The 56,414-nt window shown below is 71.1% G+C and carries 52 protein-coding genes (1 of these 52 running past the window's edge); 21 read left to right on the forward strand and 31 right to left on the reverse strand.

What is annotated here, in order from left to right; translation table 11 throughout:
- The first annotated feature begins 486 nt into the window (after window positions 1–486).
- Window positions 487–1,485 (forward strand): tryptophan--tRNA ligase, encoded by a 999-nt coding sequence (gene trpS / locus IE198_RS25835; RefSeq protein WP_189890665.1) that lies wholly within the window; start codon window positions 487–489, stop codon window positions 1,483–1,485.
- A gap of 39 nt (window positions 1,486–1,524) precedes the next feature.
- Here the strand turns inward: trpS and proC are convergent, their stop codons facing one another.
- From proC to IE198_RS25860, 5 genes are all read right to left on the reverse strand, one after another.
- On the reverse strand, window positions 1,525–2,334 hold the full coding sequence (gene proC, locus IE198_RS25840) for a pyrroline-5-carboxylate reductase (protein ID WP_189890667.1): 810 nt from the start codon (window positions 2,332–2,334) through the stop codon (window positions 1,525–1,527).
- 110 nt (window positions 2,335–2,444) lie between these two features.
- Entirely contained in the window at window positions 2,445–3,182 is a 738-nt protein-coding gene (locus IE198_RS25845; protein WP_189890669.1) for an ABC transporter permease, read from the reverse strand.
- Complete coding sequence (locus IE198_RS25850; protein WP_189890671.1) at window positions 3,179–3,946, reverse strand: ABC transporter ATP-binding protein; 768 nt, start codon at window positions 3,944–3,946, stop codon at window positions 3,179–3,181. Before IE198_RS25850 ends, IE198_RS25845 begins: the two co-directional genes overlap by 4 nt.
- Before the next feature lie 172 nt (window positions 3,947–4,118).
- Window positions 4,119–4,622, reverse strand: a complete 504-nt coding sequence (locus IE198_RS25855; RefSeq protein ID WP_189890673.1) for an MFS transporter — start codon at window positions 4,620–4,622, stop codon at window positions 4,119–4,121.
- 33 nt (window positions 4,623–4,655) lie between these two features.
- Window positions 4,656–5,000 carry an SH3 domain-containing protein gene (locus tag IE198_RS25860; RefSeq protein ID WP_189890675.1) on the reverse strand — a complete coding sequence of 115 codons (345 nt, stop codon included), beginning with the start codon at window positions 4,998–5,000 and terminating at the stop codon, window positions 4,656–4,658.
- Between the two features lie 133 nt (window positions 5,001–5,133).
- Between IE198_RS25860 and IE198_RS25865 the strand changes: the two genes are divergently transcribed.
- Entirely contained in the window at window positions 5,134–7,293 is a 2,160-nt protein-coding gene (locus IE198_RS25865) for a serine/threonine-protein kinase (protein WP_189890903.1), read from the forward strand.
- Window positions 7,294–7,319: 26 nt separating this feature from the next.
- On the opposite strand, the gene ilvD is transcribed toward IE198_RS25865, so the two are convergent.
- The 4 genes from ilvD to IE198_RS25885 all read right to left on the reverse strand — a co-directional run bounded on the left by ilvD (window position 7,320) and on the right by IE198_RS25885 (window position 11,689).
- On the reverse strand, window positions 7,320–9,170 hold the full coding sequence (gene ilvD, locus IE198_RS25870) for a dihydroxy-acid dehydratase (RefSeq protein ID WP_189890678.1): 1,851 nt from the start codon (window positions 9,168–9,170) through the stop codon (window positions 7,320–7,322).
- A 104-nt stretch (window positions 9,171–9,274) separates the two neighbouring features.
- Window positions 9,275–9,919 carry a TetR/AcrR family transcriptional regulator gene (locus IE198_RS25875; protein WP_189890680.1) on the reverse strand — a complete coding sequence of 215 codons (645 nt, stop codon included), beginning with the start codon at window positions 9,917–9,919 and terminating at the stop codon, window positions 9,275–9,277.
- On the reverse strand, window positions 9,916–10,734 hold the full coding sequence (locus IE198_RS25880; RefSeq protein ID WP_189890682.1) for a sugar phosphate isomerase/epimerase family protein: 819 nt from the start codon (window positions 10,732–10,734) through the stop codon (window positions 9,916–9,918). The genes IE198_RS25875 and IE198_RS25880 overlap by 4 nt, the downstream gene beginning before the upstream one ends.
- 22 nt (window positions 10,735–10,756) lie before the next feature.
- Window positions 10,757–11,689, reverse strand: a complete 933-nt coding sequence (locus IE198_RS25885; RefSeq protein ID WP_189890684.1) for a Ppx/GppA family phosphatase — start codon at window positions 11,687–11,689, stop codon at window positions 10,757–10,759.
- Between the two features lie 40 nt (window positions 11,690–11,729).
- Here IE198_RS25885 and IE198_RS25890 point away from each other — a divergent pair, with 40 nt between their 5' ends.
- Entirely contained in the window at window positions 11,730–12,542 is an 813-nt protein-coding gene (locus tag IE198_RS25890) for a DUF3109 family protein (protein WP_189890686.1), read from the forward strand.
- Between the two features lie 361 nt (window positions 12,543–12,903).
- Here IE198_RS25890 and IE198_RS25895 read toward each other — a convergent pair whose 3' ends face one another.
- Entirely contained in the window at window positions 12,904–14,586 is a 1,683-nt protein-coding gene (locus IE198_RS25895) for a BACON domain-containing protein (RefSeq protein WP_189890688.1), read from the reverse strand.
- A gap of 184 nt (window positions 14,587–14,770) precedes the next feature.
- Here IE198_RS25895 and radA point away from each other — a divergent pair, with 184 nt between their 5' ends.
- Window positions 14,771–16,213 carry a DNA repair protein RadA gene (gene radA, locus IE198_RS25900; RefSeq protein WP_189890690.1) on the forward strand — a complete coding sequence of 481 codons (1,443 nt, stop codon included), beginning with the start codon at window positions 14,771–14,773 and terminating at the stop codon, window positions 16,211–16,213.
- 44 nt (window positions 16,214–16,257) lie between these two features.
- Window positions 16,258–17,382: a DNA integrity scanning diadenylate cyclase DisA gene (disA, locus tag IE198_RS25905; protein WP_100108436.1), complete on the forward strand. Its 1,125-nt coding sequence runs from the start codon at window positions 16,258–16,260 to the stop codon at window positions 17,380–17,382.
- Window positions 17,383–17,405: 23 nt separating this feature from the next.
- Here the strand turns inward: disA and IE198_RS25910 are convergent, their stop codons facing one another.
- On the reverse strand, window positions 17,406–18,236 hold the full coding sequence (locus IE198_RS25910; RefSeq protein ID WP_189890692.1) for a hypothetical protein: 831 nt from the start codon (window positions 18,234–18,236) through the stop codon (window positions 17,406–17,408).
- A 176-nt stretch (window positions 18,237–18,412) separates the two neighbouring features.
- Here IE198_RS25910 and IE198_RS25915 point away from each other — a divergent pair, with 176 nt between their 5' ends.
- The 6 genes from IE198_RS25915 (at window position 18,413) to cseC (ending at window position 24,101) form a co-directional block, all read left to right on the forward strand.
- Window positions 18,413–19,066 (forward strand): phosphatase PAP2 family protein, encoded by a 654-nt coding sequence (locus tag IE198_RS25915; RefSeq protein WP_189890694.1) that lies wholly within the window; start codon window positions 18,413–18,415, stop codon window positions 19,064–19,066.
- Window positions 19,067–19,600: 534 nt separating this feature from the next.
- Window positions 19,601–20,515: an HhH-GPD family protein gene (locus IE198_RS25920; RefSeq protein WP_189890696.1), complete on the forward strand. Its 915-nt coding sequence runs from the start codon at window positions 19,601–19,603 to the stop codon at window positions 20,513–20,515.
- Between the two features lie 214 nt (window positions 20,516–20,729).
- A complete protein-coding gene (locus tag IE198_RS25925; RefSeq protein WP_100108433.1) occupies window positions 20,730–21,302 on the forward strand; it encodes a SigE family RNA polymerase sigma factor in 573 nt (190 codons plus the stop codon).
- A complete protein-coding gene (locus IE198_RS25930) occupies window positions 21,290–21,958 on the forward strand; it encodes a hypothetical protein (RefSeq protein WP_189890698.1) in 669 nt (222 codons plus the stop codon). The genes IE198_RS25925 and IE198_RS25930 overlap by 13 nt, the downstream gene beginning before the upstream one ends.
- A gap of 39 nt (window positions 21,959–21,997) precedes the next feature.
- Window positions 21,998–22,699 (forward strand): two-component system response regulator CseB, encoded by a 702-nt coding sequence (cseB, locus tag IE198_RS25935; RefSeq protein ID WP_189890700.1) that lies wholly within the window; start codon window positions 21,998–22,000, stop codon window positions 22,697–22,699.
- A gap of 10 nt (window positions 22,700–22,709) precedes the next feature.
- A complete protein-coding gene (cseC, locus tag IE198_RS25940; RefSeq protein ID WP_229834333.1) occupies window positions 22,710–24,101 on the forward strand; it encodes a two-component system sensor histidine kinase CseC in 1,392 nt (463 codons plus the stop codon).
- Between the two features lie 66 nt (window positions 24,102–24,167).
- Here the strand turns inward: cseC and IE198_RS25945 are convergent, their stop codons facing one another.
- Window positions 24,168–24,857, reverse strand: a complete 690-nt coding sequence (locus IE198_RS25945; protein WP_189890702.1) for a M23 family metallopeptidase — start codon at window positions 24,855–24,857, stop codon at window positions 24,168–24,170.
- Between the two features lie 577 nt (window positions 24,858–25,434).
- Between IE198_RS25945 and dacB the strand changes: the two genes are divergently transcribed.
- The 3 genes from dacB to IE198_RS25960 are packed head-to-tail and all read left to right on the forward strand — an operon-like array spanning window position 25,435 to window position 30,400.
- Entirely contained in the window at window positions 25,435–27,021 is a 1,587-nt protein-coding gene (gene dacB, locus IE198_RS25950) for a D-alanyl-D-alanine carboxypeptidase/D-alanyl-D-alanine endopeptidase (protein ID WP_189890704.1), read from the forward strand.
- A 41-nt stretch (window positions 27,022–27,062) separates the two neighbouring features.
- Window positions 27,063–27,422, forward strand: a complete 360-nt coding sequence (locus IE198_RS25955) for a trypco2 family protein (protein WP_189890706.1) — start codon at window positions 27,063–27,065, stop codon at window positions 27,420–27,422.
- A complete protein-coding gene (locus IE198_RS25960; RefSeq protein WP_189890708.1) occupies window positions 27,419–30,400 on the forward strand; it encodes an NACHT domain-containing protein in 2,982 nt (993 codons plus the stop codon). Before IE198_RS25955 ends, IE198_RS25960 begins: the two co-directional genes overlap by 4 nt.
- A gap of 181 nt (window positions 30,401–30,581) precedes the next feature.
- Here the strand turns inward: IE198_RS25960 and IE198_RS25965 are convergent, their stop codons facing one another.
- Window positions 30,582–33,107 carry an ATP-dependent Clp protease ATP-binding subunit gene (locus IE198_RS25965; RefSeq protein ID WP_189890710.1) on the reverse strand — a complete coding sequence of 842 codons (2,526 nt, stop codon included), beginning with the start codon at window positions 33,105–33,107 and terminating at the stop codon, window positions 30,582–30,584.
- A gap of 432 nt (window positions 33,108–33,539) precedes the next feature.
- Here IE198_RS25965 and IE198_RS25970 point away from each other — a divergent pair, with 432 nt between their 5' ends.
- The gene (locus IE198_RS25970) at window positions 33,540–34,103 is read left to right on the forward strand and encodes an SCO3374 family protein (RefSeq protein WP_189890712.1); all 564 of its coding nucleotides are present in this window, start codon (window positions 33,540–33,542) and stop codon (window positions 34,101–34,103) included.
- Here IE198_RS25970 and IE198_RS25975 read toward each other — a convergent pair.
- From IE198_RS25975 to IE198_RS26020, 10 genes are all read right to left on the reverse strand, one after another.
- Complete coding sequence (locus IE198_RS25975; RefSeq protein WP_189890714.1) at window positions 34,082–34,417, reverse strand: histone-like nucleoid-structuring protein Lsr2; 336 nt, start codon at window positions 34,415–34,417, stop codon at window positions 34,082–34,084. The genes IE198_RS25970 and IE198_RS25975 overlap by 22 nt on opposite strands.
- Before the next feature lie 141 nt (window positions 34,418–34,558).
- On the reverse strand, window positions 34,559–35,086 hold the full coding sequence (locus IE198_RS25980; protein ID WP_189890716.1) for an amino-acid N-acetyltransferase: 528 nt from the start codon (window positions 35,084–35,086) through the stop codon (window positions 34,559–34,561).
- Between the two features lie 9 nt (window positions 35,087–35,095).
- Window positions 35,096–35,491, reverse strand: a complete 396-nt coding sequence (locus IE198_RS25985; RefSeq protein WP_189890718.1) for a BlaI/MecI/CopY family transcriptional regulator — start codon at window positions 35,489–35,491, stop codon at window positions 35,096–35,098.
- 104 nt (window positions 35,492–35,595) lie between these two features.
- Window positions 35,596–35,769 carry a hypothetical protein gene (locus IE198_RS25990; protein ID WP_189890720.1) on the reverse strand — a complete coding sequence of 58 codons (174 nt, stop codon included), beginning with the start codon at window positions 35,767–35,769 and terminating at the stop codon, window positions 35,596–35,598.
- Between the two features lie 14 nt (window positions 35,770–35,783).
- The gene (locus IE198_RS25995) at window positions 35,784–36,386 is read right to left on the reverse strand and encodes a hypothetical protein (protein WP_189890905.1); all 603 of its coding nucleotides are present in this window, start codon (window positions 36,384–36,386) and stop codon (window positions 35,784–35,786) included.
- Between the two features lie 537 nt (window positions 36,387–36,923).
- On the reverse strand, window positions 36,924–37,721 hold the full coding sequence (locus tag IE198_RS26000; protein ID WP_100108420.1) for a type III pantothenate kinase: 798 nt from the start codon (window positions 37,719–37,721) through the stop codon (window positions 36,924–36,926).
- Window positions 37,721–38,725 carry a carboxylating nicotinate-nucleotide diphosphorylase gene (gene nadC, locus IE198_RS26005; RefSeq protein ID WP_189890722.1) on the reverse strand — a complete coding sequence of 335 codons (1,005 nt, stop codon included), beginning with the start codon at window positions 38,723–38,725 and terminating at the stop codon, window positions 37,721–37,723. The genes IE198_RS26000 and nadC overlap by 1 nt, the downstream gene beginning before the upstream one ends.
- Window positions 38,726–38,727: 2 nt before the next feature.
- Window positions 38,728–40,440, reverse strand: coding sequence for an L-aspartate oxidase (locus tag IE198_RS26010; protein ID WP_189890724.1), 1,713 nt, complete (start codon window positions 40,438–40,440; stop codon window positions 38,728–38,730).
- Window positions 40,437–41,483, reverse strand: coding sequence for a pantoate--beta-alanine ligase (gene panC, locus IE198_RS26015; protein ID WP_189890726.1), 1,047 nt, complete (start codon window positions 41,481–41,483; stop codon window positions 40,437–40,439). Before panC ends, IE198_RS26010 begins: the two co-directional genes overlap by 4 nt.
- Window positions 41,480–42,400 (reverse strand): Rossmann-like and DUF2520 domain-containing protein, encoded by a 921-nt coding sequence (locus IE198_RS26020; RefSeq protein ID WP_189890728.1) that lies wholly within the window; start codon window positions 42,398–42,400, stop codon window positions 41,480–41,482. Before IE198_RS26020 ends, panC begins: the two co-directional genes overlap by 4 nt.
- 126 nt (window positions 42,401–42,526) lie before the next feature.
- On the opposite strand from IE198_RS26020, the gene IE198_RS26025 reads away from it, so the two are divergent.
- Entirely contained in the window at window positions 42,527–43,756 is a 1,230-nt protein-coding gene (locus IE198_RS26025) for a threonine aldolase family protein (protein ID WP_189890730.1), read from the forward strand.
- A gap of 28 nt (window positions 43,757–43,784) precedes the next feature.
- Here IE198_RS26025 and IE198_RS26030 read toward each other — a convergent pair whose 3' ends face one another.
- Window positions 43,785–44,048: a hypothetical protein gene (locus IE198_RS26030; RefSeq protein WP_189890732.1), complete on the reverse strand. Its 264-nt coding sequence runs from the start codon at window positions 44,046–44,048 to the stop codon at window positions 43,785–43,787.
- Between the two features lie 53 nt (window positions 44,049–44,101).
- Between IE198_RS26030 and IE198_RS26035 the strand changes: the two genes are divergently transcribed.
- Window positions 44,102–45,211, forward strand: coding sequence for a DUF5937 family protein (locus tag IE198_RS26035; protein WP_189890907.1), 1,110 nt, complete (start codon window positions 44,102–44,104; stop codon window positions 45,209–45,211).
- Window positions 45,212–45,275: 64 nt separating this feature from the next.
- On the opposite strand, the gene IE198_RS26040 is transcribed toward IE198_RS26035, so the two are convergent.
- On the reverse strand, window positions 45,276–45,950 hold the full coding sequence (locus tag IE198_RS26040; RefSeq protein WP_100108413.1) for a response regulator: 675 nt from the start codon (window positions 45,948–45,950) through the stop codon (window positions 45,276–45,278).
- A gap of 31 nt (window positions 45,951–45,981) precedes the next feature.
- Window positions 45,982–47,181: a sensor histidine kinase gene (locus IE198_RS26045; RefSeq protein WP_189890742.1), complete on the reverse strand. Its 1,200-nt coding sequence runs from the start codon at window positions 47,179–47,181 to the stop codon at window positions 45,982–45,984.
- A gap of 95 nt (window positions 47,182–47,276) precedes the next feature.
- Between IE198_RS26045 and IE198_RS26050 the strand changes: the two genes are divergently transcribed.
- Window positions 47,277–48,230, forward strand: coding sequence for an SAM-dependent methyltransferase (locus IE198_RS26050; protein ID WP_229834334.1), 954 nt, complete (start codon window positions 47,277–47,279; stop codon window positions 48,228–48,230).
- 23 nt (window positions 48,231–48,253) lie between these two features.
- Window positions 48,254–49,396, forward strand: coding sequence for an NADH-quinone oxidoreductase subunit D (locus IE198_RS26055; protein ID WP_189890745.1), 1,143 nt, complete (start codon window positions 48,254–48,256; stop codon window positions 49,394–49,396).
- A gap of 23 nt (window positions 49,397–49,419) precedes the next feature.
- Here the strand turns inward: IE198_RS26055 and IE198_RS26060 are convergent, their stop codons facing one another.
- The 4 genes from IE198_RS26060 to IE198_RS26075 all read right to left on the reverse strand — a co-directional run bounded on the left by IE198_RS26060 (window position 49,420) and on the right by IE198_RS26075 (window position 53,007).
- On the reverse strand, window positions 49,420–50,499 hold the full coding sequence (locus IE198_RS26060; protein WP_189890747.1) for a hypothetical protein: 1,080 nt from the start codon (window positions 50,497–50,499) through the stop codon (window positions 49,420–49,422).
- An 83-nt stretch (window positions 50,500–50,582) separates the two neighbouring features.
- A complete protein-coding gene (locus IE198_RS26065) occupies window positions 50,583–51,560 on the reverse strand; it encodes an ABC transporter substrate-binding protein (protein ID WP_189890750.1) in 978 nt (325 codons plus the stop codon).
- Window positions 51,561–51,613: 53 nt separating this feature from the next.
- On the reverse strand, window positions 51,614–52,294 hold the full coding sequence (locus IE198_RS26070; protein WP_189890752.1) for an ABC transporter permease: 681 nt from the start codon (window positions 52,292–52,294) through the stop codon (window positions 51,614–51,616).
- Window positions 52,294–53,007 (reverse strand): ABC transporter permease, encoded by a 714-nt coding sequence (locus IE198_RS26075; RefSeq protein WP_189890754.1) that lies wholly within the window; start codon window positions 53,005–53,007, stop codon window positions 52,294–52,296. The genes IE198_RS26070 and IE198_RS26075 overlap by 1 nt, the downstream gene beginning before the upstream one ends.
- Before the next feature lie 155 nt (window positions 53,008–53,162).
- On the opposite strand from IE198_RS26075, the gene IE198_RS26080 reads away from it, so the two are divergent.
- Window positions 53,163–54,335 (forward strand): ABC transporter ATP-binding protein, encoded by a 1,173-nt coding sequence (locus tag IE198_RS26080; protein ID WP_189890757.1) that lies wholly within the window; start codon window positions 53,163–53,165, stop codon window positions 54,333–54,335.
- On the opposite strand, the gene IE198_RS26085 is transcribed toward IE198_RS26080, so the two are convergent.
- Window positions 54,322–55,434 carry an alpha/beta hydrolase gene (locus tag IE198_RS26085; protein ID WP_189890759.1) on the reverse strand — a complete coding sequence of 371 codons (1,113 nt, stop codon included), beginning with the start codon at window positions 55,432–55,434 and terminating at the stop codon, window positions 54,322–54,324. The genes IE198_RS26080 and IE198_RS26085 overlap by 14 nt on opposite strands.
- Before the next feature lie 155 nt (window positions 55,435–55,589).
- On the opposite strand from IE198_RS26085, the gene IE198_RS26090 reads away from it, so the two are divergent.
- Window positions 55,590–56,414 carry the 5' end (the start) of a phosphatidylglycerol lysyltransferase domain-containing protein gene (locus tag IE198_RS26090; protein WP_189890761.1) on the forward strand. The gene runs 1,014 nt beyond the window's last position, so 825 of the gene's 1,839 nt are visible here — the first part of the coding sequence; its start codon is at window positions 55,590–55,592; the stop codon falls past the right edge of the window.

Here is a 56,414-nt window from a genome sequence, read left to right on the forward strand (position 1 = left end):
GTTCCGACTCTATCAGACTCTTTCGGGCCTGATTCCCAGTCAGCGGGAGTTGCCTTCCCGGCCGTTGGGCCGTTCCGACGAGTGAGACTTTAGCGGAACCCTTGGCCGCGACGCTAACCGGGGCCGGCGTCCTTTCGAACGCGGATTCTTCATTTCGCAAAAGCGCACGAAAGACAAAGCGACACGGAATGTCGCCCGATCGAAGTGGGTCTTGCGGAATGGCTGCCCGGGGCCGACCGGAGTCGGTGCTCACGTCGGGCAACCCGGAGAACACTACGGAGGCCGGTTCCCGATGTCAACCCGGCCCTGCACGCTAGGGTTGGGCGCATGACATCGCGTACGTGCTTCCTTCAGTGGTGGGCCGCCTGACGGCGGCCGGCACCTACGCATGCACCCACGGCCGCCGCCTCGGCGGCCGTTCGCGTATCTCCCTCCGGGAGCCCGGCCGCTGAAGGCGGCGGCTCCGACCAGGAGACGGAGAACGTGATGAAGCGGATCTTCAGCGGGATCAAGCCGACAGGGCATCTGACCCTGGGGAACTACCTCGGAGCTCTGCGCAGGTGGGTCGAGGCCGACCAGCACCAGGCGGACGCCCTGTTCAGCGTGGTCGATCTGCACGCGCTCACCGTCGACCACGATCCTGCTCGCGTACGCAGACTGAGCCGACAGGCGGCGACGCTGATGCTCGCCGCCGGTCTGGACCCTGCCCTGTGCACGGTGTTCGTCCAGAGCCATGTGGATGAGCACGCCCGGCTTTCGTACATCCTCGAATGCACGGCGACCGACGGGGAGCTGCGGCGCATGATCCAGTACAAGGAGAAGAGCGTCCGGGCTCGCGCCGCAGGTCAGAGTGTGCGGCTGTCCCTGCTGACCTATCCGGTGCTGATGGCGGCGGACATCCTGGCGTACGGGGCCGACGAGGTGCCGGTGGGCGAGGACCAGACACAGCATGTGGAGCTGACTCGCGATCTCGCCGTGCGGTTCAACCAGCGCTACGGGCACACGTTCCGCATCCCCCGTGCCACGCAGCCGCCGGTCGCGGCGCGGGTCATGGATCTGCAGGACCCCACATCGAAGATGGGGAAGTCCCACGAGTCGGGTGCCGGAATCATCTATCTCCTCGACGAGGCCGACGTTGTGCGCAAGAAGATCATGCGCGCGGTCACCGACAGCGGACAGGACGTGGAGTACCACCCCGGCTCCCGGCCCGGCGTCGCGAATCTGCTGGAGATCCTTTCCGCCTGCACAGGGAGGAACCCGAAGGAGCTGGCCGGTGTATACGAGTCGTACGGGGCCTTGAAGAAGGACACGGCCGAGGCGGTGCTGGAGCTACTGAGGCCGATCAGGGAGCGGCATGCGGAGCTCGTGGCCGATCCGGGACACGTCGACGAAGTGCTGAGGAAGGGGGCCGGACGGGCCAGGGAAATGGCCCGTCCGACGGTGGACGCTGCTTACCGGGCGATCGGCCTGCTGCCGGCCGGGTGACGGGACGGGACAGACCGGACCGGTGGTCGCCGGGGCCGCTCAGCCGTTGCCCGAGGCGAGTTCGCGGCTTCGGTCGCGAGCCGCTTCCAGGGCGGCGATCAGGGCGGCTCGTACGCCGTGGTTCTCGAGTTCTCGGATGGCACTGATGGTGGTGCCGGCAGGGGAGGTGACTGCTTCACGGAGTTTCACCGGGTGCTCGCCGCTGTCTCGGAGCATCACCGCGGCGCCGATGGCGGCCTGGACGATCAGGTCGTGGGCTTGGGCGCGGGGGAGGCCGAGGAGGATGCCCGCGTCGGTCATGGCCTCGACGAGGAAGTAGAAGTACGCCGGGCCGGACCCGGAGAGCGCCGTGGCCGCGTCCTGCTGGGACTCGGGGACACGGAGGGTCTTGCCGACACCGCCGAAGATCTCCTCGGCGTGGACGACGTGGTCGACGGTGGCGTGGCTGCCTGCGGAGATCACGGACATGCCTTCGTCCACGAGTACGGGTGTGTTCGGCATGACACGAACGACGGGGGTGCCCGCCGCCAGGCGCTCCTCGATGAAGGAGGTGGTGATTCCGGCCGCGGCGCTGATGACAAGGCGGTCGGCGGTGACGTGCGGGCCGAGTTCGTCGAGGAGCTTGCCCATGTCCTGGGGTTTGACAGCGAGGATCAGGGTGTCGGCGCGCTTGGCGGCCTCGGCGTTGCTGACGGCGTCAACGCCATAGCGGTTGCGCAGCTCGTCGGCGCGCTCGGTGCGGCGGGTGGTGACCAGCAGGTCGGCGGCGCGCCAGCCGGCGCGGATCATGCCGCTGAGCAGGGCTTCACCGATCTTGCCGGTTCCGAGGACTGCGACTGTCTGGGTCATGGCTCTGTTCACCTCGCCGGTGGGGGTACGTGCGCACATCCTGTCACCGGAGGCGGTGCCGTGCCGTTGTGGTCCGAGTGTCGGTACGGCCGCCCCGGCAGCATGGGGGCTCAGGCGGTGCGGCGGCGCAGGGTGGCCGCTCCCAGGGCGAGGACGAACAGGGCGCAGGCCGCGACGACCAGGATGTCGCGGACGAAGTCGCCGGTGACATCGGGGTGGCGAAGGACTTCGTTCATTGCGTCGACGGCGTAGGACATCGGCAGCACGTCCGAGATCGCTTCGAGCGCGGGCTGCATCGTCTCCCTGGGGGTGAACAGGCCGCACAGCAGCAACTGGGGGAAGATCACGGCCGGCATGAACTGGACCGCCTGGAACTCGGAGGCGGCGAAGGCGGAGACGAAGAGTCCGAGCGCCGTGCCGAGCAGTGCGTCGAGGAGTGCGACGAGGAGCAGCAGCCAGGCCGAGCCGGTGATGTCGAGGCCCAAGCCCCACAGGGCCAGGCTGGTGGCGAGAAGCGACTGGACGACTGCGACGAGACCGAAGGCCAGGGCGTAGCCCGCGATCAGGTCGGCCTTGCCGAGCGGCATGGCGAGGAGCCGTTCGAGGGTTCCGGAGGCGCGTTCTCGCAAAGTGGCGATGGAGGTCACCAGAAACATCGTGATCAGCGGGAAGATGCCGAGCAGCGACGCGCCGATGGAGTCGAAGGTCTGCGGGCTGCCGTCGAACACGAACCGCAGCAGGAAGAGCATCACGCACGGCACGAGGATCATGAGGGCGATGGACCGTGGGTCGTGGCCCAGCTGCCGCAGGACGCGAGCGGCGGTGGCGAGGGTGCGGGCGGTGCTCATCGGGCGTCCTCCTGAAGGGCGTCGGCCTGGTCGACGAGGTGGAGAAAGGCCTGTTCGACGGTTTCGGAGCGGGTGCGGATGCGCAGGTCGTCGGGTTCGTCCTCGGCGAGGATCCGGCCGTCGCGCATGAGCAGGAGGCGGTGACAGCGCTCGGCCTCGTCCATGACGTGGGAGGAGACGAGGATCGTCGCGCCGCGCTCGTCGGCCAGGCGGTGGAAGAGGTCCCACAGGTCGCGGCGGAGGACGGGGTCGAGGCCGACGGTGGGTTCGTCGAGGACGAGTACCTCGGGTGTGCCGAGCAGGGCGACGGCGAGCGAGACCCGGCTGCGCTGCCCGCCGGAGAGCCGGCCGGCGAGTGAGTCGGCATGCGAGGCGAGGTCGACGTCCTCGATGGCCCGGGTGACGTACGCCCGGCGGGCGTCGCGGCTCCCGCGGCCCGGCAGCAGGACGGAGGCGAAGTATTCGAGGTTCTGGCGGACGGTGAGGTCGTCGTAGACGGACGGCGCCTGGGTGACGTACCCGATGCGGGAGCGGAGCTCGGCAGCGCCGGCCGGGCGGCCGAGGATCTCCAGGGTGCCGGTGACCTTGGCCTGGGTGCCGACGACGGCGCGCATCAGGGTCGACTTTCCACAGCCGGAGGGGCCGAGGAGGCCCGTGATACGTCCGGACAGGACGGTGAAATCGAGGCCGCGCAGGACGGTGCGCTCTCCTCGTACGACGGTGAGGCCGCGGGCGAGGACGGCAACGCCGGAGGAATTCATCATGCGATGAATAGTGCTCCCGGCCGCATACGGCCGTCAAGCACTTGCGCCCGGTCGCACCCCCTGGGGGCGCGACCGGGCGCGGTCTGCGGCGGATCTCTGTGGCGTTTCTCCCGGGCGTCTCCCGGGGCGCCTCACTGCGGTGCTCCTCTGCGGTGCTCCTCTGCGAGCGCGGTCACCTGCGGTTGGGCTTGCGGGCGGCAGGGTTGCCCGAGCGGGTGCCGCGGCGCTTTGCGTACTGAGCCCGAGCCGTCTCGTACTCGGCACGGCGCAGCTTCTCGCCCGGCGCTTCGGCGAGGCAGCGCAGTGAGTAGGCGATGAGCGAGCCGATGAAGCCGATCATCTTCAGGCTGCGCAGGGAGTCCTCGGACGACGAGCCGTCAGGGCGGCGGGAGAAGCCCTCCCATGTCTTGCGGAAGGCGATGGCGCTGCACACGGCGAACATCACGACGACGAGGACGTTCACGAAGCTCCCGACCTCGGCGATCGCGAGCCCCTGGTAGGCGAAGCGCAGCACCAGAGCCGCCGCGAACGCGGTGATCAGCGAACCGGCGGCGAGGCCCGCCCGGCGCAGCGCGTACCCCCGTTCGTGCCCGACCCACTTCGTGCCGAAGAAACGGATGGGCTCGGGCTCCGGGCCCCCGCCGTTCGTCGTGGTGTTCTCCGTGTGCTCGCTCACGGCGTCGATTATCCCCGCTGCGTCAGGGCAGGGTCAGGAGCACCGCGGGGCGACGTAGCCGTTGCTGCCCGTGTACACGTACGCGTCGGAGACGAACTCGCCGTTGGCGATGTTGTCCCACAGGTTGGTGGTTCCGTACGGGCCGGTGATGGTCTCGCCGGCCTTCTGGCAGTTGATCGGTACGGTCGCACCGTACGGAAGGATCCTGATCAGCCGGTAGTTGGTGCCAGGGCCGGACCGGACGTTGAGGCGGACGCCGGGAGCGACCGGGTAACGCGTGGCCGCCATGGTCCCGATCGATTCGGTGCCTGTCCCGCTCGCGTCGGCGTCGGCCGGCGCATGTGACGTCTCTGCGTTCTGAGCCTCTTCAAGAGCCATCGGACTTCCCCCCGTTGACGTGGATGAGTGGCGCGGCGCGCCGCGCGCAGGCTAGCAAGCCATGGCCGGATCGTACGCATCATCGACTAGGCTCCGAGCGTCGCGCGTGCGCACCATCAGACGGGGGTGGGAGATGCCACCGCTGCGCAGCACCGGGCCTTTCCCGGAAGCGGAGCATCCGGAATATGCGGGCCAGTACCGCCTCGAGGCATGCCTGGGCAACGGAGGCATGGGCGTCGTCCATCTGGCCACCTCCGCCTCCGGCCTGCGGCTCGCGGTCAAGGTCATTCATGCCGAATACGCCTTCGACCCGGAGTTCAGAGCGCGTTTCCGGCAGGAGGTGGCCGCCGCCCGCCGGGTGAGCGGCGCGTTCACGGCACCGGTCGTCGACGCCGACCCGGACGCCGACCGGCCATGGATGGCCACCCTTTTCATCGACGGTCCCACGCTCGCGGAGCGGGTGAAACGGAACGGCCCGCTGGATCCGGCCGAACTCCGCAGGGCGGGCGCGGGCCTCGCGGAGGCGCTGCGCGACATCCACCGCGCCGGAGTGGTGCACCGCGATCTCAAACCAAGCAATGTGCTTCTGGCGGCGGACGGGCCGAAAGTCATCGACTTCGGCATCTCACGCCCCGCCGACAGCGACCTGCGTACGGAGACCGGAAAGCTGATCGGTACCCCGCCGTTCATGGCGCCCGAGCAGTTCCAGCGGCCCCGCGAGGTCGGACCGGAGGCGGACGTCTTCGCGCTGGGCGCGGTGCTGGTCCACGCGGCGACCGGACGCGGTCCGTTCGACTCCGACAGCCCGTACATCGTGGCGTACCAGGTGGTCCACAACGAGCCGGACCTGTCGGGTGTACCGGAGGATCTGCTACCGCTGCTGGAGCGCTGCCTCGCCAAGGACCCGAAGGCGCGGCCGACGCCGTTCGATCTGATGGTGGCGCTGCGGGCGTCCTCGCCGTCCTGCGGGTACGACACCCAGGCCTACATACCGGCGCAGCGCGATCCCGACCCCGTCGAGAACTCCGCAGCCGTAGCCGCCCCCGACCGGGCCACGGCCGAAGCGGCTCCCCGCGGACGAGGTCGCCGTAACCGCTGGGCGCTCGCCACCGCCGCCGCGTTCACCGTCCTGGTTGCGGCCGGTGCCGTCGCCTTCGGCCCGGCCGCTGACGACGACTCACCCTCGACGCCCACCGCCGAACAGGGCTTCCGCCCGTGGAGCGTCGCCCTGCCGGACGGCACCGAGGACGCCACCCCGGTGTGCTCGGCCGGCGGTGAGGACGCCGTTTACTGCGCAGCCCCCGGTGTAAGAGCCGCCCGGCTGGATGCGGCCGACGGCGCTCCTGTGTGGTCCGTCGAGGACCCGGGCAACGATGGCGCGACCGGACAGAGCGACGAGGGTCTGACGCCCCACCTGACCGCGGGGCTGCTGCATGTCGTGACGCCGGGCGGTGGCAGCTACGAGGCGCTGGACCCGGAGACGGGTGAGCCGCGCTGGGATCTGGACGTCTCCGCGTACTCGACGGTCCGCACCGTCGGCGACACGGTGCTGCTGGTGACCGACGCCGGGCTGGTACGTGCCATCGACGCGGCGTCTGGCGAGCAGCGCTGGCTGGAGCGGCACGGCGGGCCGGGCGCCCAGTGGGTCTCCGACCCGGCCGGCGAGGGACCGGCGCTCGCCGCCACGCCCTCGCCGGACGGGACGTCGACGCTGATCAGCGCCGTCGATCCGATGCGCGGTGAACTGCTCTGGACGAAACGTCTGGCGGGTTCTCTGACGCCGGTCCAGCCGTCGGACGGTTCCCTGTATCTGCTTTCGACGGACCCCGACGGCTTCACCGACGCGGTCGTGACACTCGACACCTCGACCGACGCACGCGCCGTGCGACGAGTCCCCCTGACCGTCCCGGCCGATCAGGCCCAGGCAACGGTCGCGGGGCAGGTCGTCTACGTCTGCGGTGCCGGAGGTTCTCTCACGGCCGTCGACACGGCCCGTTCCGGTGGCGGTGCCAAGGACGCCGAGCTGTGGCGGCTGGAGACCGGGGTCGCCCATCTCTCACGACCGGTCTCGGATGCCCGGGCGGTCTATCTGTCCGCCGCCGACGGGCGTCTGCTGGCCGTGGACGCGCAGCTCGGCAGGGTCGTGGGACAGACTCGTCTGCGGATGGCCGACGACGGTTCGACGTTCGCTTCCGTGCTGCCCGCGCCGGTCGTCGCCGGCGGCAAGGTGTACGCCACCGCCCCCGACGGCTCGGTATTCGCCGTGGACGCGAAGGACCCGGCGCGCTGGTGAGCGCACCGGGCCTTCGATGAGGCAGGTCAGCCCAGCTTGGAGACGTCCCTGACGGCGCCCCTGTCGGCGCTCGTCGCCATCGCGGCGTAGGCGCGCAGCGCGGCGGACACCTTGCGTTCCCGTGCCTTGGGGGCGTAGACGCCGCCCAGGGCCTCACGCCGGGACGCCAGCGTGGCGTCGTCGACGAGGAGCTCGATGATGCGGCCGGGGATGTCGATGCGGATGCGGTCGCCGTCCTCGACGAGCGCGATCGTGCCGCCCGAGGCCGCCTCCGGGGAGGCGTGGCCGATCGAGAGGCCGGACGTGCCGCCGGAGAAGCGGCCGTCGGTGATCAGGGCGCAGGTCTTGCCCAGGCCGCGGCCCTTGAGGAAGGACGTCGGGTAGAGCATCTCCTGCATGCCGGGGCCGCCCTTGGGACCCTCGTACCGGATGACCACCACATCGCCGTGGGTGACCTCCTTCTTGAGGATCTTGTCGACGGCCTCTTCCTGCGACTCGCACACCACGGCCGGGCCCTCGAAGGTCCAGATCGACTCGTCCACACCGGCGGTCTTCACGACACAGCCGTCGACGGCGAGGTTGCCGCGCAGCACCGCGAGACCGCCGTCCTTGGAGTACGCGTGCTCGGCGGAGCGGATGCAGCCGTTCTCGGCGTCGTCGTCCAGCGCCTCCCAGCGCTCGGACTGGGAGAAGGCCGTGGCGGACCGGACGCAGCCGGGCGCCGCGTGCCACAGTTCGACGGCCTCGGCGGACGGCGAACCGCCGCGCACGTCCCAGCTCTTGAGCCAGTCCGCGAGCGAGGGGCTGTGCACGGAGTGCACGTCCTCGTTCAGCAGGCCGGCGCGGTGCAGCTCGCCCAGCAGGGCGGGGATGCCGCCGGCCCGGTGGACGTCCTCCATGTAGTACGTGCGGTTCTTGGCGACGTTCGGCGCGACCTTGGCCAGGCAGGGAACCCGGCGCGAGACGGCGTCGATCTCGTCGAGGCCGAATTCGACGCCCGCCTCCTGGGCGGCGGCCAGCAGGTGAAGGATCGTGTTCGTCGAGCCGCCCATGGCGATGTCGAGGGCCATGGCGTTCTCGAACGCCGCGAAGGTGGCGACGTTGCGCGGCAGGACGGACTCGTCGCCCTGCTCGTAGTACCGCTTGGTGATGTCGACCACCGTCGCGGCGGCGTTCTCGTACAGCGCCTTGCGGGCGGTGTGGGTGGCGAGGACGGAGCCGTTGCCCGGCAGGGACAGACCGATGGCCTCGGTCAGGCAGTTCATCGAGTTGGCGGTGAACATGCCCGAGCAGGAGCCGCAGGTCGGGCAGGCGTTCTCCTCGATACGGAGGATGTCCTCGTCCGAGATCTTCTCGTTGACCGCGTCCGACATCGCGTCGACCAGGTCGAGCGTGCGGACGGTGCCGTCGACGAGCGTCGCCCGGCCGGACTCCATCGGGCCGCCGGAGACGAAGACGGTCGGGATGTTCAGCCGAAGGGCGGCGTTGAGCATGCCCGGGGTGATCTTGTCGCAGTTGGAGATGCAGATCAGGGCGTCCGCGCAGTGCGCCTCGACCATGTATTCGACCGAGTCGGCGATCAGGTCCCGGGAGGGCAGCGAGTAGAGCATGCCGCCGTGGCCCATGGCGATGCCGTCGTCGACGGCGATCGTGTTGAACTCGCGCGGCACGGCTCCTGCGGCCTTGATCGCCTCGGACACGATCCGGCCCACCGGGGCCAGATGCGTGTGCCCCGGGACGAACTCGGTGAAGGAGTTGGCGACGGCGACGATCGGCTTGCCGATGTCCTCGCTCGCTACGCCCGACGCCCGCATAAGGGCGCGGGCGCCCGCCATGTTGCGGCCGTGGGTGACAGTGCGGGACCTCAGCTCGGGCATCGTCGCTCGCTCCTTAGGCGTCCTGAGGACAGATGGGTCTGTAGTCGAGCGTACGCCGCCGCTCCAAGATCTGGACAGCTTGTCCGAAATGCGGGACGCCCGGCTCATTCCTCGGTCGCCTGCCCACCGGGGCCCACCGGGTCCCGCTCCGTGAGGTACCGCTGCAGCGTGGGCGCCACGATACGGATGATCTCCTCCGGATCCGCGGACGCCAGCGGATCGACCCGGATCACGTACCGCAGGATCACGATGCCCACCATGTGGGAGGCGGCGAGCTCCGCCCGGAACTGGGGATCGGGTACGTCCAGCTCTCCCGCCACCCGCTCCAGCAGGTGCCGCAGCACGAAGCCCCGCAGCACCTTCGCCGCCGCCTCGTGCGTCAGCGCCGATCGGATGATCGCCAGCAGCGGGCCACGGGTCGCCGGGTTCTCCCAGATGCCGATGAAGAAGCGCGCCAGCCGCTCGCCGATGCCCGCCGCGCCCTGCCCGAGGATCTGCGGAACGACCAGCGCGGGCTCGAACGAGACCTCGATGGCGGCCGCGAAGACGTCGTCCTTGGTGCCGAAGTAGTGGTGGACGAGTGCCGCGTCCACCCCGGCCGCCCTGGCGATGCCGCGCATGGTCGTCTTGTCGTAGCCGCGCTCCGCGAACTCGGCACGGGCCGCCTGCAGGATGCGCTCCCGCGCCCCTGGCCCCTCCTCGGCCGCCCTACGGGCCGGACGCCCCCGCCCCCTGCGCTCCTGCGTCATGAGATGCGGCTGGCCGACGCCAGGTGCAGCCGCGTGAAGGCCAGCGCCTCCGCGAGGTCGGCCTCGCGTTCGGCGGCGGACATGGCGCGCCGGGTGTTGACCTCGATGACGACATGGCCGTCGAAGCCGGTGCGCGCCAGCCGCTCCAGCAGTTCTGCGCAGGGCTGGTCGCCGCGGCCCGGCACCAGGTGCTCGTCCTTGGCGGACCCCCGGCCGTCGGCCAGGTGCACATGCCCCAGCCGGTCCCCCATACGGTCGACCATCGCCATGGTGTCGGTGCGGGACGTCGCGGTGTGCGAGAGGTCGATCGTGAAGTGACGGTAGTCGTCCTTGGTGACGTCCCAGTCCGGGGCGTAGGCGAGCATCTCGCGGTCCCGGTAGCGCCACGGGTACATGTTCTCCACGGCGAAGCGCACGTCCGTCTCGTTCGCCATCCGCCATATCCCGCTGACGAAGTCGCGGGCGTACTGGCGCTGCCAGCGGAACGGCGGGTGCACGACCACCGTCGACGCGCCCAGCTTCTCGGCCGCGGCCCGCGCGCGCTGGAGCTTGACCCAGGGATCGGTGGACCACACCCGCTGCGTGATCAGCAGGCACGGTGCGTGGACCGCGTGGACGGGCATCCGGTGGTAGTCCGAGAGCCGACGCAGCGCCTCGATGTCCTGGCTCACCGGATCGGTCCACACCATGACCTCGACGCCGTCGTAGCCGAGGCGTGCGGCGACCTCGAAGGCTGTCGCCGTCGACTCCGGATAGACGGAAGCGGTCGACAGGACAACCTTCGCATCCGGGATACGCACGACTGGTTCTGCCACGGAGACAGCGTACGGGGCAGAACTAGGCAGTAGTGAGGTGATCGAGGCGGCGCAGGATGAGGCCCTCGCGCAGCGCCCACGGACAGATCTCCAGCTTCTCCACGCCGAAGAGGTCCATCGCACCCTCCGCCACCAGGGCTCCTGCGAGTATCTGGCGGGCCCGCCCCTCGGACACGCCGGGCAGCCCCGCACGCTGCTCCACGGTCATGCCTGCGAGCTTCGGCACCCACTCCTCCAGCGAACTGCGACTCAGATCACGCTGCACGTACAGCCCCTCCGCCGAGCGGGCCGCGCCCGCCATACGGGCCAGCTGCTTGAAGGTCTTGGATGTCGCCACGATGTGGTCCGGCTTTCCGAAGCGGCTGAACTCCCCGACCGTACGGGCGATCTCTGCCCGCACATGGCGGCGCAGCGCCTTCACGTCCTGCATGTCCGGCGGGTCGCCCGGCAGCATCCCCGCGGTGAGCCGGCCGGCGCCGAGCGGCAGGGACACCGCCTTGTCCGGGTCCTCGTCCATTCCGTACGCGATCTCCAGGGAGCCGCCGCCGATGTCGAGGACGAGCAGCTTCCCGGCCGACCAGCCGTACCAGCGGCGGGCGGCGAGAAAGGTGAGACGGGCCTCCTCCTCGCCGCTGAGCACCGTCAGCACGACCCCGGTCTCGTCCTTGACCCGCCCCAGCACCGCGTCCGCGTTGGTGGCCTCGCGCACGGCGGAGGTCGCGAAGGCGAGGACCTCCTCGCAGCCCTTGTCCTCGGCGGCCTGGAGGGCGTCGGCGATCGTGTCGATGAGACGGTCGATCCCGTGGGGGCCGATCGCCCCGTCCGCGTCGAGCAGCTCCGCGAGGCGCAGTTCGGCCTTGTGGGAATGGGCAGGCAGCGGCCGCGCACCGGGGTGGGCATCCACCGCCAACAGGTGAACAGTGTTCGAACCGACGTCGAGGACTCCGAGTCTCATGGGCGGAACGCTACTGCGGCCGCACGCATACGCTGGACCTGTGCCAAAGACGAAAAAGGCGAAGCCGGGCAAAGCCAACCCGTTGACGAAGATCGAAGCAGACGAGAAGGGTTTGGACTTCGCCCGCGCATGGGTGGAGTTCCCCGACCCTGCGGACGACGAACAGGTCTTCCGCTGCGACCTGACCTGGCTGACCTCGCGCTGGACCTGCATCTTCGGCAGCGGCTGCCAGGGCATCCAGGCGGGGCGCGCGGACGACGGCTGCTGCACGCTCGGGGCGCACTTCTCCGACGAGGAGGACGAGCAGCGGGTCGCCGGGCACGTGGACCGCCTCACACCGGAGGTGTGGCAGTTCCACGACGTCGGCACCAGCACGGGCTGGGTGCAGGAGGACGAGAACGACGGCGAGCGTCAGACCCGGCGCTGGGAGGGCTCGTGCATCTTCCAGAACCGCCCCGGCTTCGCGGGCGGCGCAGGCTGCGCCCTGCACATCCTGGCGCTGCGTGAGGGCCGCGAGCCGCTGGAGACCAAGCCGGACGTGTGCTGGCAACTACCGGTGCGGCGCACGTACGACTGGATCGACCGGCCCGACGACACACGCGTCCTCCAGGTCTCCATCGGCGAGTACGACCGCCGCGGATGGGGTCCGGGCGGCCACGACCTGCACTGGTGGTGCACCTCCGCGACCTCCGCCCACGGCGCCGGGGACCCGGTGTACGTCACCTACCGCCCGGAACTCACGGAACTGATGGGCAAGGCGGCGTACGACGTCCTCGCCGAGCTCTGCGAAGCCCGTCTGGCCTCGGCCCTTCCCCTCGTGGCCCCTCACCCGGCCGACCCGACGGCGGGGTGACGGACGTCGTCACGACCGGAGGGGGCGGGCCGCCGCGCGGCCGTTCCCCCTGCCCACCCCTTGCCGAACCGCGGCTCCGCCGCGGACCTGTTTGGGCGCCGGACAGGCTGAATCGGCCGCTGTCGCGGCAACCGGCCTCGCCGGAGACCCCCGCCGCGTCCAGGTCGTAGGAGGTCCCGCGCGCGGGGTTACGGGTGGGGTCCCCCCAGGACGCCGGGACAAGGGGTGGGGTCGCCGGCACACCGCGCCCGTCCGGCGGGCGGTGCCTCTGGAGCCCGGGGCCCGGGACCGGCTCCGAACGGGGCCCGGGGCCGAAAGGGGCGCGGTGGGGGAAGTCACCTTCGGCCACCCGCCACCCACGTCAGCCCGCCGGCGGCGGCGTCGCCGGACCCGAAGGCGGTTCCGCCGTCGGGTCCGGCAGGGTCGGGTCCGGGGGCGGCGACGTCGGGCTGGAGGAAGGCGGGCCCGACGGCGGCGTCGGGTCCGGGTCGGACGACGACGGCGGCGGGCTCGACGGCGTCGTGGGATCCGGGTCCGGCGAGGAGGACGACGACGGCGGGCTCGCCACGTCGCCGTAGCCACGGATCGACACGACCGCCCCAGCAGGATCGATGCCCACCCGGGCCACCCACGGCCCCGCCGGCTCGCGCGAGTGGTCGACGATCACGTACAGGCTGATCGTTTCGCCGGGGTTCAGCGTGCCGGACGTCTGGCTCAGATAGAGCCAGCCGGCGCCCGCCCACGCCCCCCACCGCACCGGCGCTCCGCCCGACGCGGTGAGCGTGATGCGCGTGCTGTCACCGGCCGGTTCCGCCTCGACCGTGATCCGGCCGGGACCGGGCTGCCCCGGGACGGACGGCGACATGGGTCCGTCGGTGCTGATGACCTCGACCGCGACGTCCGGCGAGCGCCGGTTCGCGGAGAAACGCGGGTCCGGCGTCGCGCTCGCGTTGCCGGCGTTCTCGTAGTGGTCGTACGGGTCGGCAGCCGCCCCGACCCCGTTCGCCCGCTCGTCCGCGCCGGCCGAGGGCCCGTGCGCCTCCCCGGTCAGCGGTGCGCCCCGGTACGCCGCCCACAGGGCGAGCACGGGGGCCGCCACGACCGTGGCCACGACCGTCGTCGTGACGGCCCGGGCACGCAGCCGGTCCCGCCGTGCCGCATGGTCCTTGGGGTCGAGGGGAAAGCCGCCCGGGCCGAAGCGCGGCCCTCCCGCCCGCGTCCTCGGCACGTGCAGCATGGCCATGTACACGGCCGCCCGCGGTGCCTCGACCAACGGCAGCGCGGCCGGCGTGACGGCGGAGCCGGGCCACGGCCCGCCCGCGCCGGCACGCTCCGCGGCGCGTCGGCAGCGCGGGCAGTCGTCGACGTGCCGTACGAGTTCCTGGCGCAGCGCCGCCGAGAGCAGCACGCGTTTGTCGCCGGTGAGCCGGCCGACGGCCGGGCAGTTGCCCGTCTCGACGACGGCGAGCGCGGCACGGGTCCGCTCGACCTCGCAGGCCGCGGCCGCCAGGAGCTGCCGGGTGGCCGTGTGCTCCGCGCCGAGGACCGCGGCGACCTGGCCGGCCTCGAGCCCGTGCCGTACGGCGAGTTCGAGCGCCTCACGCTGCTCGGGTGTGGTACCGGCGGCCTCCGGCCAGGCCAGCAGGGCCAGTTCGGCACGCCGCTGTGCAACCTCCGTCGGCACGCGGGGCGCGGGCTCCTGCGTGGCGGCGGGCCGCCCGGTGTGCGCGCCCTGCCTTCTGCGCCGCTGTTCGCTCAGCCGGCGCAGGCAGGCCCACCGCGCGAGCGCGTACATCCAGGCCTTCCGCCCGGCCGTGCCGGCCGGGCAGCGCCCGTGCTGGCGTTCGGCGATGGCGAGCACGTCACCGAGGACCGCCGTGGCCGCGTCGTGGTCGCACAGCACGGACAGGCAGTAGGTGAACAGGCCGTCCAGGTACGGCTCGTAACGTGCGGGCGGGCGTCCGGGCCTCGTACGGGGCGCGCGCCCGTGCGCCCGGTGTGCACCGGTGGTGTGGGTAGGGGGTTCCAGCCTGCTGCTCGTCACTCCGTGACCGTAGGGGCAGGAACACGACCCGTTCGCACCGCTTGAGTACTTTTAATCCCTACGGGTGAACAGTTCCCTCGAAGGGGGACAGGAATACCGATTCCGGCCCGAATACTGCTCCGGATGCCGGTCCCCCTTCCGGTGGAACGACAGCGCTGTCGGTGGTGACCGTTACGGTTTGCGCATGGCTGCCCGTACGAAATCCGCGAAGGACCGGCCGTCCTACCGCTGCACCGAGTGCGGCTGGACCACCGTCAAGTGGCTCGGCCGCTGCCCCGAGTGCCAGGCCTGGGGCACGGTCGAGGAGTACGGCGCGCCCGCCGTCCGCACCACCGCGGTCGGCCGGGTCTCCACCGCCGCCCTGCCCATCGGGCAGATCGACGGCCGGCAGGCGACCGCACGCTCCACCGGCGTCGACGAACTGGACCGGGTGCTCGGCGGAGGCCTGGTCCCCGGTGCCGTGGTGCTGCTCGCCGGGGAGCCGGGCGTCGGCAAGTCGACGCTGCTGCTCGACGTCGCGGCGAAGGCGGCGAGCGACGAGCACCGCACCCTCTATGTGACGGGCGAGGAGTCCGCGAGCCAGGTCCGGCTGCGCGCCGACCGGATCAACGCCGTGCACGACCACCTGTATCTGGCTGCCGAGACCGACCTGTCCGCCGTGCTGGGCCATCTCGACGCGGTCAAGCCGTCGCTGCTGATCCTGGACTCCGTGCAGACCGTGGCCTCTCCGGAGATCGACGGCGCCCCCGGCGGCATGGCGCAGGTCAGGGAGGTCGCGGGCGCGCTGATCCGCGCCTCCAAGGACCGCGGCATGTCGACGCTCCTCGTCGGCCATGTGACCAAGGACGGCGCGATCGCGGGACCCCGGCTGCTGGAGCACCTCGTGGACGTGGTGCTGCACTTCGAGGGCGACCGCCATGCCCGGCTGCGGCTGGTCCGCGGTGTGAAGAACCGCTACGGCACGACCGACGAGGTCGGCTGCTTCGAGCTGCACGACGAAGGCATCACCGGCCTCGCCGACCCCTCCGGCCTCTTCCTGACCCGCCGCGACGAGCCGGTCCCCGGCACCTGCCTGACCGTGACCCTGGAGGGTCGACGACCTCTGGTCGCCGAGGTGCAGGCGCTGACCGTCGAGTCCCAGATCCCTTCCCCCCGGCGCACCACGTCCGGTCTGGAGACCTCGAGGGTGTCGATGATGCTGGCCGTGCTCGAGCAGCGGGGCCGGATCAGCGCCCTCGGCAAGCGCGACATCTACAGCGCCACGGTCGGCGGCGTGAAGCTCTCGGAGCCGGCCGCGGACCTGGCGATCGCGCTCGCGCTCGCTTCGGCCGCGAGCGACAGTCCGCTGCCCAAGAACCTGGTCGCGATCGGCGAGGTCGGCCTCGCGGGCGAGGTCAGGCGGGTCACGGGCGTCCAGCGCAGGCTGGCGGAGGCGCACCGGCTGGGCTTCACGCACGCGCTGGTCCCCTCGGATCCCGGGAAGATTCCGGCCGGTATGAGGGTCACCGAGGTCGCCGACGTGGGCGACGCCCTACGGGTGCTGCCGAGGGGCCGTCAGGGGGGCTCCGGCGACGCCTCGCGCAGAGAGCGGGCGGAGGCCCCACGGGAGGAGGAGGCTCGCCGGTAGACTTTGCCCTGGTCTCGCCCACCCGTACGAGCCGGAGGAGTGCAGTGGCAGCCAAGGACGGGGCATCAGCACCCGGAAAGTCCGGCGGAGGCTCCGGCAACGAAGCGCTGATCCGCGCCGCTCTGAGCGCCGTCGCCCCGGGCACGGCCCTGCGCGACGGCCTGGAGCGCATCCTCCGCGGCAACACCGGAGGCCTGATCGTTCTCGGCATGGACAAGACCGTCGAGTCGATGTGCACCGGCGGTTTCGTACTGGACGTGGAGTTCACCGCCACCAGGCTGCGCGAGCTGTGCAAGCTGGACGGCGCGCTCATCCTCGACAAGGACATCTCCAAGATCCACCGGGCCGGTGTGCAGCTGGTCCCCGACGCGTCGATCCCCACGGAGGAGACCGGCACCCGCCACCGCACCGCGGATCGTGTCTCCCGCCAGTGCGGCTTCCCGGTCGTGTCCGTGTCGCAGTCGATGCGCCTGATCGCGCTGTACGTGGACGGCGAGCGCCGGGTCCTGGAGGAGTCGGCGGCGATCCTCTCCCGCGCCAACCAGGCCCTCGCCACCCTCGAGCGGTACAAGCTCCGCCTCGACGAGGTCGCGGGCACACTCTCCGCCCTCGAGATCGAGGACCTCGTCACGGTCCGGGACGTCACGGCGGTCGCCCAGCGGCTGGAGATGGTGCGCCGGATCGCCACCGAGATCGCCGAGTACGTGGTCGAGTTGGGCACCGACGGCCGTCTGCTGGCCCTGCAGCTCGACGAGTTGATCGCAGGCGTGGAGCCGGAGCGCGAGCTGGTCGTGCGGGACTACGTACCCGAGCCGACTGCGAAGCGCTCCCGCACCGTCGACGAGGCACTCGCCGAGCTCGACGCTCTCAGCCATGCCGAGCTGCTCGAGCTGCCCATCGTCGCGAGGGCGTTGGGGTACAGCGGCTCTCCGGAGACGCTGGACTCCGCGGTCTCGCCGCGCGGTTACCGGCTGCTGGCGAAGGTCCCCCGGCTGCCGGGCGCGATCATCGAGCGGCTCGTCGAGCACTTCGGTGGGCTGCAGAAGCTGCTCGCGGCCAGCGTCGACGACCTGCAGGCCGTGGACGGCGTCGGCGAGGCGCGGGCACGCAGCGTACGTGAGGGACTGTCGCGGCTCGCCGAGTCGTCGATCCTCGAACGGTACGTGTAGCGGTTCGGCCCTTCCGCCCGGTCTCAGTCCTTCTCGAGACGGAAGGAGGCCGGCAGCACCGTCGCACCGGGGAACGAGGCCTCCACCAGGTAGGTACCGGCCCCGGCGGCACCGCCCTTCGGCGTCGCGCACTGCGGCGCGCTCCGCTCGCGGTCCCACTCCACGGTGTGCGTGATCGTCGAGCGCGCCGGGACCTGGAGCAGACGGCTCCCCGCCGGGCTCGGGCAGTGCTCGGTGGACCACACGGTCTCGTCCTCGGCATCGGTGACGGTGAACACCGCGGACCTGGGGCCGAAGTCGGCCTTGCAGGTCGTCGAGGAGGAGTTGGTGACGACGAGCCGGAACAAGGGCTTCTCCCCCGGCTCGTAAGCCACCTTGGCGCTGCGCAGCGTCAACTTCAGCGATCCCGGGGCGCAGCTGGGAAGCGTCGAGCCGGCCGGTACGGGTCGGCCGGCGGAGCTGCCGCCGGACGTACCGCCGGCATTGGTGCCGCTGCCGTCCGAACCACCGTTCGCAAGACCGTCGGTGGTGCCGTCCGCCGCGCCGTCAGAAGCGCCGCCGGAGGTGCCGCCGGAGCCGTTCTTGCCGTCGTCCGCGTCCGCGCCCGATTCGTCGCGTCCGCCCGGCTGTTCACTGATCGCGGGCCCCGACTGGTCGGGGCCCGGCGTGATCGAGGGCGCGGGAGTCGTGCGGCCGGCGCCCTTGTCGTCCGTCCCGCCCCCGCCGTCGCCCGTCGAACTCACGGCCCACACGATCAGCACCGCGAGGAGCGCGGCCAGTGACGCCGCGACTGCCCTCCGTCGCCAGTAGATGGAGGAGGGAAGCGGCCCGATCGGATTGCGCAGAGATCCCACGGCCCAAACTCTACGAGAGATCCGGGCCAACTCCCGTCCCACCCGCCGCCGAACTTCCCGAACTCTGCTGATCATCATCCCGCTTGCGTCCCCGCAAGGGCATTACTTTCTTGCGGGGTGGCACTGGCCGAACGCCACGGGTGACCGTCCCGGCCGAGCAGGTACGGTCCGTGACCATGAACAGCAGCATCACCCGCGATCTCTACCGCGACATCATCGACTTCGCCCACACCACTCCGTCCTGGGTTCGGCATCTCGCCGAACTGTGGACGGACGCAGGGCTGTTGCTCTTCGGGGTGCTGTTCGTCGTGGCCTGGTGGTGGTCGCGGACCGGCAACACCCGCGCCCTCGCCCTCGCGGTGCTCGCTCCGCTCGCGACGGCCGTCGGCTACGTCGTCAGCGAATCGCTCAAGTCGGTCGTGGACGAGGAACGCCCGTGCCGCACGGTCACGGACGCGGCGGCCTCATTGGTGCCGTGTCCGCCGACGGGCGACTGGTCCTTCCCGAGCAACCACTCGGCGATCGCGGGCGCGGCGGCGGTCGCACTGGCGCTCGCACGGCCGCGGATCGCGCTGCTCACCGTGCCGATGGCCCTGCTGATGGCCTTCTCCCGGGTCTTCGTGGGCGTGCACTATCCGCACGACGTGGTGACGGGCCTGGTGGTCGGCGCGGTCGGCGCGGCGGTGTTCGTGCTGGTGCTGGTCCGGCCGGCAGGGTCGCTGCTGGGCGCGATGCGGATGAGCCGGGTGCCGCTGGTCGTGTGGTTCACGGGGCCGGGTTCGGTGCGGCACGCCGCACGGGAGCCGCGCGCGTACGAGCCCCGCGCCTGACGCCCGGGGTGTCTTCTCCCCCCACCGCGCCCCGGCACGGACGGCGGACTTCGCCCCCCGGCCTCGGCGAGGTTGGGCCCACCACCGCGTCGGGGTTGCGCCCTTGAACCCCGCGCCTCAACTCCCAAGGCCCCTTGGGCGTGGGCGGCCGGACCCCCAGGGACGGCGGACGGATTTCGCGAAGCGGGAGTCCCGCCGCCCGACGGGCTGATTCGCCGCCGGCGACCCAGCTCGTGGGAGCGCCTCCCCACGGCCGCCGAGCCGTGGATGGATCAAGGCCACCGTGCGCAGCGCGGCACGGTGTCCGGCCGGACCCCATGCGCCGCGCGAGGCGCTACCGGGCCCGGGCAGAGCCCCGAACGCCGCGCGGAGCGCGGCACCGGGTCCGCGTGGAGTCCGGGTCGGGTAGGGGCGGGGTGCGGAGGGTCCCGGACGCGGTGGGCACCCCACCCCCGCCCGAGACACGCCCCCAGGCATGCCCGGCAAAGGCGGATGCCGCACCTGCACCCCCGGACGTGCCAGGATCAAAGGGCCATGACTGTCACTCACGTAACCCAGACGTCCGACATCCTCGATCCCGCCTCGCTCCACACGCCCGTCATCGCCTGGTTCGACAAGCACGCCCGCGACCTGCCCTGGCGTCGCCCCGAGGCGGGCGCCTGGGGCGTGATGGTGAGCGAGTTCATGCTGCAGCAGACTCCGGTGAACCGGGTGCTGCCCGTGTACGAGCAGTGGCTGGCCCGCTGGCCACGCCCGGCCGATCTCGCGCAGGAGGCGCCCGGCGAGGCCGTGCGTGCCTGGGGCCGGCTCGGTTACCCGCGTCGTGCCCTGCGTCTGCACGGCGCCGCGCAGGCGATAACGGAGCGGCACGGCGGCGAGGTCCCGACCGATCACGCGCAGTTGCTCGCGCTGCCGGGCATCGGCGAGTACACCGCGGCGGCCGTGGCCTCCTTCGCGTATGGGCAGCGGCACGCAGTCCTGGACACCAACGTCCGCCGGGTGTTCGCCCGCGCCGCGACCGGCATCCAGTACCCGCCGAACGCGACGACCGCCGCCGAGCGCAAGCTGGCGCGTCTGCTGCTTCCGGAGGAGGAGCGGACGGCGGCCCGCTGGGCCGCGGCCTCGATGGAGCTCGGCGCGCTGGTGTGCACCGCCAAGAACGAGGACTGTGCGCGCTGCCCGATCGCGGAGCAGTGTGCCTGGCGGCTGGCGGGCAAGCCGGCGCACGACGGCCCCGCCCGCCGGGGGCAGACGTACGCCGGCACGGACCGCCAGGTCCGCGGCAAACTGCTGGCCGTGCTGCGCGAGGCGGTGACCCCGGTGCCGCAGGCGGCGTTGGACGCGGTCTGGCACGAGCCGGTACAGCGCGGCCGGGCGCTGGACGGGCTGGTCACCGACGGACTCGTCGAGCCGCTGGAGAACGGTTACTACCGCCTCCCGTTGACCTGACGGCGGAGCAGCGCAGCGCTGCTGCCGCGAGGAAGCCAAGATCCCTACCCCACCCGCACCACCCTCCAAACATCCGTTGTTACACAACCGATGGACGGCCGTGCGCCGTCCGACGGCTGCTCCGCACAGCGCCGTGACAACAGCTCCGTAATTTCTTGTGTCGCAAGGAACGCAGGAACACACGGGGTTTTCCACGGGGACGGAGGCGGTTGGCATGGCGCACGGCGAGGTGCTCGAGTTCGAGGAGTACGTACGCACACGGCAGGAGGCGCTGCTGCGCAGCGCCCGGCGCCTCGTCCCCGACCCGATCGACGCGCAGGACCTGCTCCAGACCGCGCTGGTGCGCACCTACGGCCGCTGGGAAGGAATCGCCGACAAGTCGCTCGCGGACGCGTACCTTCGCCGCGTGATGATCAATACGCGCACCGAGTGGTGGCGGGCCCGCAAGCTCGAGGAGGTCCCGACCGAGCAGCTGCCCGACGCGAGCGTCGAGGACGGCAGCGAGCAGCGCGCCGACCGCGCCCTGCTGATGGACGTGCTCAAGGTGCTGGCGCCCAAGCAGCGCAGCGTCGTCGTGCTGCGGCACTGGGAGCAGATGAGCACGGAGGAGACCGCTGCCGCGCTCGGCATGTCGACCGGTACGGTGAAGAGCACGCTGCACCGGGCGCTGGCCCGGCTCCGTCAGGAGCTCGAGGCACGGGACCTGGATGCCCGCGCCCTGGAGCGCCATGAGACGCGGCGGGCCCATCGGCGTGACGGACAGGAGCAGGAGCGGTGCGCGGCCTGAGAGGCAAGGGCGGCAGCAGGACCATGGCGGCGGGCGGCACGGCGACGGCCGGGCTCGTCGCCGCAGCCCTGCTCGCGGCCGGCTGCTCCACCGGGGGCACGGGGGTGCAGGACGAAGGTGCGGCGCCCGCGGAGGCCGCGAGCAAGGCGACCCCGTCCCCCGTGCCGTCCGGCGACGCGGGGCAGTTCACGAAGTCGGTCGACGCGGTCAAGCTGCTGATGGCCGACCCGAAGGTCAGCTCGCGGGTCAAGGCCGATCTGCGGCCGTGCGCCGAGGACTCGTACCCGGTCGACACCTCGTACGCGCAGCTCACCGGCAATGACGCGCCGGACGTCATCGTCAACGTGCTGACCTGCGGTGACGCTGTCGGCATGGGCACGTATGTGTACCGGGGGGACGGTAAGGCCTACGAGAACGTGTTCGCGGTGGAGGAGCCGGCGGTCTACGCGGCGGTCGACCGTGGGGACCTGGTGGTGACCAAGCAGGTGTACACCAGGAACGACCCGGTGGCGGAGCCGTCGGGCGAGGAAGTGAGCACCTACCGCTGGTCGGACGGCAAGTTCACCCGGCAGTTCTGGGTGCGCAACGAATTCAGCCGGGCGGTCGGCGAGGGCGAGGTGGTCGCCACGGAGGCGCCCGCGCCCAGCGAGAACTGAGAGAACCGAGACAACCGAGAGAACGGGGAGAGCAGCCGGATGGCCGAGACCCATGTCCTGTTCGTCGAGGACGACGATGTCATCCGCGAGGCGACCCAGCTCGCGCTGGAGCGGGACGGCTTCACGGTCACCGCAGTCCCCGACGGTCTGCAGGGCCTGGAGGCGTTCCGTGCGGACCGACCGGACATCGCCCTTCTGGACGTGATGGTGCCGGGGCTCGACGGCGTGAGTCTGTGCCGCCGTATCCGTGACGAGTCGACGGTTCCCGTGATCATGCTTTCGGCGCGGGCCGACTCGATCGACGTGGTGCTCGGCCTGGAGGCCGGCGCGGACGACTACGTCACCAAGCCCTTCGACGGTGCCGTGCTCGTCGCCCGCATCCGCGCCGTGCTGCGCCGTTTCGGGCACGCGAGCGGCGGGGCGGGCGATGCGGCCCGGTCGGGGCAGCAGGAGAGCGGGGCGCTGACCTTCGGCGACCTGGCCGTCGACACCGAGGGCATGGAGGTGCTCAAGGCGGGCAGGCCGGTGTCGCTGACGCCGACCGAGATGCGGCTGCTGCTGGAGTTCTCGGCCGCTCCCGGCACCGTGCTCTCCCGCGACAAGCTCCTGGAGCGGGTCTGGGACTACGGCTGGGGCGGCGACACCCGGGTCGTCGACGTCCATGTGCAGCGCCTGCGGACCAAGATCGGTCAGGACCGGATCGAGACGGTCCGCGGCTTCGGCTACAAGCTCAGGGCATGAGGCCCACGGCATGAGATGGCCTGTCCTGCGCACCGGCGTCCGATGGAAGATCAGCATCGCGATCGCGGCGGTCGGCGCGCTGATCGCCATTGCGCTGAGCCTGGTCGTGCACAACGCGGCCCGGGTCTCCATGCTGGACAACGCCCGCGACGTGCAGATGGACCGGGTGCTGCTCGCCCAGCGCTGGTACGAGACGTCGAAGAACAGGGACCCGCGCTTCAACAGCAAGATCAACGATCCGGCGCTGCCCGACGAGCTCAAGCGGCTGATGCGGGAGAAGCGACGTGGTTCGTACGTCGCGGAGGGGCCCGGCGGAACGCCCGAGCTCTGGGCCGCCGTGCCGCTGGCGGACGGCGACGTGCTCTCCCTGCGCACCGAGTTCACCGGGCGCAGCGCCGTGATCATGCAGGACCTCGACCGTGCCCTGATCATCGGCTCCGTCTCCGTCGTGCTGGGCGGTTCCGCGCTCGGCGTCCTGATCGGCGGGCAGCTCTCGCGCCGTCTGCGCAAGGCCGCCGCGGCGGCGGGCAACGTGGCTCAGGGCAATCACGAGGTGCGGGTGCGGGACTCGATCGGCGGTGTCGTCCGTGACGAGACCGACGATCTGGCCCGGGCGGTCGACGCACTGACCGACGCGCTCAACGAGCGCATCGAGGCCGAGCGGCGCGTCACCGCGGACATCGCGCACGAGCTGCGCACGCCCGTCACCGGCCTGCTCACGGCGGCCGAGCTGCTGCCGCCCGGCCGGCCCACCGAGCTGGTGCGGGACCGGGCGCAGGCCATGAGGACGCTGGTGGAGGACGTGCTTGAGGTGGCCAGGCTGGACAGCGCCTCCGAGCGGGCCGAGCTGCAGGAGATCCAGCTGGGCGAGTTCGTCGGCCGCCGGGTCGCCGTCTTCCACCCCGACGCGCAGGTGCGGGTCGTGCACAGCTCCTGGGTCAGCACCGACCCGCGGCGGCTGGAGCGCATCCTGGGCAATCTGCTCACCAACGCCGCCAAGTACGGCAAGGGGCCGATCGAGGTCACCGTGGAGGGCCGTGTGGTCCGGGTACGGGACCACGGCCCCGGGTTCCCCGAGGCGCTGCTGAGGGAGGGGCCGAGCCGGTTCCGTACGGGTGCGAGCGACCGGGCGGCCACGGGGCACGGTCTGGGGCTCACGATCGCGGCGGGCCAGGCCCGGGTGCTCGGGGCGCGGCTCACGTTCCGCAACGCCGCGCCGGAGGGTGCGACGCCGCTGGGGGACTCAGGGGGGGCGATCGCGGTCCTCTGGCTGCCGGAGCACGCGCCGACGAACACCGGGAGCTTCCCCGTGCTGCCGGCGCGCACCGACCGGCCCGCGCACGGCCCGAAGTGGTCGCTCGGCAGGCTGAGACGCCGCGGCAGGACTGAGGACCACCGGTGATGGAACCGCAAAGGCCCCGCCCGGGAGGGCGGGGCCGTCAAGCCGGAGGGGTGACTCGGTCGTGCGTCAGAGGTTGACGCCGGCGGAGCGCAGGAACGCCATCGGGTTCAGCGCCGAGCCGTAGTTCGGGGTCGTGCGGATCTCGAAGTGCAGGTGCGGGCCGGACGAGTTGCCGGTGTTGCCGGACTTGGCGATGGTCTGGCCGGCGTTGACCTTCGAGCCGATGTTGACGTTGATCGTCGACAGGTGCGCGTACTGCGAGTACTTGCCGTTGTTGTGCTTGATCACGATGGCGTTGCCGTACGCGGGGCCGTCGCCGCCACCGTTCGGGCCGGCCTTGACCACGGTGCCGGCGCCGGCGGCCTTGACCGCGGTACCGATCGGCACGGCGAAGTCCTGGCCGGAGTGCTTGGCGGACCACATGGCGCCGCCCTGCGCGAAGCTCGCGGTCAGCGTGTAATTGCTGACCGGCTTGACCCAGGCCGGGGCCTTCTTGGCGGGCTTCTTCTTCGCGACCTTCTTCGCGACCTTCTTGGCGGCCTTCGCCTTCTCGGCGCTCGCCTGGGCATCGGCCCGGGCGGCGAGGGCGGAGGCGGCGTCCACGACGGCCGGCTTGGCCGCCTTGCCCGTGTCGGCGGAGGCCACACCCGCACCGGCTCCGACGACCATCACGGCGCCCATTCCGGCGGCCACGACAGCACCACGGGTACGGAGCACGGACGTGCGGAGCTGGTGGATCACGGTGTGCTTCGACATACGGGAGAACCTCCGGGCATGAATGGACCCGGCGACTCGCACCGGGCTGGCTCCACATTGGTAACCCGCGCCCCCAAGTCACCTCAAACCCCCCATCTACGACATCGCGTCGTAGCGCAGGCCGCGGAAATATGACTCTTGACTCCACACCGAGCGCTTCCCGACCGCTCGAAAATGGGACCACTTATGCCCGCTCGAGATGGTTTAACCCCACTTCCGGGCCATGGAACTACGGGAAAAGCACCTTTCCGTCCGGCCCGGGAGCCGAAGGGGGCGAAGGCGCCGGGTCCGCCACCTCCGCCCGATAGGGCAAAACGGATATACCGGTCACTAACCCACCTAGTAGACCCAAAAATGCCTGTGCGCCTTGTCACGGAGCAGCCCCTCGAAGACCCCCGGAATCGTGAGCCAGGCCACGCGAAGCGGGCTCCCGGAAGGGCTTGGCCACCCTCACGGAAGGGGGCCTTTCCAGTGAGCGGGACCACACAATTCGGCCCCGGGAACCCCCTGAAGGGCCCGCCGCGCGTCCTTCCGGGAACGCGTGGCTTCCGGGATCCTCCTCGGCATGAGTAGTCCCATGGTTCGTTTACGCCGCCGCGCGCTGCGCCGCGCCTGGACCTGGCCCCTCGTCGTCGGGCTCGTCTGCACGCTCACCTGGAGCTCGCCCGCCGGGGCCGGGCCCTCCGACACCGGCCTCAAGGGCGCCCTCGGCAAGATCCTCGCCGACCCCCGCATGGACGGCGGGGCGGTGAGCGTCGTCGTCGCCGACGCCACGACCGGCGAACGCCTCTACCAGCGCGACGGCGGGAACCGGCTGATGCCCGCCTCCAACACCAAGCTCGCCACCTCGGCGGCCGCCATGGCCGTCCTCGGCCCGGACCACCGCTACACCACCGATGTGCTGACCACCGGCCGCCGCGAGGGCTCCACCCTGGTCGGCGACCTGTATCTGCGCGGCAGCGGCGATCCCACGATGCTCGCGTCGGACTACGAACAGCTCGCCGCCGACCTCGCCGCATCCGGCGTCGAAAGCGTCACCGGGCGCCTCGTGGCCGACGACACCCGCTTCGACGACCAGCGCCTCGGGCGTTCCTGGGCCGCCGACGACGAGTCCGCCTACTACTCCGCGCAGATCTCGGCACTCACCCTGGCGCCCGACACCGACTACGACGCCGGCACCGTCGTCGTCGAGGTGACCCCCGGCGCACGGCCGGGCACCCGGCCCAGGGTGAAGCTGACCCCACCCACCGGCTACGTGCGCCGCGACATCACGGCCACCACGGTCGAGAAGGGCCGGCCGGACACCCTGTCCGTCTCCCGGGAACACGGCGGCAACACGCTCACCGTCAGCGGCTCCGTGCCGGTCGGCGCGGCCGCCACCAAGGAGTGGATCGCGGTCTGGGAGCCGACGGGCTACGCGGCAGCCGTGTTCGCCGACGCGCTGGCCGACCGCGGCGTACGGATCTCGGGCAGTCCCCGGCTGGGCAACCCGACCCCGCCCGGCGCGCGCACCCTCGTCTCGCACCGCTCCATGCCGCTCAAGGAGCTGATGCACCCCTTCATCAAGCTCTCCAACAACATGCACGCGGAAGCGCTCACCAAGACCATGGGCCTCAAGGTCTCCGGTCAGGGCACCTGGGACGCGGGGCTCAAGGCGGTCGACGACCAGCTGAAGAAGGAGGGCGTCACCACGTCCACGATCCGCCAGACCGACGGTTCGGGACTGTCCCGGATGAACGTGTTCCCCGCCGAGGAGCTGGCCACCCTGCTGCTCTCGGTCCGGGACGCGCCCTGGTACGCCGACTGGTACGCGTCGCTCCCGGTGGCCTGTGCACCCGACCGCGCCGTCGGCGGCACGCTGCGCTCCCGTATGTGCGGCACCCCGGCCGCGCTGAACGCCGTCGGCAAGACAGGTTCCCTCACCGGCGCCTCCGCCCTGTCGGGTTACGTCACCGACGCCGGGGGCCGCGAGCTCGTCTACAGCATCGTCCTCAACAACTACCTCGCGTTCTCTGTGAAGAGCATCGAGGACGCGATCGTCACCACCCTGGCCTCCTCCGACACCGCTGCCGGCTCGATCACGGCGGTCCCGCCCCGCCTGTCCCGCAGCGCCGAGCCCGCAAGCGGGCTCGAATGCGCCTGGCAGAAACCGAAGTTCTGCTGAAAGCCCCCGGCCCGGGCCGTGCCCGCTGTACGGTCCGGGCCATGAGCAGCGCCAGCAGCAGCCACGAACTCGACGGCATCGAACTCGCCGACGCCATCCAGTCCGTCCGCGACCAGCTTCTCGACGCGGCCACCCGGGCCACCGGCAGGCCGCTGCTCTTCGAAGTGGGCGACATCGAGATGGAGTTCACCCTCGAACTGCGCAAAGAGGTCAAGGGCGGAGCGAAGGTCAAGGCCTGGGTCGTGGAAGCGGGCGCGGACGCCGCCCGCACCACCGGCCGCACGCACCGCGTCGCGTTCACCCTGAAGCCCGTGGACGCCGTCACCGGCGCGGGTTGGAAGGTGGGCAACCAGCGCCCGGCCGACACCTCCGGCTTCGGCACGGCTCCTTCGTCGACATGAGCGCACGCGCCCACTGGTGGCCGAGGTCCTTGGCGGACCTCGCCGTCGTGGTCGTGGGCGAGTCGCAGGGAAGCGGCGTCTTCATCACCCCCGGGCTGGTCCTCACCAGTGCCCATGTCGTCGGCGCACGGCACACGGCCGAGGTGGTGCGTCCGGGGCGGCGGAACGCGCCCTCCTGCCCGGTCGTGTGGTCGGACCCCAAACTGGACGCCGCCGTCCTCATGGCACCCGCCCAGCTGCTCGTGGGTTCCACCGCCGTGTTCCCCGAGCCCGACCGTGGCCAGGCGGTACGGGTGGGCGACATCGCCACCGACCGGCCGCTGTCGCACTGCGAGATCGTGGGATACCCCGACGTCCAGAGGTACGACGGCGAGCGGCCGGACGTGGACCAGTTCTCCGGCACACTGCTGCCCGCGGCCGGGTTGCTCCGCAGGACGATGGTCTTCGAGTTCGACCGGCCCCCCGCCGCCGAGCGCCCCGACGGGACCTCCCCCCTGGCCGGGCTCTCCGGCGCCCCCGTCTTCTCGGGCTCGACCCTGCTCGGCATCGTCAGTGAGATCCCCCGGGGCCGGAACCACTACCGGGCGCACTGTGTCTCGGTCACCTCGATCGTCACCCGGCCGGACTTCAGGGAGTGGTGGGAGCGCAGCCATCCGAACTCGCCGGGCATTCCGCCGCTGGAGGAGCTGGCCGGGGCACACCCCGACGACATGCGCCACGAGGAGGAGTACGCCGACGCCGTCGGCGCCGAATACCGCCGGACCAGGATCTTCGGCCTCGACGAGCTCAGCGTGCGCGACTCCGAGTGGGATCTGGACACCGCCTACCTGACTCTTGAGGCCACCCCTCGCGAGGACGCCGAGCGCCACTTCGGCGGGCCCGGGACCAGTACCGCCCCGCAGCGCATCGACGCCCTGCTCGCCTCCCGCCCGCGGATCCTGCTCAGGGGCGAGGCAGGCGCCGGAAAGACCACGCTCGTCTGGTGGCTCGCCGCACACGCCGCGGCCGGCACACTCGGCCCTCAGCTCGCCGAGCTCAACGGCCTCGTCCCGTTCGTGATCCCCCTGCGCACGTTGCGGGCCCGGGGGGGCGCTTTCCCTTCGCCCGCAGGGCTGCCCGAGGTCGCCGACATGGCTGTCGACCGGGCACCCGACGGCTGGGCGGGCCGGGTCCTCAAGGCGGGCCGCGCGCTGCTGCTCGTGGACGGGCTGGACGAGGTGCCGCAACCGGACCGCGAGGAGGCCCACCAGTGGCTTTCCAGGCTGCTGCGCCGCTATCCGGCCACCCGCTGCATCGCGACCGTACGCCCCCTGGCCGTCGAGCCCGACTGGCTGAAGTCGCAAGGATTCGAGGAACTGCGGCTGCTTCCCATGCGGGACGCCGACGTCCAGGCTTTTGTGACCGCCTGGCACCGGGCGGCCCGGCTGGAATGGGACGACCGCGAGGACCTGCCCGCGCTCGAACGGGACCTGACGCAGCAGTTCGCCCAGAACCCGGCCCTGCGCGACCTCGCGGGGACGCCGCTGCTGTGCGCCGTCATCTGCGCGCTGCACCGGCTGCGCCAGGGTTTCCTCCCGGAGACCCGCTGGGCGCTCTACCGCTCCGCTCTGGAGATGCTGCTCGGCCAGCGTGACAAACGCCGCCGGATCGGCACTCCGGAAGGCATCACCATGACGGTCGAGGAGCACCAGCAGTTACTGCAGCGGATCGCCGTCTGGCTGGTGCGGGGCGGTCAGACGGAGTTCACCCGCGGCCAGGCCCTGCGGCAGCTGGAGTCCGCACTCGCCGGGATGCCGCAGGTTGGGGCACAGAGCGATGCCGCCGGCATCCTGACCCATCTGCTCAACCGGAGCGGTCTGCTGCAGGAACGGGCGGACGGTGTCTACCAGTTCGCCCACCGCACGTTCCAGGACTTCCTCGCCGCCAAGGAGTTCGTCGAGGGCGACCATCTGAACGAGCTTCTTCGGCACGCGCCGGACCAGCAGTGGCACGACGTCCTCCTGCTGGCCGCGGGCCACTGCTCACGGCGCGAACTGCCGCAGCTGGTCAACGGCCTGCTGACCGCGGGCTCCTCGGTGCGGGTCCGGGAAGGAAGACGGACCGCCCTGTACGTACTCGCGGCCCTGTGCGCCCAGCACGCGGCCTGGCTTGACGGTGCTACTCACCACCAGGTGCGGGTGGCCGTCAGATCCATGCTGCCGCCGCGCGACGCCACCGACCTGCATCTGCTGGCGCGTCTCGGCCCCTATGTGCTGCCGCTGCTTCCCGACACCCGGGAACTGGCCGTCTCCGACATCGACCGGACGGTCGACCTGGTCAGCAGGATCGGCGGGCCCGCCGCCATCCCCTACGCGCAGAAGCTTGCGGCCGCTGCCGACGACGACAACCGACTCGCCTTCCGCCTCGCACGCAGCTGGGTCAACTATCCGGTGGCGGAGTACGCGCAGGAGGTCCTGCTCCGTCTCGATCTGGGGCAGGCCCCGCTGTTCGTCACGAACGGCGAACAGCTGGCCCGGTTGCCGCTGCTGTCGCACGCGCGGCACATCGACATCACCGGCGACTTCTCCACGGGTGATCTCACCGCGGGTCTCACGGGAGGGACGGTCAGGACGATCGGTTTCGCGGACAACGCTCTGCTCGGCGACCTGGATGTGCTGCTCAGCCTGCGGGAGCACCTCGAGCAGGTCGCCGTCCGCCACTGCCCGGCGCTCACGGACCTGTCGGCCCTGCCGCGGCTGGGCCGTCTTTCCGCCGTCCACCTGGACAGCGTGCGGGTCAGCAGGGCCGATCTGGAGGCGATCGCCCGGATCCCCCGGCTGCGGGTGCTCAGCATCACCTATCCGGCGCTGGTGGAGAAGCAGCTGAATCTCGCGCCGCTGCATCGCGTCCCGGGGCTGTCGGTCAGGGTTTCCGGGCTCCCCCGGCGGCAGATAGTGGGCCGCGAGGCATTCGGCGACCGCCTCGGCTACGGCTCCTGAGGGCCCGAGCACCGGCCCGAAGGACCCGGTCGGACATCGGGACAGGACCCGGCCGGACATCGGGACAGGAGCCGGCCGGCGCGCCCGCCGCACGACGGGCCCTCATCCGGAGGATGACGCAGGCCGGCCCCGAACCCTGCACGGGTTCGGGGCCGGCCTCGTGCGATCGGCCTCTGGGCCGCTACGCGTCCTTCGACAGGTTCGGTCCGGTGCCGCCGGCCGCCTGCTCGATCGGCGGGACGTCCGGCAGAGCCGACTTCTCCTCGCCGCGGAAGGTGAACTTCTTCTCCTCACCCTCGCCCTCGGTGTCCACGACCACGATGTGACCGGGGCGCAGCTCGCCGAAGAGGATCTTCTCCGACAGGATGTCCTCGATCTCGCGCTGGATCGTCCGGCGCAGCGGCCGGGCGCCCAGGACCGGGTCGTAGCCCTTCTTGGCGAGGAGCGACTTGGCCGTGGAGCTGAGCTCGATGCCCATGTCACGGTCCTTGAGGCGCTCGTCCACCTTGGCGATCATGAGGTCGACGATCTGGATGATGTCTTCCTCGGTGAGCTGGTGGAAGACGACCGTGTCGTCGACACGGTTGAGGAACTCGGGCCGGAAGTGCTGCTTCAGCTCTTCGTTGACCTTGACCTTCATCCGCTCGTAGTTCGACTTGACGTCGCCCTGGGCGGCGAAGCCCAGGTTGAAGCCCTTGGAGATGTCCCGGGTCCCGAGGTTGGTCGTCATGATGATGACCGTGTTCTTGAAGTCCACGACGCGGCCCTGGGAGTCGGTCAGACGACCGTCCTCCAGGATCTGCAGAAGGGAATTGAAGATATCGGGGTGGGCCTTCTCGACCTCGTCGAAGAGGACGACGGAGAACGGCTTGCGGCGCACCTTCTCGGTGAGCTGGCCGCCCTCTTCGTAGCCCACGTATCCGGGGGGCGAACCGAAGAGACGGGAAACCGTGTGCTTCTCGCTGAACTCCGACATGTCGAGAGAGATCAGCGCGTCCTCGTCACCGAAGAGGAATTCGGCGAGCGTCTTGGAGAGCTCGGTCTTACCGACGCCGGACGGGCCGGCGAAGATGAACGAGCCACCGGGGCGCTTCGGGTCCTTCAGGCCGGCTCGCGTACGGCGGATCGCCTGCGAAAGGGCCTTGATGGCGTCCTTCTGCCCGATGACGCGCTTGTGGAGCTCGTCCTCCATGCGCAGCAGACGCGAGGACTCCTCCTCGGTCAGCTTGAAGACCGGGATGCCGGTGGCGGTGGCGAGGACCTCGGCGATCAGCTCGCCGTCGACCTCGGCGACGACGTCCATGTCGCCGGCCTTCCACTCCTTCTCCCGCTTGGCCTTCGCCGCCAGCAGCTGCTTCTCCTTGTCGCGGAGAGAGGCCGCCTTCTCGAAGTCCTGGGAGTCGATCGCGGACTCCTTGTCACGGCGGACACCGGCGATCTTCTCGTCGAACTCGCGCAGGTCCGGCGGCGCGGTCATCCGGCGGATGCGCATCCGGGAACCGGCCTCGTCGATCAGGTCGATCGCCTTGTCCGGCAGGAAGCGGTCCGAGATGTACCGGTCGGCCAGGGTGGCGGCCTGGACCAGCGCCTCGTCGGTGATGGAGACCCGGTGGTGCGCCTCGTAACGGTCGCGCAGACCCTTGAGGATCTCGATGGTGTGCGGCAGCGACGGCTCCGCGACCTGGATGGGCTGGAAGCGGCGCTCGAGCGCGGCGTCCTTCTCCAGGTGCTTGCGGTACTCGTCCAGTGTGGTGGCGCCGATGGTCTGCAGCTCACCTCGCGCCAGCATCGGCTTGAGGATGCTCGCGGCGTCGATCGCGCCCTCGGCGGCGCCCGCACCCACCAGGGTGTGGAGCTCGTCGATGAACAGGATGATGTCGCCGCGGGTGCGGATCTCCTTGAGGACCTTCTTCAGGCGCTCCTCGAAGTCACCGCGGTAGCGGGAGCCGGCGACCAGCGCGCCCAGGTCGAGGGTGTAGAGGTGCTTGTCCTTGAGGGTCTCGGGCACCTCGCCCTTGACGATGGCCTGCGCCAGGCCCTCGACGACCGCCGTCTTGCCGACGCCGGGCTCGCCGATGAGGACCGGGTTGTTCTTGGTGCGGCGGGACAGCACCTGCATGACCCGCTCGATCTCCTTCTCGCGCCCGATGACCGGGTCGAGCTTGGACTCACGAGCGGCCTGGGTGAGATTCCGGCCGAACTGGTCGAGGACGAGGGAGGTCGAGGGGGTGCCCTCGGCCGGGCCGCCTGCCGTGGCGGCCTCCTTGCCCTGGTATCCGGAGAGCAGCTGGATGACCTGCTGCCGCACCCGGTTGAGATCGGCGCCCAGCTTCACGAGGACCTGGGCGGCGACGCCCTCGCCCTCGCGGATCAGGCCGAGCAGGATGTGCTCGGTGCCGATGTAGTTGTGGCCCAGCTGAAGAGCCTCGCGGAGCGACAGCTCCAGGACCTTCTTGGCACGGGGCGTGAAGGGGATGTGGCCGGACGGGGCCTGCTGGCCCTGGCCGATGATCTCCTCCACCTGCTGGCGGACCGCCTCGAGCGAAATCCCGAGGCTCTCCAGGGCCTTAGCGGCGACACCCTCACCCTCGTGGATAAGGCCCAGGAGGATGTGCTCGGTGCCGATGTAGTTGTGGTTGAGCATCCGGGCTTCTTCCTGAGCCAGGACGACAACCCGCCGCGCGCGGTCGGTGAACCTCTCGAACATCGTTAATCGCTCCTCAGAGCGGTCAGGCAGTAAGGGGTCGGTCCCCTCCCTGTCCTTCCGCAGCTTAGTCCCGCAAGCGGGGACCGCTCATTCCAACTGCCGACACCCGTCTGTGGCCTCCTGACCCCTGAACGCCGACAACTGCTCCAACCCGATGGTGCGAGACGATGTTCCCGCAGGCCAGGCAGTTACCCCCACCGCCACTACGCCGATGGCGAACGTGAGACCGACCTGCGAGCGTGTCGCCCCTCCCCACTAGGAATGTCTTACCCGCAGGCACGGACACTCCATGCGGCGCGCCCCCCGTCCCTCAGCTACGGGCGAACAACCTTGCGCCGTTCAACACGTTCACGCGCCCCCGATTTCGTGACCTCGAGCAACAGACGTCACACCCTGCGTAACCACAGGGACGGATTCGGAGTTGCCCGTGACATGCCCTTCACCGTGCCGTCCCCCCGCACACCCATCGTCTGCGGCGCCGCCCAGTGGTACCGAAGCGAGCTCGGCTGGGACGCGACGGACGGCAGCCCGGTGCGGCTGGCGACCGGGGCGCTGTTCGACGTGCTGGAGCTGCCCGCGGAAGCCGGGGCGGCGGTACTGGACCGGGTGGCGTGCACCGGCCCGGCCGCCCTCACCGGAAACAGGATGCAGCTGCTGGTGGCCGCGGGGAGCGCGGAAGAGCTGCCGGGTCTGCTCGACTGGCTGGAATGGCGCGGAGTCGATCTCGATCTGACCGCCCTCGGCGCGGGCGGAGCGATGGCCGCCCCGCCGCCACCCGGGCGATCTGCCCCGCAGGGAGCCGCCGTGTGGCTGCGACCCCCCGTCGTGGGGCGCTTGCGACTGCCGGCTCTCACCGGACTCGGGGACAGTGGGGGTGCCCCCGATCTCGTACGGCTGGTGGACACGGCGGCAACGGAGTGCCACCGCGCCCGGCTGACGCGTACGGCGCGCGTGAATACGCGAAAGACGCGAGCTCAGCCGTTGGCCTTCTCGTAAGCCTCGCGAACCGTCGCCGGGACACGGCCCCGGTCGTTGACCTCAAAGCCGTTCGCCTTCGCCCAGGCGCGGATTTCGGCGGTGTCCTTGTTCCCGCCGGCCGCCGCACGGCCCTTGCCCCGGCCGGTCGCGGCACGACCACCGGTACGCCGACCGCTCTTGGCGTAAGGCTCGAGCAGACCCCGGAGCTTGTCCGCATTGGCGGTGGTGAGGTCGATCTCGTAGGTCTTGCCGTCCAGAGCGAACGTCACCGTCTCGTCCGCCTCGCCACCGTCGAGGTCGTCGACAAGAAGGACCTGAACCTTCTGTGCCACCGGATTTCCTTTCATCGAAAATGCAGTACGCGGAAAGGAAACCGCTTTTCCTTGGAAAACACAAACCCTTGACAGAGGTTCAGAACCGCGAGAACGCGGGAAACGTGCGCGATTCGGACATAGGGTCCCGCCTTGCGCCGATCAGAGGTGCAGAAGCATCCGACTGTTGCCCAAGGTGTTCGGCTTCACTCGTTCGAGCCCGAGGAACTCGGCGACACCCTCGTCATAGGAACGCAGGAGCTCGGCGTAGACATCGGTGTCCACCGGTGTCTGGGTCTCACCGATCTCGACGAAGCCGTGCTTGGAGAAGAAGTCGACTTCGAAGGTGAGGCAGAAAACCCTGCGCACACCCAGCCTGCGTGCCGTGGCCACGAGCTTCTCGAGAACCCGGTGTCCGATGCCGTGCCCCTTGAAGGCCGGGTCCACGGCGAGAGTGCGCACTTCCGCGAGGTCCTCCCACATCACATGGAGAGCACCGCACCCGACAACCAGGCCGTCCTCGTCGCGTTCGGCGACCCAGAACTCCTGGATGGCTTCGTAAAGGGTCACCGTCGCTTTGTCGAGCAGGATGCCTTCGCCGACGTACGGGTCCACGAGCCGGCGGACGTCCGGCACATCACCGGTCCTGGCCCGCCGGACGGTGAAGGCATTTTCTGCGGCATAAGGCATGACCCGACGCTATCGCCCCGCGGCCCCCGGGCCCTCCGCGGCCTCGCCACCCTCGACGAGGCGCACCGCGGCTTGCAGCGCCTCGCGCTGCTCGGCAGACATCATCCCGAAGAAGGCGACCAGGGCCGCCGCGGGGTTGTCACTCTTGGACCAGGCTTCGTTCATCAGTGCGGCCGAGTAGGCGGCGCGGGTGGAGACCGCCGTATATCGATAGGCCCGGCCCTCGACTTCCCTGCGGACCCAGCCCTTCTGATGGAGATTGTCCATTACCGTCATGACGGTGGTGTAGGCGATGGACCGTTCCTGCTGCAGGTCTTCCAGGACTTCCCTGACGGTCACCGGCCGGTTCCATTGCCAGATCCGTGTCATGACGGCGTCTTCGAGCTCTCCCAATTGGCGGGGCACATCGCCACCATAGTGGGCGATCAGTGATCAAACTACTATTGACATAACAAAAAGGACGTACGGCGGGGATTCCGCCGTACGTCCTGCGCCGTCGGAGACGGCGCTCAGTTGTCGCGCCCGGCCTGCCGGCCGGACTCCGCACGGGCCAGCGCCGCGTCCACGACGGCGTCCTCCTTGGCCTTGTTCGGGCCGCCCTGGCTCTTGACGATCGTCACGACCAGGCCGATGAAGAACGCGGCCATCACCACAGGGGGAACAAGCGCGGAAACGTAGTCCATGCCGTCCAGAGTAACTAGCCGACGGCCCACTGCTCCGGCGGGGGCACGGGCTTACGGCGCGGCGGGAACACCTCCGAGGGCTTGGGCACCGGGCGCTCGTCCGGTTTCGGCTGGGGCTGCGGCTCCGGCTTCGGCTGGGGGCCCGGCCCGGGCTTCGGCGCGTCGGCGGCGCGGCCGCCGGGGAGCGCAAGGAGCCGGGCGCGGCGCGGGGACGGTTCCTGGGCCGGCGCGGGGACGGGGATGGCCCGCTCCGTGAGCCGGCTCCGCACCGACTGCTCCGCCAGCGCCTGGCAGCGGCGGAGCACCGCCGTGGCGGCGGGATTGCCGCGCAGCGTGCGCAGAGCCGCCAGATCGTCCGGGCGGGGGTCGTAGCCGGCGGCGAGGGCGTCCTGGAGGCGCTCCAGATAGCCGATGGCCGTACCGGGCAGGGCGTCGCGGTAGCGGGCGAGCTCGGCGAAGAGGAACGCACGCAGCCGGCCTGTCTCGCGAACCGCCTCGTCCACGGAGTCGGCCAGGCGCAGGCAGTCCCGGACGTCGTCGTCGGCCAGGGGGACGGGGTGCAGGGCGACGGCGAGGGCGCGTCGGAGCACACGCAGCTCGTCCGCACCGAACGCCATGCCGCCACGGGATCCGTATGGCGTGGGCATGTCCCGACGATACGTCGCAATTGCCCAAAATCCGCTTAACGTCCCGGACAGGGCGTGTCGCCTCCTCGGGGGGCGGGCCGGCCCGGTATTCGGGTACTCCGCGCCGGGGCCGGTCCCCGGGACGCGTCCCGGCGCATGCGGGGCCGGCCGTGGGCGCCTGCGCGCTCCTGCGGCCCGGGGCCCGCGGTCGCAGGCTCCCGCCGGTGCTGCGCGCGGCGGGGAGACACCCCCGCCCCGCCCGCACTTGGGCAAGCCCGCGGGCCCCGGGCCCTTCTGCGCGGGGCGCACCGGGACTCCGACCCGGCTCCGTACCGCGCTTCGCGCGGTGTCCTGCGCACAGGACGGGCCCGCGCCGGGATCCGCACGAGACAGGCCGCGCGGGGGCGGGCCCTGACACGGCACGACACGGGCCACGCCCCCACGTGACGCGGACCGGCGACGCGCACGGCGCGCCTGAAGCGGCAGACATGGCAGGGTCGTGCTCGAGGCGGACGACGACGACAGGCGTCAGAGGCGGGAGACGTTCCGTTCGTACACCAGCCGCAGTCCGATCAGCGTCAGCCATGGTTCGTGCTCGTCGATCGCGGCCGCCTCGCCCAGCACCATCGGTGCCAGCCCGCCCGTAGCGATCACGGTCACGTCGTCCGGGTCCTCGGCCAACTCGCGCTTCATGCGCTGGACGACGCCGTCGACCTGGCCGGCGAAGCCGTAGACGATGCCGGACTGCATCGCCTCGACGGTGTTCTTGCCGATCACGCTCCGCGGGCGGGCCAGCTCGATCTTGCGCAGCTGGGCGCCCTTGACGCCGAGGGCCTCGACGGAGATCTCGATGCCGGGGGCAATCACGCCGCCCGCGTACTCCCCGCGCGCGCTGACCGCGTCGAACGTCGTGGCCGTGCCGAAGTCGACGACGATCGCCGGTCCCCCGTACAGATCGACCGCGGCGACCGCGTTGATGATGCGGTCCGCGCCGACCTCCTTGGGGTTGTCCATCAGGATCGGCACGCCGGTCTTGATACCGGGTTCGACGAGGACGGCCGGGACGTCGCCGTAGTAGCGGCGGGTGACCTCGCGTAGCTCGTGCAGCACGGAGGGGACGGTGGAGCAGATCGCGATGCCCTCGATGCCGTCGCCGAGTTCCTCGCCGAGCAGCGGGTGCATGCCCATGAGGCCCTGGAGCAGGACGGCGAGTTCGTCGGCGGTTCGGCGCGAGTCGGTGGAGATGCGCCAGTGTTCGACGATCTCCTCGCCGTCGAAGAGACCCAGGACGGTGTGGGTGTTGCCGACGTCGATGGTGAGCAGCATCAGCTTTCGACCTCGCGGAGGTCGAGGCCGATGTCGAGGATCGGGGAGGAGTGCGTGAGCGCGCCCACCGCGAGGTAGTCGACGCCCGTCTCGGCGTAGACGCGGGCGTTGTCGAGCATGAGGCGGCCGGAGGACTCGAGCATCGCGCGGCCGGCGACGAGCGTGACGGCCTCCTCCGTCTCGGCCGGGGTGAAGTTGTCGAGCAGGATGAGGTCGGCGCCCGCGTCCAGGACCTCGCGGACCTGGTGGAGGGTGTCGACCTCGACCTCGATGGGGATGTCGGGGAAGCGTTCCCGCACCGCCTTGAACGCCTCGGTGACCCCGCCCGCCGCGACCACGTGGTTGTCCTTGACCAGGGCCGCATCGGAGAGCGACATGCGGTGGTTGACACCGCCGCCGCAGCGCACCGCGTACTTCTCCAGTGCGCGCAGGCCGGGTGTGGTCTTGCGGGTGTCGCGGACCTTCGCCCTGGTGCCCTCGAGCAGGTCGGCCCAGGCGCGGGTGGCGGTCGCGATGCCGGAGAGCCGGCAGAGGATGTTGAGCGCGCTGCGCTCGCCGGTGAGCAGGTCACGGGTGCCGGCGGTGACGGAGAGCAGCTTCTGGCCGGCTTCGACCCGGTCGCCGTCCTCGACGTGCCGCTCCACCTCGAACTCGGAAGTGCAGACGATCGACAGGATCGCCTCCGCGACCCGCAGACCGGCGACGGTGCCGGCCTCACGGGCGGTGAAGTCGCCGGTGGCGACGGCGTCCTGGGGGACGGTCGCGACGCTGGTCACGTCGACGCCGCCGTCGAGGTCCTCCTCGATGGCCAGGTGGGCGATGTCCTCGACCTGGACCGGGTCGAGCCCGGCCTCGGCGAGCAGCGTGGCGAGGGCGGGGTCGAGACCGCACTCGTACGCCTCTTCGGCGCAGCCGCAGTCGTCCCCGCAGCCGCCGCCGGCCGGGGCGCCGATCTGGATCAGCGGTACATCCACGGGGCTCGGACGTTCATCGGGCGTGCTCACGGTTACGGCTCCCTGGGGGCGTCGGGGACGGGCAAGATATCGGTGGGCGGGAAGGCGGTCGTGCCGGTGCGGCTGACGACGAGCCGGCGGTCGGGCGCGAGCCGTACGACGAGATGGCGGCGCCACTCGGTGTCGTCGCGCTCGGGGCGGTCCTCTCGCCAGTGGCACCCGCGGGTCTCCTCGCGCTCCAGCGCGGCTGCGGTCAGCACTCGGGCGACGCACAGCAGGTTCGAGGTCTCCCACGACTCGACTCCGGGCTCCGCGGTCTTGCCGGAGCCTTCCCGGTCCTGCGCGGCGTTCGCGTACACCGCTTCCAGCGCGGCGGCCGCGGCGGCCAGCGACTCGGCGGAGCGGAGGACGCCCGCGCCGTGCGACATGATCCGCTGGATCTCCGCGCGCTGCTCCGGCGCGATCAGCGGCAGCAGGGAAGGTTCGGCGGGCGCGGCGGGCGCGGCGGGGGGCCAGGGGCGCCGGGCGGCGATGTCGGCGGCGATGCGCTCCGCGAAGACGAGTCCTTCGAGCAGCGAGTTGGACGCCAGCCGGTTGGCGCCGTGGACGCCGGTGCAGGCGACCTCGCCGCAGGCGTAAAGGCCGGGGACGGTGGTGCGGCCGTGCAGGTCGGTGCGTACGCCGCCGGAGGCGTAATGCGCGGCGGGTGCCACCGGGATGGGCTGTGTCACCGGGTCGAAACCGTGGGCACGGCAGGCGGCGAGGATGGTGGGGAAGCGCTGCTCCCACATCTGCGCGCCGAAGTGCCGGGCGTCGAGGAACATGTGGGCGGCGCCCTGCTCCTGCATACGGCGCATGATGCCCTTGGCGACGATGTCACGCGGGGCGAGCTCGGCCAGTTCGTGCTGTCCGACCATGAAGCGGGTGCCGGCCGCGTCGACCAGGTGGGCGCCCTCACCCCGTACCGCCTCGGAAACCAGTGGCTGCTGTCCCTCGCTGTCCGCGCCGAGGAAGAGCACGGTCGGGTGGAACTGCACGAACTCGATGTCCGAGACCTCGGCGCCGGCGCGCAGCGCGAGGGCGACGCCGTCGCCGGTGGAGACCGCCGGGTTGGTGGTCGCGGAGAAGATCTGGCCCATGCCGCCGGTGGCGAGCACCACCGTGGGGGCGTGGACCGCGCCGACACCGTCGTGCTGGCCCTCGCCCATGACATGCAGGGTGATGCCCGCCGTGCGGCCGTCCGCGTCGGTGAGCAGGTCGAGGACCAGGGCGTTCTCGATGGTGCGCAGGCCCTGGTCACGAACCGCGTGGACGAGCGCGCGGGAGATCTCGGCGCCGGTCGCGTCGCCTCCGGCATGCGCGATACGGCGCCGGTGGTGACCGCCTTCACGAGTCAGCTCGATCTCACCGGAGGACGGATCGGTGTCGAACTGCGCGCCCGTGGCGATCAGCCGGCGCACCGCGTCGGGCCCTTCGGTGACGAGGGCCCGTACCGCCGCCTCGTCGCACAGTCCCGCGCCGGCGACCAGGCTGTCGTCCAGGTGCTGCTCGGGGGTGTCGCCGTCGCCGAGTGCGGCGGCGATGCCGCCCTGCGCCCAGCGGGTGGAGCCGTCGTCCAGGCGGGCCTTGGTGACGACAACCGTGTCCAGGCCGGCCGCGGCACAGCGCAGCGCGGCCGTGAGGCCGGCGACACCCGAGCCGACCACGACCACCTCTGCCTCGATGGCCCAGCCGGGGGCGGGGGCGGTCAGCCGTATTCCGGTCACTTGGCGGCTCCGTCGGTCAGGGCGGTCCCGGAATGCGCGGTCCCGAAGTCCAGGGGCAGGTTGTCGATGAGACGGGTCGAGCCGACCTTGGCGGCGACGGCGAGAAGCGCCTCACCCCTGTGGTCGTCGGCCACCTCGTCGAAGGTGGCGGGGTCGACGAGGGCCACATAGTCCAGAACCAGCGGCGGGTTCGCCTTCGCGGCCTCGTCCAGCACGGCCCGTGCGGCCGCGCGTACGGCATCGGCGCCGATCGCCGGCCACGCCTGGGCGACCGCATGGGCGTCGGCCGCCGCGCGGGCCTCTCCGAGCGCGGACAGCGCGGCGGCGCGGGCGGGCGCGCCCGGTACGGCTTCCGCCCTGGCATGCAGCGCCTGCTGGGCGGCAAGGCGGTCGCGGGCGGCGAACAGGGCCTGGGAGAGGGCCAGCGCGGTGTGCCGATCGGCCGTGGACAGATAGCGGTTACGGCTGGAAAGCGCGAGCCCGTCCTCCTCGCGGACCGTGGGCACGCCGATGACCTCCACGGGGAAGTTCAGGTCGCTGACCATCCGGCGGATCAGGGCGAGCTGCTGGGCGTCCTTCTGCCCGAACAGCGCCACGTCGGGGCCGGTGAGGTGCAGCAGCTTGGCGACGACGGTGAGCATGCCGTCGAAGTGGCCGGGCCGGGTCCTGCCTTCGAGCCGCTCCCCCATGGGCCCGGCAGCGATGCGGACCTGCGGCCGGCCGCCGGGGTAGACCTCGTCGACGGACGGCGCGAACACCACGTCCGCGCCCGCCTCCTCGGCCGTCCTGAGGTCGGCGTCGAGCGTGCGGGGGTAGCGGTCCAGGTCCTCGCCGGCGCCGAACTGCAGCGGGTTGACGAAGACGGTGACGATCACGAACCCCTTGCGCCCCACCCGCTCGCGGGCGGCCCGGATCAAGGTGGCGTGCCCCTCGTGCAGTGCACCCATGGTCATGACGACGGCGGTGCGGCCGGGCACGGCGTGGTGCTCGACCACGTATTCGAGGTCCTCGCGGGTCGGCACGAGTTCGAAGTCGCGGCTCATCGCAGATCCCCTTCGGCCAGCACGCCCAGCAGATCCTCCGCGAACTCCGGTTTGAGCATGCCGTGCGCGAGGGCACGGTCGGCGGTCGTACGGGCCATCGCCAGGTAGCCGGCGACGGCGGCGGGCGCGTGCTTGCGCAGCTCGGCCACATGGGCGGCGACGGTGCCCGCGTCGCCGCGGGCGACCGGCCCGGTCAGGGCGGCGTCGCCGGATCGCAGGGCGTTGTCCAGGGCGGCGCCGAGGAGGGGGCCGAGCATCCGGTCGGGGGCGGCGACTCCCGCGGTGCGCAGCAGCTCCATGGACTGGGCGACGAGGGTGACGAGGTGGTTGGCGCCGAGCGCGAGGGCTGCGTGGTAGAGCGGGCGGTTCTGCTCCTCGATCCACTCGGGCTCACCGCCCATCTCGATGACCAGCGCCTCCGCGGCCAGCCGCAGCTCCTCGGGGGCGGTCACCCCGAAGGAGCAGCCGGCCAGCCGCTGCACGTCGACCGCAGTGCCGGTGAAGGTCATCACGGGGTGCAGGGCCAACGGCAGCGCTCCGGCCCGCAGAGCGGGCTCGAGCACCTTGGTGCCGTACCGGCCGGAGGTGTGCACGAGCAGCTGGCCGGGCCGTACGGCACGGGTCTCGACGAGGCCTTCGACCAGGCCGGGCAGCGCGTCGTCGGGAACGGTCAGCAGCACCAGTTCCGCGCGGGCGAGCACGTCGGCGGGCGGCATCAGGGGTACGTCGGGCAGCATGGCGGCGGCCCGGCGGACGGACTCGTCGGACACCCCCGAAGCGGCGACCGGCCGGTGCCCGGCCATCTGCAGGGACGCGGCCAGGGCGGGTCCTACGCGGCCCGCTCCGACCACTCCGACGGTCAGGCGGGCGGGGCGGTCCCGCGGGTCGAGCGGGTCCTGTGGTGCTGTGGCATTCACGCGGCGGTGCCTTCCGTTCCAGTCCGCGGGGGTACCGGACGATTTCTCGTCACGATGCTACGCCAGCGTTTCCGGCGACCCCTCAGTTGTCCACAGGCTGTGGGTGATGATCGGACCGTGACGGACATGAGCGAGACGAACGAGCAGAACGAGAACAAGAACGAGCAGAACGAGAAAGAAGAGGACGAGAACGAGCAGGACCTGCGGAAGCGGCGGCTCGCCGCCTGGCGCGCGTCGGACCGGGTGCTGGCGCGGGCCTCCGCCGACCTCCGGATCGGGGAGCGCCTCGCGGCGCTCGCCGAGGCCGCCGGCGAGGTGTACGACCTGGACGACTGGACCGACGTGTACGGCAACGGGGTCGTCGAGGAGCTGGAGCGGCGGACCGCCGAGCTGCTCGGCTTCCCGGCCGCTGCGTTCTTCCCGACCGGCACGATGGCCCAGCAGGTGGCCCTGCGCTGCTGGGCGGCGCGCACCGGGAACTCGACGGTCGCACTGCATCCGCAGGCCCATCCGGAGGTCCACGAACGCTCCGCTTTCGCCGTGGTGAGCGGGCTGCGCACGGTCCGTCCGACGTCCGAACCGCGGCTTCCCACGGCCGACGAGGTGCGCGACTGCGACGAGCCCTTCGGCGCGCTGATGCTCGAACTGCCCCTGCGGGAAGCCGGTTTCGTGCTGCCTGCCTGGGACGAGCTGGTGGCGGTGGTGGAGGCGGCACGGGATCGTGATGCGGTGGTGCACTTCGACGGCGCGCGCCTGTGGGAGTGCGCCCCGCACTTCGGCCGCCCGCTCGACGAGATCGCTTCCCTGGCGGACAGCGTGTACGTGTCGTTCTACAAGTCCCTGGACGGCATGTCGGGCGCGGTGCTCGCCGGCCCGTCGCAGCTGATCGAGGAGGCGAGGGCCTGGCGGCACCGGTACGGGGGCCAGCTGTTCCAGCAGTACCCGGCCGCACTGTCGGCGCTGGTCGGCCTTGAGCGGGAGCTGCCCCGGCTGCCGTCGTACGTGGCCCACGCGAAGGTCGTCGCGGCCGCGCTCACGGACGCGCTCCGTGCCTCGGAGATCCCCTGGTCCCGGATCCACCCGCCGGTTCCGCACACCCACCAGTTCCAGGTCTGGCTGCCGTACGGGACGGAGCTGCTGAACGAGGCGGCGCTGACGCAGTCGGAGGAGACCGGGGTGACGCTCTTCCGCCGCTGGTTCTCGCAGGGCTGTCCGCCGGGCGTCTCGGTGACCGAGGTGACGGTGGCCGCCGAGGGGCTGGAGTGGACCGAGCGGGACGTGGCCGTGGCGGTCTCGGAGTTCGTACGCCGCCTGGACCTGCCGGCCCTGCCGGCGGACCGACCCTGCCGGACCTGACCCGGGCGGCCCTGACCCGGGCGGCCGGTCAGCAGGGCGTCCGGCGGTCACCGGCCGCGGCGCCGGCCCTGGTGCCCTTCGTGACACGGACCGTGCGGCCCGCGAGCATCGCCCGGAAGGGGCGGTAGATCCATGCCTCGCGGATCGTCCGTAGATCCAGGTCGCCGGGGCGCGGCGGAGGGGTGTCGCCTCTCCGGGCGGCCCGGTACATGTCGATCATGTGCTGCTGCATCGCGTTCATGATCTCCACGCTGCCCCGGCGGGCTGCCGGCGTCGCCTCGATTGACGACACACGTCAAACGTCGTCGGGCCGGTCCGCGCAGCCCCCACCATGGTGGGGTGAGCGTGACCATCGACATCGCGGGGCTGCCCCCCGAGCGCATCGTCTTCGACATATCCCCACTCGCCGAGTTGGGTGTGGCCCTCCATGCGCTGCACGAGTCCGGGCACCATCCCGGGCTGCACGGCTGGGCCACGGCCACGGCCGCCGGGCTCAAGCCGGACCTGGCCGACCGGCTGCACGAGGCCGACTTCCTGTGGCGGTCGACGTTCTCGGACATCTTCATGCCGTTCGCCGGACTTCCGGCGAACCCGGGACGCATCACAGCGAGCCTGAAGGAGGAGCTCGATCTCCTCGACCGGCTCGACGACGAGCGGTTCGTGTCCTCCGCGCTGGAGTTCACCTGCGCGACGTACTCGACCGGTGCCCCCTCCCCGCTCGTCGACCCCGTACGGCGCGAGCACGCGCTCGATCTTGCGGCCAACCGCGGGCCGCGCCAACTCGACTTCACACGGCGGCTGCTGACCGACCCGGCATCCGTACGCGCCTGGCTGCGGCGGCTCTTCGAGGACTGCGAGGAAGCCTTCTTCGCGGACACCTGGCGACGCGTGTCGACGCAACTCGCCGCCGACGCTCGCCACAAGAGCGAACTGCTGCGCCGCAAGGGCCTGGCGGAGGCACTGCGCGCTGTGTCGCCTGCGCTGACGCTCGACGAGGGCGGCACCAGGATCAGCGCCGACAAGCTGGCGGACGGGCGGACCACCACCACCGATCCCGTGGTCGGTGCGGGGCTCACCCTGCTGCCGTCGAGCTTCGGCTGGCCGCATCTGATGGTGCTGCACGCGCCGGGCTGGCAGCCGGTGATCCAGTACCCGATCGGCGCGCCGGAACTGCCGGGTACCGCCTCCGTCGAGCTGCTGAAGTTGCGGATGGACGCCCTCGCACACCCGATGCGGATGCGGATGTGCCGCAACCTCGGCCGGGCCACGTACACGACGAGCGAGCTCGCGGACGCCCTCGGCATCACCGCACCGGAGGTCTCCCGCCACCTGGCCGTACTGAAGAAGGCGCAGCTGATCTCGACCCGCAGGCGCGGCCGTTACGTGCTCCACCAGCTCGACGTGAGCGCCGTCGCACGGCTCGGGAGCGACTTCCTGGAGACGGTGCTGCGCTGACCGGGCCCGTCCTGGAGACGGTGCCGCGCCGACCCGGCCCGTCCTCGCGCCACAGGTCGGCGTCTCAGCCCGCGCCGCCGCCCGCCCGGACCAGGCCGGTCTCGTAGGCGAGCACCACCACCTGGACGCGGTCGCGCAGACCGAGCTTGGTGAGGATGCGGCCGACGTGCGTCTTGACCGTCGCCTCGGAAAGGACCAGCCGGGCCGCGATCTCGCCGTTCGACAGACCCTGGGCGACGAGCAGCATCACCTCGCGCTCCCGCTCTGTGAGCTTCTCCAGCTCCTTCTGGCGGGGTTCGGGGCCGGAGCTCGGCAGCAGGGGCGAGAAGCGGTCCAGCAGCCGCCGGGTGGTCGACGGCGCCACGACCGCGTCACCGCTGTGCACGGAGCGGATGGCGCCGAGCAGCTCGCCGGGCGGCACGTCCTTGAGCATGAAGCCGCTGGCACCGGCCTTCAGTCCGGAGAAGGCGTACTCGTCGAGGTCGAACGTGGTCAGGATCAGCACCTTGGGTGCGCCCGGCTCCGCGCAGATGCGCCGGGTCGCCTCCACGCCGTCGAGCCTCGGCATGCGTACGTCCATGAGCACCACGTCCACAGCCGTGGACCGCAGGATCTCGATCGCCTCCGCGCCGTCCCCGGCCTCCGCGACGACCTCCATGTCGGGCTGGGCGGCGAGCACCATGCGAAAGCCGGTGCGCAGCAGCACCTGGTCGTCGACGAGCATCACGCGGATGGACATGTGGGGTTCCGTCCCTTGGTCTGTAGTGGCTCTAGTGGGCGGGCTTGAGGGGCAGCAGTGCGCTGATCCGGAAGCCTCCGCCCGGCCGCGGCCCGGCGTCCAGCGTGCCGCCGACCATACCGACGCGCTCGCGCATCCCGATGAGGCCGTGGCCGCGCCCGTCCGCGCCACCGTCCTCGTAGAGCTCGTGCGAGGAGCCCCGGCCGTCGTCCTCGACGAGCAGCCCGAGCCCGTCGTCGAAGTAGACGAGGCGGACGCTGGCGCCGGCTTCGGGGCCGCCGTGCTTACGGGTGTTGGTGAGTGCTTCCTGCACGATCCGGTAGGCGGTGAGCTCGACACCGCTCGGGAGCGGCCGCGGCGTTCCTTCGACCTTGAAGTCCACCGTCAGGCCCGCGCCGCGGACATGCTCGACCAGGTCCTCGATCTGCTGCACATCGGGCTGCGGCACGTACTCGCCGCTCTCCGGTCCGTCGCCGGTGCGCAGTACGCCGAGCAGCCGGCGCATCTCCGCGAGCGCCTGCCGGCCGGTGCTCGAGATGGTCTCCAAGGCTTGCTTGGCCTGGTCGGGAGCGGCGTCCAACACATAGGCGGCGCCGTCGGCCTGCACGACCATGACGGACACGTTGTGGGCGACGACGTCGTGAAGTTCGCGGGCGATCCTGGCGCGCTCGGCCGCCACCGCAACCTTGGCCTGCGCCTCGCGTTCCTTCTCGAGGCGGGTGGCGCGCTCCTCCAACTGGTCGAAGTAGGCGCGCCGGGTGCGTATCGAGTCACCGAGCACCCAGGCCAGCACGAACGGCAGGCTCATGATCACGGTGATGAACACCCTGCTGAGGGTCCCCTCGGCCTCCGCCGGCCAGCGGATCTGCGCAAGCGACGCCGCGGTGAGGCCGCCGATCAGAGCCAGCCGGGACGCCCACCGCGGACCGCCGGTAGCCGCGACGGTGTAGATGATGACCATCATCGCGAAGTCCGCCGGGTTGACATGGACATCGAACACCAGCTGGCCGATGCCCGCGGCGGCGGCCAGGAGCAGCATCTGCTCGGGCATCCGGCGGCGCAGCGCCACCACCAGGCACAGGGCCAGCACGACGACCACGGCCGCGAGCGTCGCCCCGGCCCCTTCCGGCTCCTCGACCACCCACAACGAGGCGAACCCGAGGAGCATGACGGCCCAGAAGGCGTCGACGCCCGTCGGGTGTCTGCGGATGAAGTCGTAGAGGCGCTGCACGTAACCCAGAGTAGGGAAAACAGATAGGCACAGGGGTCAACCGGAGGGGCGATCCGGTGGGCGGAGGCATACTCCGCAAGGTGGAGACTGGGCCCGTGACACATGAGACCGGCGGGTGGCGGGGCTGGCGGGCAGCGGCGGAGACCGCGCTGTACGGGCCGCGGGGGTTCTATCGGCGGCCGGAGGGACCGGCCGGGCATTTCCGCACCTCGGTCCACGCCTCGCCGCTGTTCGCCGCCGCCGTCGCCCGGCTGCTGACCCAAACCGCGGAGTCGCTGGGGCTCGAGGAGCCGGCGCTGATCGATGTCGGGGCGGGCAGGGGCGAGTTGCTGACCGGTGTGCTCGCCGCCCTGCCGCCCGGTTTCCCGGTTCGTGCCTACGGCGTCGAGCGGGCGGACCGGCCCGCGGGCCTCGACCGGCGCATCGAGTGGACCGCCGAGATCCCTCCGGGGCTCGCCGGACTTCTGTTCGCGAACGAATGGCTCGACAACGTGCCCGTCGACGTCGCCGAGGTCGACGGGGACGGACAGGTCCGCCGGGTGCTGGTCCGCGACGACGGCGAGGAGCGGCTCGGCGAGAACGTCACGGGGGCGGACGCCGAGTGGCTCACCCGCTGGTGGCCACTGACCGAACCGGGCACGCGCTCGGAGATCGGCCGGCCCCGGGACGAGGCGTGGCGGGCGGCTGTCGGCGCCCTGACCGCGGGTCTCGCCGTCGCCGTCGACTACGCGCACACGGCCGGGGCCCGCCCGCCGTACGGCACGCTGACGGGCTTCCGCGACGGCCGCGAGGTGCGTCCGGTGCCGGACGGGAGCTGCGACATCACGGCCCATGTGGCGCTCGACGCGTGCGCCGGACCGGGCGCCGAGCTGGTCGGCCAGCGGGAGGCGCTGCGGAGGCTGGGCGTGAGCGGGGAGCGGCCACCGCTCGCCCTCGCGTCGTCGGACCCGGCGGGCTACGTCCGTGCCCTCGCCCGGGCCGGTGAGGCGGCGGAGCTGACCGCCCGGGGCGGCCTCGGGAACTTCACCTGGCTCATGCAGCGGGTGTGACGGGCTCTGAGAGACTGGTGCACATGACGGAGACGACGGTCGGCATCGGCGGCGCGGCGGAGAGCACCGACATGGTGCTCAACATCGGACCCCAGCACCCCTCCACGCACGGAGTGCTCCGTCTCCGTCTGGTGCTGGACGGCGAACGCATCCAGCACGCGGAGCCGGTCGTCGGGTACATGCACCGCGGAGCGGAGAAGCTTTTCGAGGCCCGCGACTACCGGCAGATCGTGGTCCTGGCGAACCGGCACGACTGGCTCTCCGCCTTCTCGAACGAGCTCGGTGTCGTCATGGCCGTGGAGCGGATGCTCGGCATGGAGGTACCGGAGCGTGCGGTGTGGTCCCGGACGCTTCTCGCCGAGCTGAACCGGGTCCTCAACCATCTGATGTTCCTCGGCTCCTACCCGCTGGAGCTGGGCGGGATCACGCCCGTCTTCCACGCGTTCCGGGAGCGCGAGGAGCTGCAGACCGTGATGGAGGAGATCTCGGGCGGGCGGATGCACTACATGTTCAACCGGGTCGGCGGCCTCAAGGAGGACCTCCCCGCCGGCTGGCTCGGCCGGGCCCGCCACGCGATCGCCGACGTCCGCTCGCGGATGGACGTGTACGACCACCTCGTCCTCGGCAACGAGATCTTCCGCGGCCGGACCCGAAACGTGGGCGTGCTCTCCGCGGAGGCCGTGCACGCCTACGGCGTCAGCGGCCCCATCGCCCGCGCCTCGGGTGTCGACTTCGACCTGCGCCGGGACGAGCCGTACCTCGCCTACGGAGAACTTCAGGACACCCTCGAGGTGGTGACCCGGCAGGAGGGCGACTGCCTCGCCCGCTTCGAGGTGCTGCTCGAGCAGACGCACAACGCCCTGGACCTGGCGGACGCGTGTCTCGACCGGATCGCGGGGCTGCCGCCCGGTCCGATCAACCAGCGGCTGCCGAAGGTCCTCAAGGCGCCGGAGGGCCACACCTACGCCTGGACCGAGAACCCGCTCGGCATCAACGGCTACTACCTGGTCTCCAAGGGCGAGAAGACGCCGTACCGCCTCAAGCTCCGCTCGGCGTCGTACAACAACATCCAGGCGCTGACCGTGCTGCTGCCGGGAACGCTGGTCGCCGACATGGTCGCGATCCTCGGATCGCTGTTCTTCGTCGTCGGAGACATCGACAAGTAGGCGACATCCGCGGCGGCCGGGACCTACGACACGGCGTTGCGGAGCTCGGCCACGTCCAGCTGTTCCGTCTCGTCGTGCGCGGTCAGGTCGATGACCTTGCCGACCACGCGAGGGCCGCTCACGCGCTGCGCGGCGAGGGCCTCCTCGCCCACGACGTCGGCGAGGTCCTCGTTCTGAACGGCCTCGATGGCCTTCTGGGTGCCGGGCGCCTCGATCGCCCTCACGGGCCCGGTCCCTTCCACGGCCTTCGCACCGCCTGCGGTGCCGGCCGTCGAGGGAGCGCCGTCGGCTGCGGCGCCGTTGCCGGTGCCCGTGCCGAAGAAGTCGAAGCCGCCTTCGGGTCGCTTCACGCGGGAGCGCTGGGCGCCGTAAGGGACGATCGCGGCCGCGGCCGGGACGGGGCGAGGGGCGAGGGCGGACGACGGGCGCACTCGCTGCTCGGCCCCACCGCCCGCCGCGTGCTTCCCCTGCGGCTCGTCCGCCTCCTTGGCGCGCTCCGCGAGATCCCGGCGACGGGCTTCCTCCACGGTACGTCTGGCGTCCTGGGCGGCGGCGTTGCGTGACAGGTCCTCCAGCGCCTTGGCCGCGCGCAGATACATCGACGGAGTCGGCGTGGACCCGGCGGGCAGCAGCGCCTTCGCCGGTGCGGCCGCCTCGATCGCGAGCTGCCTGCGGCCCTCCAGGGCGCTGGCCCGCTCCGTCTCCGCGGTCGCGTACCGCCGCAGCAGCGCCGCGTGTTCGTTGCGGAGCGCGGCGAGCTCGACCCGCTTGGCGCGCAGTCTCGCGTCGAGCTTGAGGCGCAGCTCGCGGGACTCCTCGACGTCCGCCTCGAGCTCGGCTATGCGCTCCTCCGCCTTCCACTGGTCGCTGGCGCGACCGCGGGTCAGCTCGGCGACCTTGCGGCCGGCGCCGCGGTCCCAACTGCGCATGAGCACGGCGCCGGTCACGGCTGCGGCCGCCGCGGCCGCGACCAGCACGCGCAGCACGACGGCATTGCCGACGAACCACGCGCCGGAGGCGCACACGACCGACGCTCCGGCCACTGCCGTGGGAGGCAGCAGCTTGTGCAGGGGCGGGGAGTGGCGGTGGCGTCCTCGTGGCATGGCCCGAAATTTACCGTGCGTAGACCCGGAATGGGGTGTCGGCCCGGCAAATCTCTTGCCGAGAACGCCGGGCCGACCGCAGGTCACTTCCGAAGAAGCCCCTCCGACTCCAGATAGGCCTTCGCGACGTCCTCCGGCTTGGCGCGTTCCCCGTCCACCTTGCGGTTCATCTCGGCGAGATCCTCTGTGGTCAGCGTCTTGGTGAGCTTTGCGAGAACATCGGCGATCTCCTGGCTGCCGGCGTCCTTCGCATGGACGACGGGAAGGACGTTGTCCGCGTTCTGCAACCTCTTGTCGTCCTGCAGTACCACCAGGTCGTAGCTCGCGAGCGTGCCGTCGGTGGTGGAGGTGAGCACCATCTGGTTCTCACCGTCCTTGACGGACTGCTTGGCCTGCGGCGTGCCGACGCCCTTGGGGTCGATGCCGGCCACGTCGATGCCGTAGCTCTTCTTGAGTCCGGGTGCGCAGAAGGGCCGCACCTCACACTCGTCACCGGCCGCGATCTTCACCTCCAGCTTCGAACCGCCGAGATCGGAAAGCGTCCTGAGCTTGTTCTTGTCGGCGAATTCCTTCGACACGGCGAAGGCGTTCTGGTCGACCGCCTCTCCGGCGGGCAGCACCTTCAGTCCGAGCGGCTCCGCAAGAGCGGTGAGCGCCTTCACGGTGGAGGCGACTTCGCCGGATGCGACGGGCTTCTCCTCGGGCGCCTTCGGCCCGTTCACCTTCGCGTTGAGGAATTCGGCGAGGGTCGCCGCGTATTCGGGTACGACGTCGATCTCGCCCTTCTCCAGGGACGGTTCGTACAGCTCGCGGTTCTTCACCGTGGTGATCGACGTCTTGTACCCGGCGTCGCCCAGCAGCTGCGCATAGAGCTCGGCGAGCACCTTGGACTCGGTGAACGCCGCAGCTCCGACGACGAGCGTGCCCTTCTTGCCGGAGCCGCCTGCGGACGCGGCACTGTCCGCCTCCTGTTCGAGGGATTCACCGCCGCACGCGGCCAGGGAACCCGTCAGGCCCACCACAGCGAGTACAGCACCCGCGATGCGCGAGGTCTTGGTCATCAGAATCTCCGTCCACAGCGACATCAAGCAGCACAAAAGGGGTGAATGCACCGTCAGCCGGACGACGGCGCGGACTTGCGCAGGGGGCTCAGCAACCGGTCGGCGGCCACCAGCACCCCCTCCACCAGTAGGGCCAGCAGCGCCGCGAGCAGTGCGCCCGCGACCACCTGCGATGTGTTGTAGGTGTTGAAACCGGCGGTGATGATGCGGCCGAGGCCGCCCTGGCCGACCATCGAGGCGATCGTCGCCGTGGCCACCACCTGGACGGCGGCGGACCTCAGTCCGGTCATCAGCAGCGGATGGGCGAGCGGCAGCTCGACCCGCAGGAAGACCTGGGCACCCGACATGCCCATGCCCCGTGCGGCCTCCACCACGTCCCGGTCCACCTCACGCATGCCCACGTACGCGTTGGTCAGCAGCGGAGGCACCGCGAACAGCACCAGGGCGATGATCGTCGGTGCATACCCGGCACTGCGCAGCGGTGTGAGCATGAACAGGGCGAGGACCGCGAAGACGGGAACGGCCCGGCCGGCGTTGGAGATGTTGACCGCGAGAGCGCCGCCCTTGCCGATGTGCCCGAGCCACAGCGCGACCGGCAGCGCGATCGCACAGGCCAGGACGAGCGCGGCGCCACTGACGTACAGATGCTCCACGAGCCGGTGCCAGGCCCCGGACTCCCCCGACCAGTTGGCGCCTGTGGTGAGCCAGGTCCACGCACCGGTGACCGCGTCCATCAGGTCTTCGCCTCCGCCGCGCGTATCCGGGTCCAGGGGGTGAGCAACCGCTGGGCGCCGAGGAGAAGCAGATCGACGGCGGCCGCCAGCAGCACGCACAGCACGGACGCGGTCAGCACCTGTGCCTTGAACGTGGTCTGCACGCCGTCGTCGATGAGATTGCCGAGACCGCCCTTCCCGACGAGCGCACCCACGGTCGTCAGTGCGACCGTCGACACCGTCGCGATCCGTATGCCCGCCATCAACGCCGGGAGGGCCAGCGGCAGTTCCACCTCCCACAGCATCCTCGCGGGGCCGTAGCCCATGCCGCGGGCCGCCTCACGCGCCTCCGCCGGGACCGCTTCGAGCCCGGCCAGGATGTTCCGCACGAGGATGGTGAGGGAGTAGAGCACGAGTCCGGTCACCACCAGAGCGGCGGACAGCCCGAAGAACGGCAGCAGCAGCGAGAACATGGCCAGCGAGGGAATCGTGTAGAGCAGGGTGGTCAGCCCCAGCACGGGTCCGGCGAACCGCGGCCTGGCACGGGCCAGCAGGGCAAGCGGGAAGGCGACCGCCAGCCCGATCAGCACCGACGCGACGGTGATCCACACATGCTGGAGGGTCGCTTCGCTCAACTCCTCGCTGCGGCTGCGCAGATATTCACCACAGATCCACTCGTTCGCCGCCAGACAGCTCTGCGCCGCACGCTCCGCACGTTCCCACCCCGCACTCATCGACTCCCATCTCCCCCGTAATGCCGTACGTATGTCCGTGACCGGCCGGTGTCCATGACCGTCCGGCGACCCTATCCCTGACCACTGACAGTCCCCCAGGGCCGCCACATTGCAGCAACATGGCTTTCACACAGCACCCGTCACAATGGGGAGTCATGATCCGATTCGAGCACGTCACCAAGCGGTACCCGGACGGCACCACGGCCGTGGACGACCTCTCCTTCGAGGTCGCGGAGGGTGAACTGGTCACGCTCGTCGGACCGTCAGGCTGCGGCAAGACCACCACCATGAAAATGGTCAACCGGCTCATCGAACCCACCAGCGGCCGGATCTTCGTCGCCGGCCGGGACATCGCGGAGAGCGATCCGGTCGAACTGCGCCGCCGTATCGGCTATGTGATCCAGCAGGTCGGTCTCTTCCCGCACAAGACGGTCCTGGAGAACACGGCGACCGTCCCCCACCTCCTCGGCGTCAAACGTGCCAAGGCCCGCGCCCGGGCCGCCGAACTCCTCGAACTGGTCGGCCTCGACCCCTCGGTGTACGGCGACCGCTACCCCGAGCAGCTCTCCGGCGGCCAGCGCCAGCGCGTCGGCGTGGCCCGGGCGCTGGCGGCGGACCCGCCGGTGCTGCTGATGGACGAACCGTTCGGCGCGGTCGACCCGGTCGTGCGCGAACATCTGCAGAACGAGTTCCTGAGGCTCCAGTCCCAGGTCCGCAAGACGGTCCTGTTCGTCACCCACGACATGGAGGAGGCCGTGCGCCTCGGTGACCGTATCGCCGTCTACGGGCAGGGCAGGATCGAGCAGTTCGACGCCCCCGCCGCCGTCCTGGGCACCCCGGCGACCTCGTACGTGGCCGACTTCGTCGGTGCCGACCGAGGGCTCAAGCGGCTCTCCGTCACCCCCATAGAACCGGCGGACCTGGAGCAGCCGCCGGTCGTCCACCTCGACGACCCGCTCCCCCGCGACCTCGGCGCCCGTTGGGCAGTCGTCCTGGACGGTGAGGAGAACCTGCACGGCTGGATCTCCGCCGACCGGGCACGGGAACGCGGCTCGGTGCGCGACCACGCCCGCCGAATGGAGGCCTGGTTGCCGGTCGGCGCCTCACTCAAGCAGGCGTTCTCCACGATGCTCCAGCACGACGCGGGCTGGATCGCGGTCATCGACAGGGAGGAGACGGGCCGGTTCCTCGGCGTGCTGACCCCGGCCCTTCTGCACGAAGCGCTGCGCCGCTCCATCGACGCCGACGCGCAGGACATCGCCCGTGCCGAGGTCGACCTGGAGTCCATCGCGACGGTCCCGCCCACGGTCGACGTCAAGAAGGGCTGAGCCGGCCGCCGAGCCATTCCAGGGCGGGCGGGATCTCACGCCGCCAGGTGTTGAAGTTGTGCCCGCCGCTGTCGAGCACGATCGACGAGACCCGCGCCGGCGCCTTCACCTTGCCGACGAAGGCCTGCGTACCCTTGAGGTTCCCCTCGCCCTGCCGTGAGGTGGTGACGAGGAACGACGACCTGCCCTGCGGCAGATGGTCCAGGCTCCACAGCAGGTCGGCCCGCTTGCGCTCCCGGTCGTCGCCGTGGAAGAGGTCTCCGGTCGTCGGGTCCTCTGCCGCCTTGTAGTACGCGGACAGCCCGACCCCCGCGGAGAAGCGGTCCGGGTGGTGCAGTGCGATCTTCAGGGCGCAGTAGCCGCCCGTCGAGTTGCCGATGATGCCCCAGTTGCGCGGCTTCGAACCCACCCGGTACGTCTCGTACACGGCCTTCGGCAGATCCTCGGCGAAGAACGTCTCCGTCCTCGGACCGCCGGGGACGTCCACACACTCGGTGTCCCTCGGCGGCGCGACCGTCGGCCGCAGCATCACCAGGATCATCGGCTGCGTGCGCCCGTCCCGTGCCTGTTCGAAGGCGGTGCTCGGGTATTTCAGCCCCTTGAGCAGATTCTCCGCCGTTCCCGGATACCCGGTCAGCACAACGGCCGCCGGAAAGGTCCGGTCCCGGTGTTCCGCACGGAAGTACTCCGGCGGCAGATAGACGTACGCGGGGCTGTCGATCCCCGAACGCTCCCCGGACACCACCACCTTGTGGATCTGCCCGCTCGTCGCCGGCCGTGCGCCTCCGGGCACACCCTCCGGCTTCCGCTTCTCCACAACCCTCAGGTGGGTGCCCTCCGCGTGGTCCACGACCACACCCATGTCCTGCTGCTGTCCGAAAAGGTCGGCCCAGGAGCCGTAGAAGAGGAAGGAGTTGTTGGCCGCGAGGCCGACGGCGGCGAAGAGGGACAGCTGGGTGGCGAGGAGCAGACCGACCCGGCCCGCCACCGCGCGCGCCCCGCGGCGCGCCAGCCGCGGCCACAGCCGGACGGTGGCAACGAACAGCAGCACGGCCGCCACCACGGCCAAGGCCAGGACTTTGTTGCTGGTCAGACCCATGAGCCGGGTGTGCCTTCCGTGTCGACGAATTTCCCGATGTCGGATGAACCCGCCTCCCCGAAGTCCCGTCCTAGAGGGCGCGAATCGTCCGGGCCGACCGATCCGATGCCCTGGACACGGGATCTCATCCGCAATCACGGAAATCACGGGAAGCGATGTCTGCAACGGTAGATGGGGACAAATCACGATCGGTTCCGAATCGGGTGGGCCGCATACTGCGCGGACCACGGCCCGAGGCGGTCCCGGCCCTCGTCGGCACGGCGTGCACGTTCGTCGGCCTGATCGACATCGCGGCCGGGATCTTCCCCCGCTTCCGGCACAGCCGGATGCACACGATCGCCGAGGTGCTTCCCGGCGCCACCGGACCGTTCGCCGCCGCCCTCTCCCTGAGCGCGGGCATGCTGCTGCTCCTGCTCGCCCACGGGATCAAGCGCCACAAGCGCCGGGCCTGGCGGGCCGCCGTCGTCCTGCTGCCGGCCGGGGCCGTCGCGCAGTTCGTCTACCGCCACTCCCTCGTCGGCGTACTTCTCTCCCTCGCACTGCTGGCACTGCTGATGCGCCACCGCGGCGAGTTCTCCGCACTCCCCGACCCGCGCAGCCGCTGGCGCGCCCTCACCAACTTCGTCCTGATGGGCGCCGGTTCCCTCGGTCTCGGCCTCGTCGTCGTCAGCGTCCACCCCGGCCGGATCGTCGGCAGCCCAGGGCTCACCGACCGCCTGGAGCACGTCCTCTACGGGCTCTTCGGATTCGAGGGCCCCATCAGATACTCCGACGGCGTCTCCTGGACCGTCGGCTACTGCCTCGGCGCCCTCGGCCTGCTGACCGCCGTCACCACCGTCTACCTCGCCTTCCGCCCCGAACACCCCACCGCCCGTCTCACCCAGGACGACGAACGCCGGCTGCGCGACCTGCTCGCCGTCCACGGCGGCCGCGACTCACTCGGCCACTTCGCCCTCCGCCGCGACAAGGGCGTCGTCTTC

It is taken from the genome of Streptomyces xantholiticus, from assembly GCF_014651015.1.
Lineage (GTDB): Bacteria > Actinomycetota > Actinomycetes > Streptomycetales > Streptomycetaceae > Streptomyces > Streptomyces xantholiticus.

Excerpts from the sequence above, each read along its gene's own strand:
- trpS (WP_189890665.1), top strand. The coding sequence starts at position 487 with ATGAAGCGGATCTTCAGCGGGATCAAGCCGACAGGGCATCTGACCCTG.
- proC (WP_189890667.1), bottom strand. The coding sequence starts at position 2,334 with ATGACCCAGACAGTCGCAGTCCTCGGAACCGGCAAGATCGGTGAAGCC.
- IE198_RS25845 (WP_189890669.1), bottom strand. The coding sequence starts at position 3,182 with ATGAGCACCGCCCGCACCCTCGCCACCGCCGCTCGCGTCCTGCGGCAG.
- IE198_RS25850 (WP_189890671.1), bottom strand. The coding sequence starts at position 3,946 with ATGATGAATTCCTCCGGCGTTGCCGTCCTCGCCCGCGGCCTCACCGTC.
- IE198_RS25860 (WP_189890675.1), bottom strand. The coding sequence starts at position 5,000 with ATGGCTCTTGAAGAGGCTCAGAACGCAGAGACGTCACATGCGCCGGCC.
- IE198_RS25865 (WP_189890903.1), top strand. The coding sequence starts at position 5,134 with ATGCCACCGCTGCGCAGCACCGGGCCTTTCCCGGAAGCGGAGCATCCG.
- ilvD (WP_189890678.1), bottom strand. The coding sequence starts at position 9,170 with ATGCCCGAGCTGAGGTCCCGCACTGTCACCCACGGCCGCAACATGGCG.
- IE198_RS25875 (WP_189890680.1), bottom strand. The coding sequence starts at position 9,919 with ATGACGCAGGAGCGCAGGGGGCGGGGGCGTCCGGCCCGTAGGGCGGCC.
- IE198_RS25885 (WP_189890684.1), bottom strand. The coding sequence starts at position 11,689 with ATGAGACTCGGAGTCCTCGACGTCGGTTCGAACACTGTTCACCTGTTG.
- radA (WP_189890690.1), top strand. The coding sequence starts at position 14,771 with ATGGCTGCCCGTACGAAATCCGCGAAGGACCGGCCGTCCTACCGCTGC.
- IE198_RS25915 (WP_189890694.1), top strand. The coding sequence starts at position 18,413 with ATGAACAGCAGCATCACCCGCGATCTCTACCGCGACATCATCGACTTC.
- IE198_RS25920 (WP_189890696.1), top strand. The coding sequence starts at position 19,601 with ATGACTGTCACTCACGTAACCCAGACGTCCGACATCCTCGATCCCGCC.
- IE198_RS25925 (WP_100108433.1), top strand. The coding sequence starts at position 20,730 with ATGGCGCACGGCGAGGTGCTCGAGTTCGAGGAGTACGTACGCACACGG.
- cseB (WP_189890700.1), top strand. The coding sequence starts at position 21,998 with ATGGCCGAGACCCATGTCCTGTTCGTCGAGGACGACGATGTCATCCGC.
- cseC (WP_229834333.1), top strand. The coding sequence starts at position 22,710 with ATGAGATGGCCTGTCCTGCGCACCGGCGTCCGATGGAAGATCAGCATC.
- IE198_RS25945 (WP_189890702.1), bottom strand. The coding sequence starts at position 24,857 with ATGTCGAAGCACACCGTGATCCACCAGCTCCGCACGTCCGTGCTCCGT.
- dacB (WP_189890704.1), top strand. The coding sequence starts at position 25,435 with ATGGTTCGTTTACGCCGCCGCGCGCTGCGCCGCGCCTGGACCTGGCCC.
- IE198_RS25955 (WP_189890706.1), top strand. The coding sequence starts at position 27,063 with ATGAGCAGCGCCAGCAGCAGCCACGAACTCGACGGCATCGAACTCGCC.
- IE198_RS25960 (WP_189890708.1), top strand. The coding sequence starts at position 27,419 with ATGAGCGCACGCGCCCACTGGTGGCCGAGGTCCTTGGCGGACCTCGCC.
- IE198_RS25965 (WP_189890710.1), bottom strand. The coding sequence starts at position 33,107 with ATGTTCGAGAGGTTCACCGACCGCGCGCGGCGGGTTGTCGTCCTGGCT.
- IE198_RS25970 (WP_189890712.1), top strand. The coding sequence starts at position 33,540 with ATGCCCTTCACCGTGCCGTCCCCCCGCACACCCATCGTCTGCGGCGCC.
- IE198_RS25980 (WP_189890716.1), bottom strand. The coding sequence starts at position 35,086 with ATGCCTTATGCCGCAGAAAATGCCTTCACCGTCCGGCGGGCCAGGACC.
- IE198_RS25990 (WP_189890720.1), bottom strand. The coding sequence starts at position 35,769 with ATGGACTACGTTTCCGCGCTTGTTCCCCCTGTGGTGATGGCCGCGTTC.
- IE198_RS25995 (WP_189890905.1), bottom strand. The coding sequence starts at position 36,386 with ATGGCGTTCGGTGCGGACGAGCTGCGTGTGCTCCGACGCGCCCTCGCC.
- IE198_RS26000 (WP_100108420.1), bottom strand. The coding sequence starts at position 37,721 with ATGCTGCTCACCATCGACGTCGGCAACACCCACACCGTCCTGGGTCTC.
- panC (WP_189890726.1), bottom strand. The coding sequence starts at position 41,483 with ATGAGCCGCGACTTCGAACTCGTGCCGACCCGCGAGGACCTCGAATAC.
- IE198_RS26025 (WP_189890730.1), top strand. The coding sequence starts at position 42,527 with ATGAGCGAGACGAACGAGCAGAACGAGAACAAGAACGAGCAGAACGAG.
- IE198_RS26040 (WP_100108413.1), bottom strand. The coding sequence starts at position 45,950 with ATGTCCATCCGCGTGATGCTCGTCGACGACCAGGTGCTGCTGCGCACC.
- IE198_RS26055 (WP_189890745.1), top strand. The coding sequence starts at position 48,254 with ATGACGGAGACGACGGTCGGCATCGGCGGCGCGGCGGAGAGCACCGAC.
- IE198_RS26060 (WP_189890747.1), bottom strand. The coding sequence starts at position 50,499 with ATGCCACGAGGACGCCACCGCCACTCCCCGCCCCTGCACAAGCTGCTG.
- IE198_RS26065 (WP_189890750.1), bottom strand. The coding sequence starts at position 51,560 with ATGACCAAGACCTCGCGCATCGCGGGTGCTGTACTCGCTGTGGTGGGC.
- IE198_RS26070 (WP_189890752.1), bottom strand. The coding sequence starts at position 52,294 with ATGGACGCGGTCACCGGTGCGTGGACCTGGCTCACCACAGGCGCCAAC.
- IE198_RS26075 (WP_189890754.1), bottom strand. The coding sequence starts at position 53,007 with ATGAGTGCGGGGTGGGAACGTGCGGAGCGTGCGGCGCAGAGCTGTCTG.
- IE198_RS26080 (WP_189890757.1), top strand. The coding sequence starts at position 53,163 with ATGATCCGATTCGAGCACGTCACCAAGCGGTACCCGGACGGCACCACG.
- IE198_RS26085 (WP_189890759.1), bottom strand. The coding sequence starts at position 55,434 with ATGGGTCTGACCAGCAACAAAGTCCTGGCCTTGGCCGTGGTGGCGGCC.